We start from the raw sequence: 49,242 nt of genomic DNA, 5'->3' as shown, positions 1-49,242 counted from the left end.
AGGCCAGCACGCTTGCCGCCATAACCGTGTAGGTGATCGACATGGCCTCCACGTCCGCTCCAATCCGGCAGAGGTGGCTTATCCCCCGGAAAACGATGGCGCAGCTCCATATCAGTCCGATCAGGGCGATGCTTGTTATGACCGTCAGGCTCGGAACGAAGAGCGCAAACGCGGAAAGCCACATGGGAACGGGCGCAACGGCGGCCACCAGGTAGGCACTGTGGGCACTGATGTGGGCGCTGCGGGTATTGCCCACTTCATGGATCAGCCAGCCCATGACGGCGAACGTCAGCAGTTCCGCGAGGAAAAGGATGATGGTGATGTAGCCCCATTCGCGCCCGGCGAAGGCGTCGCCGAAGGCTTCCGGATAACCTGTGCCCGCCTGATAGAGCATGATCGGTGGAATCAGCGCCAGAGGCAGGACGGGGAACAGGATAAGCGCCAGAACAGAGGGCGGATGATCGCGCAGCCTGGCCCATGCGCCGCTGGATGGAAGGATCAGCCGGAACAGCATTAACGGCGACATGATGGGTCTCCTTTTCCTCTCATGTCTTGCATAGTTGGCCTGGAAACCAGGGGTGTCAAGGAGTCTCGCTGTCAGACAGCCGATACGCCCCTGGTCTGCGGAGTGCCGAATCAGTCCCGGTTGAGCGCGCGGAAGCCGATATCCCGCCGGCAGTAGGCGTCGTCCCACCGGATGCGATCAACGCCCGCATAGGCCGCCTTCTGGGCCTGCTCGACCGTTCCGCCCAGCGCGGTCACGCACAGGACCCGGCCGCCGGCGGTGGTCACACGACCATCAGCCTCCTGCTGGGTGCCGGCGTGGAAAACCTTGAGGCCGTCGCCGTCCAGGTCATCCAGGCCGGTGATGGCATCGCCCTTACGGTATTTGGCGGGGTAGCCGCCGGCGGCCATCACCACGCCCAGGGCGGGGCGCTCATCCCAGTCGCACTGCTGCCGGCCCAGTCCACCCTGGGTGGCGGCGAGGCAGAGTTGGACGAGGTCCGAGCGCAGCCGCATCAGCAGCGGCTGGGTTTCCGGGTCGCCCAGCCGGCAGTTGAACTCGATGACCTTGGGGGAGCCGTTGGGGGTGATCATGAGCCCGGCGTACAGGAAGCCTGTGTAGGGGTGGCCCTCGTCCGCCATGCCGGCAACCGTGGGCTCGATGACTTCCCGCATGATGCGTTCGTGGACCTCCTCCGTAACCACAGGGGCAGGGGAATAGGCGCCCATGCCACCGGTGTTGGCGCCGGTGTCGCCATCGCCCACCCGTTTGTGGTCCTGGCTGCTGGCCAGTGGCAGGATGTTGGAGCCATCCACCATGGCGATGAAGCTGGCTTCCTCGCCGGCCAGGCATTCCTCGATGACCACGCGGTGGCCGGCATCGCCGAAGGTGTTGCCGGCGAGCATGTCGCGCACGGCATCTTCCCCCTCGGCCAGTGTCTCCGCCACGATCACGCCCTTGCCGGCGGCCAGGCCGTCCGCCTTGACCACAATGGGCGCACCTTTCTCACGCAGGTACTCCAGTGCCGCCTCCATGTCCCCAAAGGTCCGGTAATCGGCAGTGGGGATGCTGTGGCGCGCCAGGAAGTCCTTGGCGAAGCTCTTGGACCCTTCCAGCTGGGCGGCGGCTTCACTGGGACCGAAAACGGCTATGCCGGCTGCACGCAGCCGGTCACTGATGCCCGCAACCAGTGGCGCCTCGGGACCGACGATGACCAGGTCAATGGTCCTGTTCGTGGCAAAATCAACGAGGCCATCAATGTCGTCGTCCGCCAGCGCCACGTTCTCAACACCCGGCTCACGGGCGGTCCCGGCATTGCCGGGCGCGGCGTACACCTGCTGGACCTGCGGTGACTGGGCCGCCTTCCAGGCCAGTGCGTGTTCGCGGCCACCGCCGCCGATGATCAGGATCTGCATAAGCACCTCAATGCCGGAAGTGACGCATGCCGGTGAAGACCATGGCGATGCCGTGCTCGTTGGCGGCGTCGATCACTTCCTGATCGCGCATGGAGCCGCCGGGCTGGATCACCGCCTGGATGCCCGCTTCGGCCGCTTGGTCGATGCCGTCCCGGAACGGGAAGAAGGCATCCGAGGCCATGACCGAGCCCTTGACTTCAAGCCCTTCGTCGGCGGCCTTGATGCCGGCAATGCGCGCACTGTAGACACGGCTCATCTGGCCGGCGCCGATGCCGATGGTGCGGCCATGGCGGGCGTAGACGATGGCGTTGGACTTGACGTACTTGGCCACTTCCCAGGCGAACAGCAGATCTTCCAGTTCGTCCTGTGAGGGCGAACGGTCGGTCACCATCTGCAGGGTGTTCTCATCGACCATGCCCAGATCCCGGTCCTGAACCAACAGGCCACCGGTGACCCGCTTGTAGTCCCAGGCCGCAATCCGTTCGTCATTGAAGGGGCCACAGGCCAGAACGCGCACGTTCTTTTTGGCTGCCAGCACCTCCGCTGCCTCCGGTGTGATTTCCGGTGCGATGATCACTTCCACGAACTGGCGTTCGATGATCGCAGCCGCCGCTTCCGGATCCAGGGGGCGGTTGAAGGCGATGATGCCGCCGAAGGATGAGGTCGGGTCGGTGGCGAAGGCCAGTTCGTAGGCCTGCTTCAGGTCCGAGCCGATGGCCACCCCACAGGGGTTGGCGTGCTTGACGATCACGCAGGCCGGATCCGCGAAGGGCTTGACGCATTCCAGGGCGGCGTCGGTGTCCGCCACGTTGTTGTAGGACAGGGCCTTGCCCTGGAGCTGGTGCGCGGTTGAGACGGACGCCTCGGTAGCGCCACGTTCACGGTAGAACGCGGCACTCTGGTGCGGGTTCTCGCCGTAACGCATGTCCTGCACCTTTTCGAACTGGTTGTTGAAGGTGCGCGGGAAGGGATCCGGCTCCGCCTGGCTGTCCAGCCGGCCGCCCAGGTAGTTGGCGATGGCGCCGTCGTAGGCGGCGGTGTGCTCAAAGGCCCGGGTGGCCAGGTCAAAGCGCGTGGCGCTGCGTAGACCGCCGTCGTTGGCATCCATTTCATTCAGGATGGGGTCGTAATCGTCGGCATTCACGACAACGGCAACATCCTGGTGGTTCTTGGCAGCAGCGCGGAGCATGCCTGGCCCGCCGATGTCGATGTTCTCGATGGCGGTGGGCAGGTCGCAGTCCGGGTCGGCAACGGTCTGTTCGAAGGGGTAGAGGTTCACGACCACCATGTCGATGGGGTCGATTCCCTGTTCCGCCATAACGCTGTCGTCCGTGCCACGGCGGCCAAGGATGCCGCCATGGATGAGCGGGTGCAGCGTCTTGACCCGGCCACCCATGATTTCCGGGAAGCCGGTGTGGTCGGAGACTTCCTTCGCCTCGATACCACTGCTGGTCAGAAGCCGGAAAGTGCCGCCGGTGGAGAGGATCTCCACGCCGCGCTCGCGCAGGGCCTGGGCGAATTCAACAATACCGGTCTTATCCGAGACGCTGATCAGCGCCCGGCGTATGGGGGTCGCATTGGGCTGTTCCGTCATGATGGCTCCGATTCCTTACAGCAGGCCGTACTGCTTGAGCTTCTTGCGCAGGGTGCCCCGGTTGAGACCGAGCATGGCGGAGGCGCGCGTCTGGTTGTCACCGGTGTATTCCATGACCTTCTCCAGCAGCGGCGCTTCCACCTCGGACAGCACCAGCTGGTAGACGTCGCTGACCGGCGCGCCGTCGAGCTGGGAGAAGTAGTTCTCCAGAGCCTGTTCCACGCTGTCGCGCAGTGTGACGGTCTGACCGTTGCCGGCCGCCGTTGTGAGGGGCTCGTCGGTTTGCCGGGCCCGGTTGTCCTCGGCCATGAATTCAGTGCTCATGCGACACGTACCTCTTCTGTCTGGATGCCTTGAAAGTAATGATCGAGCAGCTGAAGCTGCGCGCCGGCGTCCTCAATGCGGTTGAAGTGCCGGCGGAATGTCTTATCCGGATCACGGGCCTGCAGGTACCAGCCCACGTGCTTGCGTGCCACCCGCAGCCCGGTGTACTCGCCATAGAAGGCGTGCAGCGCCTCCACGTGCCCCATCAGGATGTTGCGGATTTCCTCCGCTCCGGGGTCCGGGAGCTCCTCGCCCGTGGCCAGATAGTGGTTGATCTGGCGGAAGAGCCAGGGCCTGCCCTGGGCGGCCCGACCGATGAACAGGCCATCGGTGCCGGTTTCCCGCAGAACCTGTGCGGCTTTGCGGGGGGTGTCCACATCGCCGTTGGCGAAGACGGGGATATCCACCGCCTGCTTGACCTGAGCGATGGTCCCGTATTCCGCCTCGCCCTTATAGGCGTCGGCCCGGGTTCGCCCGTGTACCGCCAGTGCGGCAATGCCGGCGTCTTCGGCCATGCGTGCGATGGTCACCGCGTTCTTGTTATCCCGGTCCCAGCCGGTGCGCATCTTGAGCGTGACCGGCACATCCACGGCCGCCGCGACGGATTCCAGAATCTCGCGCACCAGGGCTTCATCGCGCATCAGCGCGGATCCCGCGGCCTTGTTGCAGACCTTCTTGGCGGGGCAACCCATGTTGATGTCGATGATCCGGGCGCCATTGGCGACGTTGAAACGGGCGGCCTCGGCCAGCATCGGGGCATCGCCGCCCGCGATCTGGACCGCGATGGGCTCAGATTCCCCGTCGTGGTCCATCCGCTGGCGGGATTTGCGCGAACTCCACAGGCTGGCGTCCGCTGTAACCATTTCCGAGATGGCGAGACCAGCACCCATTCTGCGGCACAGGAGCCGGAAGGGTCTGTCCGTGACACCCGCCATGGGGGCCAGAACCAGGTTGTTGGGCAGCGTATGGGGGCCAATGGCGACCACAGCGTTCTCCCGGTGATTGGATCCGTGCGGGTTGGTCAAATCTCGACCAGCTCAGGGGGAGACAATGATACTCCGGGCTCTCATCCCATTAAAGGGGATGGCTGGCTGAAAAACCGAGTATTTTTGGGTCGGGACTATTGACGCGCGGGGAGGAAGTCGATCCGGTAATTGATGGCGTCCTTGCCCGGGTCCTGAAGTCCCAGACGGATACGCCGCCCCTCCCCGGAGGGAATGCGGCCACGTTCTGCTTCGTCGTCCGCCAGGTAGGCCTGTGGCTGGAAAACGCGCTGGGCCACCACATCGTTGTTGAGGTTGGAGAAGCTCAGGGCGATGGCGGGCCACGGCTGGTCAAAGCCGGCTTCGTTGACAATAGTGACCTCCAGCAGAAGGGCATTGGCCATGTCCGGATGGCTGCGGACCACCAGGCGGCGCGGTTCCAGCGCGTCGGTGGCGACCAGGGGGGGCAGCTCACACCCAGCCCATTCGCAGGCCTGCTCGTACCAGGGGCGGATCGGCTCGTAGAGCGCCAGCCGTTCGAAACGGTACCAGCCCAGCTGGTAGACGAGAAGGGCGGCCATACCGGCAATGCCCAGCAGCCATGCCAGTCTGCGCAGCCAGCGCCAGCGGTCGGGCCGACTGGTGACAATGGGGTCGGTGCTCAGTGATTGCCAGTCCGGCTCGCTAGGGGCTGTATTCCGGGGTTCCGGTCGGGGACCAGGTTCCAGCTCGGGCTCCGGGTCAGGCGTCTTTTCCCGGGGCGGTGGTTCCGGGGCAGGGGAGTCGGGCTTGTCGGGGGCTTCGGTCGGTTCACTCTCGACCTCCTGCAGGAGTGACTCCGCCCAGCTTTCATCATCCTCCAGCTGTTCCCGGGAATCCAGGTCGTCGAGCTCGCTGCGGAAGCCCGAACGGTCGCCGGCATCCAGCGCCAGGAAGTCCTCGCTGAAAGCTTCTTCCTCGAGCTCGTCGTGGCCGGCGTAGCGGCTATCCTGGGCGTCCTCCTCCGGGTTGTCGTCGAAGACCAGGTCGTCCGCGTCGGTTTCCGTTCCGGAAGACGGCTCCTGTGGGGCTGTGGACTGGGGTTTGGTGGTGGGGTCTTCTTCCGGCTCGGCGTGTTCAACGGCATTGAACACGTACAGGCAGTGGCCACAGCGTACCCGTCCCCTGGCCGCCTCTATCTGGCGCGGGGTTACCCGGAACCGCGTCTGGCAGTAGGGGCAGCGGGTGAGGGTTTCCGATTCTGTGGCCATGCAGTCGGCTCCACTTCAGTCCGTGTGGCGCGTGCCGGTCAGGCAGATCCAGCCTTCCTGTTCCGTCGGTGACTGCATGTGGAACCAGTGGGCATAGCGATCACTGATCGAGTCGGCCTGGCTGGACAGGATGCCGGAAAGCACAATCCGTCCGCCCGGCCGTACCTGACCGGCCAGTGTTGGTGCCAGAGACAGTAATGGCTGGGCCAGTATGTTGGCAAGCATCAGGTCACAGCGGGTATCCGGCTGGTCCTCCGGGGCATACAGCGCCAGGGCGTCATCGGGAATGCCGTTGCGCCGGGCGTTGTCACGACTGGCATCCAGAGCCTGAGGGTCGTTGTCGGTGCCGACAACGTGCCGGGCGCCCAGTTTGAGCGCCGCCAGCCCGAGGATGCCGGAGCCGCAGCCGTAATCCACGACTTCCAGATCCCTGACTGGGTTGGCGTCCAGCCATTCCAGGCAGAGCCGGGTGGTGGGGTGTGTGCCGGAGCCGAATGCCAGCCCAGGGTCCAGGGTGATGTTCACCGCATCCGGTTCCGGCGGATCCTGCCAGCTCGGGCAGATCCAGAGGCGGTTGCCGAAGCGTTCGGGCCGGAAGTCATCCATCCAGGCCCGTTCCCATTCCCGGTCCTCAAGCAGTTCCGTTTCCATGGATTCCAGGTGGGTCTGGGTGGCTGAGTGGTAGGCTTCCGCCACCTGGGCCTGGACGCCGGCGAGATCAGCGTCGCCCTGGAACAGCCCGGTAACCGTGGTGCTGTCCCACAACGGCGTACTGCCCCGCTCCGGTTCATAGAGCGGGGTATCCTCGCTGTCTTCCATGCTCACGGCCTCGGCACCGGCCTCGAGCAGCATCTGTTCCAGCAGCTCGGCATGCTCACTGTCCGACTGGATGTGGAGCTGGACCCAAGCCATGGCTCAGTCCCTTCGGATCAGCTGTTCCAGGTAGTGGATCGTGATGTCTCCGCTGCGGAAGCCTTCATCACGAACCAGCCGCTGGTGCAGTGATCCGTTGGTCTTGATGCCGATGACGACCAGCTCATCCAGCGCGTTGTGCATGCGGGTGAGGCAGATGTCGCGGCTCTCGCCGAATGTGATGAGCTTGCCCACCAGGGAGTCGTAGTACGGCGGGATGCTGTAGCCGGAATACAGGTGCGAGTCCACGCGCACGCCAAGCCCGCCCGGTGGGTGGAACCGTTCCACATGGCCCGGGCTGGGCGAGAAGGTTTTGGGATCCTCGGCGTTGATGCGGCATTCCAGCGCATGGCCGCGGATCTCGATGTCCTCCTGGCGGTAGCGCAGCTTCTCGCCGGCGGCCGCACGGATCTGTTCGGCTACGATATCGACACCGGTGACCATCTCCGAAACCGGGTGCTCCACCTGGACACGGGTGTTCATCTCGATGAAGAAGTACTCGCCGTCCTGGTACAGGAACTCGAAGGTGCCGGCGCCCACATAGCCGATCTCGCGGCAGGCGTCGAGGCAGGCCTGGAGCGTGCGCTCCCGGGCTTCAGGATCGATGTGCGGCGCGGGCGCTTCCTCGATGATCTTCTGGTGGCGGCGCTGCAGGGAGCAGTCGCGGTCGCCCAGGTGGATGACGTTGCCGTGCTGGTCCGCAAGCACCTGCACTTCCACATGCCGGGGGCGTTCCAGGTACTTCTCCAGATAGACCGTTTCGTCGCCGAAGGCGCCGCGGGCCTCACGCTGGGTCACATGCACGCCCTTGAGCAGGGCGTGTTCGGTGTGCACCACCTGCATGCCGCGTCCGCCACCGCCGGAGGCGGCCTTGATCAGGACCGGATAGCCGATTTCACGGGCGACCTGGCGGGTGCGCTCCTCGTCGTCGGTCAGCGGGCCATTGGAGCCCGGAACCGTGGGGACGCCGGCCTTGACCATGGAGCGGATGGCGGAAACCTTGTTGCCCATGAGCCGGATGGTCTCGGCGGAGGGCCCGATGAAGCGGAAGCCACTCTTCTCGACCTGTTCGGCAAAGTCGGCGTTTTCGGCCAGGAAGCCATAGCCGGGGTGGATGGCGTCGGCGTCCGTTACCTCAGCGGCACTGATGATGGCCGGGATGTTGAGATAGCTGTCGGCGGCGCTGTTGGGTCCGATGCACACGGACTCATCCGCCAGGCGGACGTGCATCAGGTCGCGGTCCACGCGTGAATGCACGGCTACGGTGCGGATGCCCAGTTCCTTGCAGGCCCGCAATATGCGCAGGGCGATCTCGCCCCGGTTCGCAATCAGTACTTTATTGATCATGATGCGGCGCTTCGCTGTCAGGTGATGACGAACATGGGCTGGTCGTATTCAACGGGCTCGCCGTCTTCGACCAGGATCTGGGAGACGGTTCCGCTGATGTCGGCCTCGATCTGATTCATCATCTTCATGGCCTCGACAATACAGAGGGCGTCACCGGAGTGTACCTTCTGGCCCACTTCCACGAAGGAGGCGGCTGTGGGCGAGGGCGCCCGGTAGAAGGTACCCACCATGGGTGAGCGTACCAGGTGACCCTGGGGTTCGTCCGGTTCGGTCTTCTCCTCCGCCTGTCCGCTGCCAGCGCTCTGCTGGGGCTGGGGCGCCGGTGCCGCCTGCTGGGGCGCGGGGGCCGGGGCGGGCGCGGCCATGGTCACGGTGTCGGCGCGGCGACGGCTGATCCGGACCGAATCCTCGCCTTCCTGGATCTCAAGTTCCTCGACGTCGGATTCTTCCAGAAGCTCGATCAGTTTCTTGACTTTGCGAATGTCCATATGGGGCTCTCATTCACCTCAGTTTGCGGCATGCGGCGGTCAGGGCCAGTTCATAGCCCTCTGCCCCGAATCCGCTGATCACGCCCTCGGCAATATCCGAGAAAAAGGAGTGATGGCGGAAGGGCTCGCGTGCATGCACGTTGGAAAGATGCACCTCAATGAACGGTATCGCGGCGGCCAGCAGGGCATCCCGCAGGGCCACACTGGTATGCGTGAAAGCGGCGGGATTGAAAAGGATGAAGTCGATGCCTTCATCGGCCGCGTCATGGATCCGTTCAATGAGCTCGTATTCGGCGTTGCTCTGGAGTGTGAGCAGGTGATGGCCGGCCTCGCTGGTCTGCTCGTGCAGACGCTGGTTGATATCCGCCAGTGTGGCCGCCCCATAGGTGCCCGGCTCGCGCGTGCCGAGCCGGTTCAGGTTGGGGCCGTGGAGGACGAGGATCGTGGCCATAATTGTTTCTTTTCGGCTTATTTTGCGTCGGTTTTTGTGTTTTCGCGCTAAGATCCGGGCACGTTCAGGAAAGTGTGAACGCATGTTAGCCGTAGATCAATAGCGGTGATACGAAATATCAATCTCCTGCAACGACCTGGTTGCGGCCCTCGCTTTTGGCGCCATAGAGCAGGGTGTCGGCACGCTCGCACAGCTCCTGGGGCGATTCGCCCCGCCACTGGGCCACCCCGCAGGAGAAGGTCACATGGAAATCGGTGCCCGCGGCCGGCTGGCGCAGCTGGCTGAACTTCTCGCGGATCTCGTTCATGACGCCCAGCGCATCCTCCTCGCGGGTGTCCGGCAGCACGATGGCGAACTCCTCGCCGCCATAGCGGCCGATGTGGTCGGTTTTGCGCAGGCGCTGCTTGAGGAACAGGGACAGGCTCTTGAGGATCCGGTCGCCGATGGGATGGCCGTAGGTGTCGTTGATCCGCTTGAAATGATCGAGATCCAGCATGACGAAGGTCAGAGGCTGGCCGCTCTGGTGGGCCCGGCTGATCTCGGATTCGAGCAGGCTCAGTGTGTGGGTGTGATTGTACAGGCCGGTAAGGCTGTCGCGGATCATCAGTGCCAGCAGCGAGCGTGCCCGCCGGCCGCGGTTGTGCAGGGTGGCCACCAGGTGCTTGGCATCAATGGGTTTGGTCAGGAAATCGTCGCCACCCATGCTCATGGCATGCAGCTGCTTGGAGACATCCTCTTCGGCGGAGAGGTAGATGATGGGCACGCTGTGAAGATGGTCCTGCTGGCGGATGACCTTGGCCAGTTCGGTGCCGGTACACCCCGGCATGTACATGTCCAGGATGATGATTTCCGGTGAGAATTCGTCCAGCGCGTTAATGACCTCCATGGGGTCGGTCAGCACGCGCGAGCGCATGCCGGCTTTCTGGAGCACGTTCTCGATGTACTTGGCCTGGGCTTTCGAATCGTCCACCACCAGAACCCGGTAGGGGTCGGGTGGATGGGCGTAGGAGTAGTGCTCGATCTTCTCGATCAGCTGGCCCGGATCCAGGGCCTGGTAGAAGAATTCCTCACCGCCGGAGCGTACCGCCCGCAGCCGGGTTTCAATGGAACCGTCCTCGCGGCTCATGTAGAGCACCGGGATGGGGGTTTCATGGCGTTGCTGGATACGCTCCATGGTGGCGATCCCGGCAGTGGCCTCTCCGCCACCGAAATCCACATCGATTACGATGGTTTCGGGTTTATTGCGCGCGCATTCCGCGTCCAGCTCGTCCGGGGTTGCGAAGGCCGCGGCCCGGAACCCGAAAAACTCCATCTGGCGGATGATGCGCTGTGCGTAGTCGCTGTCATTGAAAGCGAGATAGATGGGCGTGCGCAGCCAGGTCCTGGGCGTTTCGTCTTCCTGCTGGTCCGAGCGGCGCAGGGTGCAGCGCGAGAGCTGATCCATGCCCCGTTGCAGGTTTTCCCGGATCTCGGTGTTGATGGGGCGACCTTCGGGCCAGATTTCGAGCGCGGTCCGGATGCTGTCGCCAGCCGCCTCGTGATCCGTCATCTCGAATCGGCGGGCGTACTTGACCAGCTTTTCCGTGGTGACCATCAGGTCTTCACGCAGACCGGGTGGTGGTTCGCCGGCTTCCAGGAACTTCTGCCAGGTTTCGAGGACCACCCGTGCCTGGGTTGTCACGCGGCGGGCGAAGTGCTGGCGCAGCTTCTCCTGCTGGGAGCTGGTGTCTGTCATGACTGAGGACTTGTTATTGGTGTGCGTCGTCACATTCCGTGCATTCACTATAGTCGTTTATTCTGGATCTGTGTCAATCTGGCGCTTTTATGCCCTTGTCGAGGGAGCATGATGCGTCGAGCGGATGACACCGGGTACAGCCTGCGCGTGCTTCTTGTGATCTTCATCGGGGGACTGCTGACGCTGGTGCTGATGGCGGGGACGTGGTTCAGCGCCAGTCGCTTCGGTGCCTATCTGGAGAATGAACTTCACATCCAGACCCAGGACGCGGCGACGGCGCTGGGCGCGGCGGTGTCGGCCCTGGAGAGCGAGGGCCAGGTGCGGCGGCTGGTGGATGCGGTGTTCGACAGCGGCGCCTACACGCGGATCGAGCTGGTGCGGGCGGACGGCAGTCTGCGCCACAGCCGCGAAGTGGAGACAGGGCCACCGCCGGTTCCGGGGTGGTTCCAGTGGTGGGCCGACCTGCCGTCGCCCCGGGGGGAAGCGACTGTGATGGACGGCTGGGAGCCGGCGGGCAGTGTGCGTGTGCATGCCGACCCCGTGCCTGCGCTGGTGCGCCTTTGGCAGAGCTTTCTCGTGGGTCTTGCCTGGAGCGGTGCGCTCCTGGTGGTAAGTCTGTGGCTGGCCTGGCGCGGGGCCGGGCGGCTGCTGGCGCCATTGCGCCAGATGGAGATCCAGGCGCAGGCGCTTGAGGCGAATGACTTCGCGGCCCGCACCGATCCTCCCCGCGCCCGGGAGCTGAGCCGTGTTGCCCGGGCGTTGAACCGTATGGCCCAGAGCCTGGGGGAGACGTTCGAGCGCCAGATTGGTCTGATCAACGAACTGGAGCATCGTAACCGCCGGGACCCGGTAACCGGACTGCGTACCCGCGAGGCCTTCGATCAGGCGCTGGCAGCGGAGCTCCATTCCCGCGAATCCGCTGCCGGCGGCGTGGTGGCCGTTTTCCGTCCGCGCGGGTTCCAGTTGTTCAATGAGGGCCGTGGTCGGGCCCGGGGTAACGCGGTCCTTACGGAATGCGGTGCCGCGTTGCTGGACTTTGAGTCCCATCATGAGGGTGTGGTGACCGCCCGGGGTCAGGGCGCCGATCTTCTGGTCTGCATCACCGGCGTCGAGCCGGTGGAGGCGGATGCCTGGCTGCAGGAGCTGGTGGAACAGCTTTCAACGCGCTACAGCACCTTCAGTGTCCCCGAGCAGGGCATCTTCCAGGCCGGCGTTACCCGGGTCGAACCAGGGCTGGGTGTGGGCGCACTGCTGGCCCGTGCCGACCAGGGCCTGGCGACGGCGGCGGCCAGCAGTGACCCCCTGCTCTGCTGGGGGCATTCCCTGGCTGCCCCGATCAACGGAGCGGGCGGCTGGCTGGAGGCTATTGACGCAGCACTGGCCTCGGAGGAAGTAGCTCTGGCGTGGCAGGCGCTGCATGACATGGACGGCAGTGTCCTGATGACCCAGGTACTGGGTCGGCTGAAGCTGGCGGAGCGCTGGGAGGTGGCGGCGCATTTCCTGCCCCATCTGGAGCGCTCGGGCCGGACGCCGGCGTTTGATCGCCTGGTCATTGAGCGGGTGCTCTCCGGTGATGGGCCGGGGCTGGACGGCAGCGTGGCCGTATCGCTTGGGTTGGCGTCGCTGGTCGATGACACCTTCATGCACTGGCTGGCCATGCGGCTTGAAGCGGCCGGGGACCAGACCCGCAATCTCTGGCTGGTGGTGCCCGAGCGTGCCCTGCGTGTTCAACCGACCGCTGTGTCACTGCTGGCCGAGACAGCCTCCCGGGCCGGGGCGGGGCTTATGGTGGACCATTTCGGCTCCGGTGGCGTGAGTTTCGGGTATCTGGGGCGCTACGCCATACAGGCTGTACGTATCAGCCGGGAATACATCCGGGATCTGCATCAGCGCCGGGCGGCACGCTTCTTCCTGTCCAGCATCGCGCCGGTTCTGCGTGCTCAGGGGATACGTGTCTTCGTCAGTGGCGTGGAGGTTGAGGACGAGTGGGCCGTGGTGCGTGAGCTGCCGGTGGATGGCGTGATGGGCTTCTATTTTTCCCGGCCGGAGGAGCCGGAAGAGGGAGATTTACCGGGCGGAGAACCGCCCGGTAACGGCGTCAGCCGGCGGCCTTGACCGCTTCCTCAACCGCCTTGCGGGCGGCTTCGGCGTTGTCCCAGTTACGTACCTTGACCCACTTGCCGGCTTCAAGATCCTTGTAGTTCTCGAAGAAGTGCTTGATCTGTTCCTTCAGCAGCTCCGGCACGTCTTCAACGTCCTGGACATCCTTGTAGGCCGTGGTCAGCTTGTCGTGGGGAACGCAGACCAGCTTGGCGTCCTCGCCTTCCTCGTCTTCCATGTTCAGAACACCCACCGGGCGGCTGCGGATGATGGAGCCGGGCATGACCGGATAGGGCGTGATGACCAGAGCGTCCAGCGGGTCGTCATCATCGGCCAGTGTGTTGGGGATGAAGCCGTAGTTGGCCGGGTAGAACATGGGGGTGGCCATGAAGCGATCCACGAGGACAGCGTCCATGTCCTTGTCGATTTCATACTTGATCGGCTGGGCGTTGGCCGGGATCTCGATGGCAACGAAGATGTCTTCCGGCGGGTTCTTGCCGGGCGGGATCTTGTCAAAGTTCATGACGGTGTCCTTTCTCTGTGGATGAATGAAGGCTGCATGAAACAGGCAGGAATTATACGCGCGGATCGGCCTGGATAAAAATCAGCACATGACCAAGCGCTTGCTTGGTGTGAATGCTTGCGGCACACTCAGACTGTCCACTCTGGCCCTGACCGCTGAAGGAAGGCATTCATGAAAACCTCAACACACTGCTTCAATGAAACCCATGAACAGGCCCGCCAGACGGCGCAGCGCTTTGTGGAGCGTGAAGTGCTGCCGCATATTGATGAATGGGAAGAGGCGGGTGAATTCCCGCGTGAGCTTTATCGCAAGGCCGCTGATGCCGGCCTGCTGGGTGTTGGTTACCCAGAGGCGCTGGGTGGCACCGGGGAAGGGGATCTGTTTCTCAAGGTCGCGGTGAGTGAGGCGCTGATGCGCAGCACCTCCGGAGGCCTGGTTGCGGGCCTGGGTTCCCATGACATTGCCCTGCCACCCATTGTGAAGTGGGGGCCTAAGGCCATGCGCGAACGGGTGGTGCCCGAAGTGCTGCGGGGTGACGCGGTGGCAGCGTTGGCGATCACCGAGCCCGGTGGCGGGTCCGATGTGGCGAATCTCCGGACCCGCGCGGAAAAGGAAGGCGATCATTACCGGATCAACGGCAGCAAGACCTTTATTACCAGCGGGCACAGGGCCGATTACTACACCGTGGCCGTGCGTACGGGCGAAGCCGGCCATAACGGCATCAGCATGCTGCTGGTGGAGCGTGATACGCCCGGGTTCTCGCGCGGGCGCATGCTTAAGAAGACCGGCTGGTGGGCCAGCGATACCGCCGAGTTGTTCTTCGAGGACGTTAAGGTGCCCGCGGGAAACCTGATCGGTCAGGAGAACGGCGGGTTCATGGTGATCATGACCAATTTCCTCCAGGAGCGGCTGATGCTGTGCATCATGGGGGCGATGACCGCGCGCCTGGCGCTGGAGAAGGCCATGGACTACAGCCGGGAGCGTGAGGCGTTTGGGCGCACCATCAGCGGCTTCCAGGTGACCCGCCACAAGCTTGTTGATATGGCGACCCGGGTGGAGCTGGCTACCCAGTACACCTACCACTGCGCGGCGCTCATGGACGCCGGCAAGGCGCCGGTGAAGGAAGTGGCCATGGCCAAGAATTTCACCGCGGAGGTGGCAGAGGAAGTCACCCGGGAAGCGGTTCAGCTCCACGGCGGCATGGGCTACATGCGCGAAGCCGGCGTGGAGCGTCTGGCCCGGGATGCCCGTATCCTGGCCATCGGAGGCGGTACCACGGAGATCATGAAGGAGCTGATCGCCAGGCAGCTTGGGCTGTGATCAGCGCCCCTTCTCAGTGACACCGGAGCTGGTGGCCACGAACAACCGGTCCGCCGGGCGCTTCGCGAACAGGCCGTTGGTGACCACGCCGGTGATCTGGTTGATGGCTTCCTCGGCCTTGATGGGGCGGCTCAGGTCCAGGTGATGCACATCCAGGATGATGTTGCCGTTGTCAGTGGTGAAACCCGCGCGGTATTCCGGGTCGCCGCCCAGTCTGACCAGTTCGCGCCCCACGTAGCTGCGGGCCATGGGGATGACCTCCACCGGCAGGGGGAAGTCGCCCAGCATGTCCACCTGTTTGGTCTCGTCGATGATGCAGAGGAAGGTCTCGGAAGCGGCCGCCAGGATCTTTTCCCGGGTCAGCGCCCCGCCGCCGCCCTTGATGAGCTCCAGGCGATGGTTGGCTTCATCCGCCCCATCGATGTAGAAGCGGGGTGGTTCCACTGCATTCAGATCATAGACGGGAATCCCGTGCTGCCTGAGGCGCTCGGCCGTGGCTTCGGAGCTGGCGACGGCGCCGTCGAACTGGTCCTTTTCCGCGGCCAGGGCGTCGATGAAGAAGTTGACGGTACTGCCGGTGCCGATCCCCAGAATGCTGCGTGGGGTCAGTTCCGGAAGCACGTGCTTGAGCGCGGCTCGGGCCGCTTCCTGTTTGTGGCTGTCCTGGCTCATAGGGGGGCTGCCTCTCCGTTGTTCGGTTCTGGAGGCCCAGTATACGGGTTCAGGAGGCCATCAGGAACGGCCCGGGAGCGAGCCGGGCGACCGGCTCGCCAGGGGGCGTCAGAACTCGGTTGTAAGGTTGGCCCACAGGATGCGGCCAGGTTCGTTGATCGGTTCGCTGCTGGCCCCAAGGTCCGCAGTGCCCTTCTGGATGTGTTCCGCGTACTCCCGGTCAAAGACGTTGTCGATGCCGGCGCTCAGGCGGGTGCGTTCAAACAGCTGCATGCCGCCATGAAGAGAGACAGTGGCGAATCCGGGGGTTTCCCGGGTATCCAGGCTGTAGATGGTGCCACTGCCCTCGTCCACACGGTCCTGGCGGGCGACCCCGCGCCATTGAATGCCAGCGGTGTAGCCAGCCTGTTCGTAGTCGAGGCCGAGCGTGCCCTCAAGCGGCGGTGTCTGTGCCAGAGGCTCGTTGTCGGTGTCGTTGGTGCTGCGGGTCCAGGCCAGGCTGGAGCTCAGGCTCAGAGACGGTGTCAGGGTGACCGTGACGTCCGCCTCCAGGCCGCGGGTGACGGCGTCCACATTGCGTGCGCTGTCTCCCTGGTTGGTGATCAGGATGTAGTCGTCATACCAGCCGTAGAACAGGGCAACGGTGCCCTGGACACGCCGGTGGTCCATGGTGAGCCCGACATCCGCCTGGGTCAGGGTTTCGTTGCCAATGCCGAAGTCGCGCTCCCGTTCCCAGAAATCCGGCGCGCGCTCGGAGCGGCCCAGGCCGGTGTACAGGGTCACGGGCAGCTCCTGAAGGGCGACCTCGTAGCGGCCGAAGCCACTCCACTGGGTGCGGTGATCGGATTGTCCCCGGTTTGCGTCCCCGAAGTCGGCTTCCAGAGCTTCCGCCTCGTGGTAGTCACCGCGCAGGCCCAGGGTCAGCCAGGAGGTGTCGCTGATCGGCTGCTCCATGTCCGCAAAGACACCCAAGTCCGAGAACTCGGCCGTGTCCGGTGTCGGGGCATTCCGGAAGCGGGCGCCTGCCAGCGGGTTTCCCATTCCCATGAGCGGACCGCTGTCCGCGTGTTCATTGGTGGCGAAATCCATTCCGGCATGGACATCCATCCCAGAGAACAGTGCCATGTCGGCGGCAAGGCGCCCGCCCAGGGTAGTGCGCTCCACGATGCGCGCCATGGCCATCTGGCCAGGGTCCCTGAGACGGAAATTGTCCATCACATGGTCGACATTGTTGTAGTACGCGCTGGCCTCCACCCGCTTCAGCCAGGAGGTCAGGTTCTCCTGCGTGCCTGATAGCCGGTAGCTGGTGCGGTCGAAGTCAGTACCATCCATGCCCCGGTCATCGTAGGCGGCCTCGGCGTTGCTGCGGTCATAGCTGAACTCGACCTCGGTATCGTCGCCGGTCGTCCAGCCGGCGATGGCACTGGTGCTCCAGCGTTCGTGCGCTGAATGCACGGTGTCACCGCCGCCGTCCTCGTAGTCGTCCTGGGAGGAGAGGGTACCGATGAAGCGGGCATAGCCACTGTCGTCGCCGGTGGTGATGTCCGTGGCCATGTCGTTGCGGGCATGGCTGCCGGCGGTGAAGCTGGCAAAGCCGCGGGTGGTGGCAGCGGTGAAGTCCGGGGCGTCACGCTCAAAGCGCACGCTGCCGGCGGTGGCCGGGCCGTAACGGACGCTCTGGGGCCCTTTGGTGATCTCGATGCGGTCATAGGACTGGGGAAAGATGTAGGCGGTGGGCGGGTCCATGCGGCTGGGGCAGCCTCCGGGGATGGCACCGCCGCTGGCGGAGATGTTGAGCCGGGAGCCGCCAAGGCCTCTCAGGACCGGTTCACCACTGGTTCCGCCCTTACGGCTGACGTTGAAACCGGTCACCGATTCCAGGTAGGCACCGCCGTCCTGCGCCGGCAGGGAGGCGTGGGGTTTTCTCGGGTCCGAGGTCACCTCGTAGGGGGTGTCCATTGAGGAGGTGGTTACCACAAGGGGCTCCAGAGCCATGGTCTGGGCTAGTGCCGGTGTGGTTCCGGCCAGGAGGGTGGCGGTCAGGACGGGTGTGGTGCGCCGCCAGTAAGGCTTGTGTATCATCCGGTACTCCCTGATGGTCATGGATCCGGGCTCCCTTAGCAGGATGCGGGCCAGGTTCATGGTGTGCGGTGGTGTGGCTCCAGCCCGCGTCATTCGGGCGTTTTTGAGGGGGTGGGTGGAGAGCCGCTCAGTGCCCGGGGTGGTCGCTGTGTGAAATCCCCTGCTGGCTGTGTGATTTCACACAGTGATTGATATTCCTTAAGTCCACGATCGCGGGAGCTGTGTAGGATGGGGTGGACGGATTGGCTGACAGCATTCCTTCTGGGACTGGTCAGCAGTACGCACTGTATTGGCATGTGCGGCGGCATCGTGGGCGCGCTCACCTACAGCCTGGCGCCCGGCATCCGGGCCCGGCGGTGGCTGTTTCTTGTGTTCAGCCTGCATTACCACCTGGGGCGGATCAGCAGCTACATGCTGGCCGGCGCCCTGGTGGCGGGAGGTGCCGGTGTGTTCCAGAGCCTGGCCGGTGGTGGCAGCGCGCTGGTCATGCGCACCGTGGGGGCCGTGTTCCTGGTGGCGCTGGGGCTCCATATTGGTGGCTGGTTCTCGCGCTTCGCCTGGATCGAGTCCATGGGGCGACCGCTGTGGCGCTGGCTGGAGCCCCTGGGGCGCAGGCTTCTGCCGGTGCGCTCGCTGCCCCAGGCGTTCGGTTTCGGGGTGGTCTGGGGCTGGCTGCCCTGTGGGCTGGTCTATTCGGCGCTGGTCTACAGTCTGAGTACCGGTTCCGCCTGGCAGGGCGCAGGGGTCATGCTGTTCTTCGGCCTGGGAACGGTGCCCACGCTGCTGCTGGTGGGTATCATGGCCGACCGGACGCGGCGGGTCATGGCCAGTCCGCTGTTCCGTCAGGTGGCGGGTATTGCGATCATTGCGCTGGCCCTGGTGCCGCTTGCTCTGGCACCCGGGCAGTAACCGCGGTATGGGAGTGGATTTGGATGGGTGAACGCAGGAGCCGTGATCATGTTCAGCAGTGATGCTTTTACCCTGCTTGGTGGTGAGTCGCCGGCTCTGCAGGCCGTGCTGCGCTCGGCGGCGCTGGTTGCGGCCACGGATGCAACGGCGCTGGTGACCGGTGAGAGTGGCACTGGCAAGGAGCTGCTCGCGCGCGGTATGCACCAGGCCAGCAGGCGGCATGCGGGGCCCTGGATTCCTGTCAACTGTGCCGCTCTGCCTTCCGAGCTGGTTGAGGCGGAGCTTTTCGGTTACTGGAAGGGCGCTTTCACCGGTGCGGACCGCAATGCGCCGGGTTATGTCCATCAGGCCCAGAACGGCACGCTGTTTCTCGATGAGATCGCCGAACTCACGTTGGCGGGGCAGGCCAAGCTGCTGCGCTTCCTGGAGCAGGGCGAGTGCCAGCGCCTTGGCTCCGGCAGAGCTGAGACGCTCGATGTACGGATTATTGCGGCGACCCATCAGGACCTTTCCGCCCTGGCGGCCCAGGGACGGTTCCGTTCGGACCTTTTCTATCGGCTCAATGTGATTCCGCTGACGCTGCCCCCTCTCAGGGAACGCGACGGGGATGTCCGGATACTGCTTGAGCGTTTCCGCCTGGAGCTCGCGAAGACGCATGGCGTCAGCCCGCCGACGTTTGCTCAGAGTGCCCTCACCCGACTTGCCCGGCACGCCTGGCCGGGCAATGTACGGGAGCTGAGGAATCTGGTTGAGCGCTGTGTGGTTCTGATGCCGGGGCGTGTGCTGGGGGCTGAGGATCTTCCGGATGAGTGGCTGGCTGATAGCTGTGTGCCGGAGCAGCACCTGGGCGTGTATCTGCCGCCCGAGGGCGTTAGACTTGAGGACGTGGAAGCGGATCTCATCCGGCAGGCGCTCAGCCGCTCCGGTGGTAACCGGACCAGAGCTGCGGCGCTGGTTGGCGTAACCCGTGACACCTTTCTCTACCGGCTGAGGAAGCATGGTCTGATCCGCAGCCCGGATTGAGAGAGGTCAATGTGTTTGCCGGCTGAGCCCTGTACGGTGTAAAAGAGTGACAGCTGTATTTGCACGATGACAACGAAGGAGTTCCCATGAAGACAATGATCAAACCGCTCGCGGCCCTCGGTGCTGTTCTGGCTCTGGGGGCGGCCAGTACCGGCATGGCCCAGGAGCGTTCCGGCGAACAGATCTACAACAACTATTGCAGTACCTGCCACCAGATCGGTGCGGCGGGCGCGCCCAAGCTGGACGCCACCGACGAATGGCAGAGCCGTGTTGATGCCCGTGGCCGGGAAGGTCTCTATGAGAATTCCATCAACGGTTTCAAGGGTATGCCGCCCAAGGGGACCTGCGGTGACTGCTCCGAGGCCGAGATGAAGGTCGCGGTTGACTATATGCTCGACGAAGCCCTCAAATGAGGGCATTGCGGGTATCACGCGTGGACGTGGTGCCCGTATCCTTCTTACACTGTGAGGCTGTCTGACGAGAGAGAGCCTCACAATGCCCGACCGTTATATCCGCCAGATCCTGGACGCGCGCGTCTACGACGTTGCGATCGAATCGCCCGTAACCCATGCGCGCAACCTGACCCGCCGCTTTGTCAACAATATCTTCTTCAAGCGGGAGGATCTGCAGCCGGTCTTCTCCTTCAAGCTGCGTGGGGCCTACAACAAGATCAGCCAGCTCTCGGATGCCCAGAAGGCATGCGGTGTGATCGCTGCTTCCGCGGGCAACCATGCTCAGGGTGTGGCGCTGGCGGCCACCCAGCTGGGGATCCATGCAACCATCGTCATGCCGCGGACCACGCCGGAGATCAAGGTGAACTCCGTGCGCAATCATGGGGCTGAAGTGGTGCTGATCGGCGACGCCTTCGATGAGGCCGCTGCCTACGCCCAGGAACAGATCGAGAAGCATGGTTATACCTACATTCACCCCTATGACGACCCGGCTACCATCGCCGGCCAGGGCACGGTGGCCATGGAGCTGCTCTGGCAGTTCACCAAGCCGATCCACGCGGTCTTCATTCCGGTCGGTGGCGGGGGGCTGATCGCTGGCATGGCAGCCTACATCAAGTACCTGCGCCCGGAGACACGGGTGATCGGAGTGGAGCCCGAGGATTCCGCCTGCCTTTCCGAGGCCCTGAAGGCGGGTCGGCGCGTGACGCTGCCCCAGGTCGGGATCTTTGCCGATGGTGTGGCGGTGAAACAGATCGGCCGCCACACCTGGGATGTGTGCAAGGATCACGTGGACGAGGTGGTTACTGTCACGACCGACGAAATCTGTGCCGCGATCAAGGACGTGTTTGAGGACACCCGCTCCATACAGGAGCCGGCAGGGGCGCTCTCGGTGGCGGGACTCAAGAAATACGTCCAGCGCCAGGGGCTGGAGGATGAGAACCTGATCGGTGTTCTCAGTGGCGCCAATATGAACTTTGACCGGCTGCGCTATGTTTCGGAGCGTACTGAGGTGGGCGAGCAGCGGGAGGCCATCCTGGCGGTGACCATTCCGGAGGAGCCGGGCAGCTTCAGCAGGTTCATCCAGGCCCTGCGCAAGCGCAATATCACCGAGTTCAACTACCGCTACTCCTCGGCGGACGAAGCCCATATCTTCGTGGGGGTACAGATCCAGTCGGGCGGTCTGGGTCGCAACGAGGTGGTGACCGAGCTCGGGGATCTGGGCTATCCGGTGCTGGACCTGACGGACAACGACCTGGCGAAGCAGCACATCCGGCACATGGTCGGCGGGCACGCGCCCTCGGTCACCAATGAAAAAGTCTTCCAGTTCACTTTCCCCGAGCGTCCGGGGGCACTGATCACCTTCCTGATGTCACTGGGCAGCCGCTGGAACATCTCGATGTTCCATTACCGCAATCACGGGGCCGCCTACAGCCGGATCCTGATGGGGGCGCAGGTTGAGGATGAGGAACTGGGTGACTTCCGGGCCATGCTGGATGAAATCGGGTTTGAATATGAGGAGATCGGCGATGATCCAGCCTATCGTCTGTTTCTCGGGCAGTAGATTGCACAATCTTACAAAGTCATAATAATGTGGAAACCTTTATGAATTGTAAAAAAGGGTTTTACTGCTAGACTCTGTGCCACTGTCCGAAGAAACAGGCCTAGATTCCTGTTTCGCGGGTATTGTTGATAATCCAATAAGAAAAAAGAACAGCTGGCAGGAGACAACCGACGATGAACCGCCGACCCGACGTTATCCGCGTTCTGGTAGTGGTGTTTGCTACTGGGCTCTTGGTCAGTGGCCTGACCTCGCTCGCCGTATCCGATGAACCCAGACTGACCTCCGGCGCCATCCAGGAGGCAACGCTGACCGATCAGGGTTCCACAGGGCGCGCCATCAACTGAATTAAGCGCCCCGGTCGCCCACCGGGTAGTATCCCTGATCCGTCACAATGGCATCCATGGGGATATCCCAGCTGGCGGTCGGCATTGCATCGACCCGCTGGCCCTCGTGAGCCAGCCCGACCAGCTTCGGCCTGTGGCGGTTGGGCTGGCTCAGGAACGCAAAGGTCCGGTCATAGAAGCCGCCTCCCATCCCCAGCCTGTCCCCTTGCGCCGTAAAACCCACCAGTGGCATCAGAACCACATCCAGTGCCCATGCCGGTCTGGACGCAGCCCGGCTCAGACTGGGCTCGGGTATGCCGAAGCGATTGCGGCGCATGGGGGTATTACGGTCCAGGTGCAGGAACCAGAGGCGGTTGCCCAATATCGGGTGGAGAACCGGCAGGTAGCAGTGTTTGTTCATGCGTTCCACCGCTGCCTGCAGTGGGCGCGGGTCAATCTCGCCGTCATTGGGCCAGTAAAGGGCAATGCTGCGGGCATCCCGGAGTTCACGGCTGGCCAGCAGGTTGCGGCAGAGTTTGCGCGATGCGCGCTTCTGCTGCTGCGGGCTAAGCGCACGCCGTCGTGCGCGCAGTTCCCTGCGGAGCTGTTTTCGGGTTGCTTGATGGCGCGTCATGACATTCTTGGCAAGGCAGGTAATGAAACCCTCCGGGCTGCCGGACCGGATCGTGCCCTTGAACCCAGTAGTTCAAGGCGGGAGCCCCTTGATAGTGAATCAGGCTTTCCTCTGCTGTGGAGGACTTGCTCACATCACCAGGGAGCGGCTCCCTTTGGTCGTGCGCATCGGCTCGAGGACAACATCCAGTGAAGTCGTACAGCCCAGAGAGTTCGTGTGATTATAGGCTGACAGGCGGGGGGGAATGCAATGGCATTGTGCCGGTATTCAGGCGCCGGTGTCCGCCTGGGGCTGCTCCAGTGCCTCGCGCACCCGTTCGTCGAGTTCACGCAGTGTGCGCTCGGCGGATTCGGGCATGCTGCCACTGTTCTGCAGCAGTTCGTGGGTGATGTTGAGTGCGGCCATGACCGCGATCCGCTCGGTGCCGAAGACACGGCCACTGGCGCGGATCTCGCGCATCTTCTCATCCAGGTAGCGGGCGGAGCGTTCCAGCTCGCCACGGGCATCGCCGGGGCTGGCAACAAGGTATTCCTTGTCGAGGATGTTGACCGCGACTGTTTCCTTATCCGTGTGTTCCGCCATCAGTGATGCTCCAGTGAGCGCAGCCGTGAGATCATCGCCTCGATCCGGTGGCGTGCCATGTCATTCTTCTGCATGAGCTGGACGCGTTCCTGCTGCCAGTCCTCCTGGGCCTGGCGCAGCCGCGCGTTTTCGGCTTCCAGCTGGCGATTGCGCTCGATCAGCCGCTCGATGCGGGCGGCCAGTGCCTCGAGTTCCGCTTGGTCCATGGTACGCCTCTCCGGGGAATCGCCTCTGGAAAATCACTATAGTGGGCTCCCCGGGAGCGGTCAATTTGCGGTACGACAGGCAGCCGGGAAATGCTAGTGTAGGGCCCTGCAGACACCGAACCGGGAACCAGGAGCATCAGGCCCCCTATGAGCGGGATTGACGAGAACGATACACAGCGACTCCAGCAGATTGTCTACGATTTTGACCTGTGGTCCGACCTCCACGGACGCCATGGCGCCATCAATCATCCCAGTGAACTGCACGGCCTGCTGGCCGGTGAGCTGGCTGCCGGTGAGCGCCTTTCCAGCGAGCGCTGGGAGAACCTGGTGCTGGAGCATCTGGGGTGCGACCGGCTGAAGGAAGAGGAGGAGGATGAGCAGGTATCCCCGCGCGCCCTCCTGCACGCGTTCTACGCGGCGACCCTGGCTTCCCTGCAGTCCGAGGACATGGACTTCCGGTTGCTGCTGCCGCCTGAGCAGGCCCCGCTCAATCAGCGTCTGGAGGCGCTTTCCAACTGGGTCCGGGGGTTCCTCGAAGGCATGGCCCGGGCTGCTGGCGACGGGCTCAGCCGGGCGCCGGACGATATCCGTGAGCTGATCCGGGATTTCGTGGCCATCAGTCAGGTGGAAAACGAAGCGGACGACTCGGAAGACGACGGTGACCGCGACATTGAGGAGGTCTCCGAGTACATCCGGGTGGGTGTTCTCAATGTCTTCGCCGAGTTCAACCATCCCCAGCCGGACCAACAGACACTGCACTGACCGGGAGTGCCAATGACCGCCGCAAGCAAGCAGACCCAGACCGCAATTGACCGTGACGAGCATGCCAGCCGCCGGCGCCGCCTGATGGAGCAGATGGCGCCGGAAAGTATCGCCATTGTCTCCGCGGCCCCGGAACGGACCCGCAGCCGGGATACCGAATACCCTTATCGTCAGGACAGCGACTTCCTCTACCTCACCGGCTTCCAGGAACCGCACGCGGTGCTGGTGCTGGTTCCCGGCCGGGAACACGGTGAGACGGTCCTGTTCTGCCGGGAGCGCGACCCCGACCGGGAGCTCTGGGATGGATTCATGGTGGGTCCGGATGGCGCGGTGGCTGATTATGGCGTGGATGACGCCTTTCCCGTCAGCGACATCGACGACATCCTGCCGGGGCTGATCGAGGGGCGCTCACGGGTCTATTACTCCATCGGCCGGGATTCGGCCTTCGACAGCCGGGTCATGGAGTGGGTCAACAGCATCCGTGCGCGGGTACGCAGCGGGGCCAAGCCACCGGGTGAGTTCGTGGCCCTGGAGCACACCCTGCACGACATGCGCCTCTATAAGAGTGCGGCGGAACTTCGGGTCATGGAGCAGGCCGGGCGGATCAGCGCCGATGCGCACTGCCAGGCCATGCGCCGCGCCCGTCCTGGACTGCGCGAATACCAGCTGGAGGCGGAGCTGCTCTACCGCTTCCTGGATCAGGGTGCCAGTGCGCCCGCCTATCCGACCATTGTCGCGAGCGGCTCCCATGGCTGCGTTCTCCACTATACCGAGAACCAGGGCATGCTGGCGGACGGCGATCTGGTGCTGATCGACGCCGGCTGCGAGTACAACGGCTACGCCGCGGACATCACCCGTACCTTCCCGGCCAATGGTCGTTTCACGGCGGAGCAGAAAGCGGTTTACGAGATCGTGCTGGCGGCGCAGAAGGCGGCGATTGAGAAGGTTACGCCCGAGAATCACTGGAACCAGCCCCATGAGGCAGCTGTCGAGGTCCTGAGCCAGGGGCTTCTGGATCTGGGCATACTCACCGGCAGTCTTGAGGAGGTTGTGGAGCAGGGCCATTACCGCGACTTCTTCATGCACCGGACCGGTCACTGGTTGGGTATGGATGTGCACGACGTTGGGGATTACCGCATTGGTGGCGCCTGGCGGGTGCTGGAGCCGGGAATGGTGATGACGATTGAGCCCGGGCTTTACATCCCGCCGGGTAAGACGGGCGTGGAGGCGCGCTGGCAGGGCATTGCCGTGCGCATCGAGGACGACGTGGTCGTAACCCGCTCCGGTTACCGCAATCTGACACCGGATGTGCCCAAGGAGATAGCGGACATTGAGGCGCTGATGGCCGATGAGTGATCCGGGTTCCTCGATTCGCCACTGTGATGTGCTCATTGTTGGCGGCGGCATGGCGGGTGCCTCCCTGGCGCTTGGCCTGGCCCGGCAGGCGCCGTCGCTGGACGTTGCCGTGGTGGAATCCTCGCCGCTGGATCCATCAGTGGACCCGCAGACGCAGTTCCAGCCCAGCTATGATGCCCGCGCCACGGCGCTGGCCTACGGCTCCCGTCTGATCTACGAGGATCTCGGTGTCTGGCCCGAGCTTGCCCGCGCCGCCACGCCTATTGAGCACATCCATGTCTCCAGTCGGGGCCGCCCCGGAACCACCCGCATGCATGCGTCGGAGCACGGCACGGAGGCGCTGGGGTATGTGGTGGATAACGCCTGGCTTGGTCTCAATCTGGTCTCTGCCCTTCAGGAAACCGCCACCCACTGGCTCTGCCCGGCGCGGGTGGTCACGGCGGAGACCGGCAGTGAGGGTGCGCAGGTTCTGGTGGAACAGAACGGTGAGCAGCTGTGGTGGCAGACGCGTCTCCTGGTGGTGGCTGATGGGGGTCGTTCCGGTCTGCGTGAACAGCTTGGGTTCAGTGCCCGCCGGCAGGACTATGGCCAGCACGCCCTGGTCGCCACCGTCACCATGGGTGAGCCGCACCGGAACCAGGCCTATGAGCGCTTTGTCGACGGCGCAGCCGTGGCGTTGCTGCCCCACAGGGGCAGCCATGACTACGCGCTGGTCTGGACCATGGACAGTACCGAGATTGAGCGCCGCATGGCCCTGGGCACCGATGCCTTCCTGGCAGAGCTCCAGCAGCGTTTCGGCTGGCGGCAGGGCCGGTTTGAGCACGTGGGGCAGCGCCACAGTTACCCGCTGGCGCTGGAGCAGGTCGCCAGCCCGGTACGCCCCGGGGTGGTACTGGTGGGCAATGCGGCCCATTCCCTGCATCCGGTGGCTGGACAGGGTTTCAACCTGGCCCTGCGCGGGCTGATGCGGCTCAGCAGCCGCCTCGCTGGTGCTGCCGATGAACCGGCCTCCCTGGGCCAGCCGGAAACGCTGGCCTCCTATGTAGCGACCCATCAGCAGGATGTGGACGCCATTGTCGGTTTCTCCGACAGCCTGGTGTGGGTGTTCTCGGAAAAGGGCGGTTTCCCCGGCCGGCTCCGGGACCTGGGGCTGGCGGCTCTGGACGCAGCGCCTGGTCCGCGGCACTGGCTGGCGCAGCGCAACATGGGACTGAACACAAGACGGAGCTCCCTCGGCCATGACTGATACCCCGCTTACGGAACGCACCACCGTTGCCATTGTGGGTGGCGGCCTTGTTGGCGGCGCACTGGCGCTGCTGCTGGCCCGCCAGGGGCTGGAGGTCACCGTAGTGGAGCCCCAGTCCCGGGAGACCCAGCTGCATGAGCTGGAGCCGGCTACCACTGTCCACGGGTTCGAGCCAAGGGTCAGTGCCCTGACCGAGGGCACGCGGCAGCTGCTCGAGGACCTTGGTATCTGGTCGGAGATTGAAGCCCGGCGCTGTTGCCCGTATCGCGAAATGCGTGTCTGGGATGCAGAGGGTACCGGCAGCATCCACTTCGACGCTGCTGAACTCCAGCTTTCCCGGCTGGGGAGCATTGTGGAGAACCGGGTCGTGCTGGGGGCGCTGGCCCGGGCCATGGTGGCGGAACCCAACCTGACCTGGCTGGACGGGGAATACGTCCGTCACTGGCGCCCGACAGGCGCGGGCTCGGCGGTGATGCTCAGCGATGGCCGCTGGCTCGAGGCGCGGCTGGTGGTCGGTGCGGATGGTGCTAATTCCCGCATACGCCATTGGGCCGGTCTGGCTACCCGCGAGTGGGATTACGACCAGCAGGCGATCGTGTGTACCGCGCGTACGGAATACGGCCACCAGCGCACCGCCTGGCAGCGGTTCATGACCACGGGCCCGGTGGCCTACCTGCCTCTGGCCAACGAGGAGAGCAGTGACCGGTTCGTTTCCATCGTCTGGTCCCAGGATGTGGGAGAATCGGCGCGGTTGATGAACCTGGACGAAGGCGCCTTCGCCGGTGAGCTGGGCGCGGCACTGGAGTGGACCCTCGGGGCGGTGGAGGCGGTGTCCACACGCCATGCCCTGCCGTTGCGCCAGCGTCATGCCCGGGAGTACACGCGTCCGGGGGTGGTTCTGGTCGGGGATGCCGCACACACCATCCATCCGCTGGCTGGGCAGGGAGTTAACCTCGGATTTGCGGACGCGGCTGTCCTGGCGGATGAGATCCGGCTGGCCATGGAGCGTGGTCTGGAGCCTTCGCACTCCAGCGCCCTGCAGCGTTACCAGCGCCGGCGCAAGGTGGAGAATCTGTCGCTCATGGCTGCCATGGAGGGCTTCAAGCAGCTCTTCGCCCGGGATGAGCTGCCCCTGCGCTGGCTGCGAAACACCGGCATGCGCTGGCTGGACGGCCAGACCGGCATCAAGAACCGGATTGCGGCCGAGGCCATGGGCAGCCGTCATCCACTGCCGCGGTTCTCGCCGCCCCTGCCGGCTGAAGCGGAGTGATCAGGGGGTGGTGCTGAAGCTCCGGAACTGCTCCATCACACTGTCCGCCAGGTGATCCTTGTCGAGTACACCCACCACTTCCTCGGCCAGGCCGGTTTCCGCCGCGCCGGCGTAGACCAGTGCATAGTCCACTCCCTGCTGGGTCAGCTGCTGCACCACCTGGCTGAGCAGATCCCTGGCCCCCACCTGAACGAACCGCCGGTGGCCCAGCCTCGCCAGCGGCCAGTCTTCATGGTGTTCATGTTCGGCTGCGAGCAGGCCTTCAAATGAGAGAATTCCGCTGACCTCATCATACTCGTCGGTCAGCAACAGGTACTGGACTTCGGCCTCACGCCCCAGAAGTTCGAAGGCATTGCTGACGGTGGTGGCCTCGGGAAGAGTGGCAATCCCCTCTTCGGTGAACTCCTCCGCGCGACGCATGAGGAAAAGGTTGCGGTGGCGTTCACTTGAAAAATGTTTGCCGCGGCGTGTCAGCTTGATGCTGTAGATCGTTTCATCAATCAGCGCACGGCGGATGCCGATCGCGACGGCAACAGCAATGATGAGCGGGATGATGATCGTGTAGGCGCGTGTCATCTCGAACACCATCACAATGGCTGTCAGTGCCGCCCCCGTAACACCACCGACAACACTGGCCATGCCAACCACGGCATAGTTCATGGGATTGATGTTCGCGGTTGGCCAGATCAGGGAGAGTGCGATGCCAAACGCAGCCCCCAGTGTCGCACCCAGGAAAAGTGCTGGTGAAAAGATACCACCGGATGATCCCGAGCCCAGGCTGAGGGTCGTCGCCAGCAGTTTGGCCCCGAACAGCAGCACAAGCAGCTGAAACGCCAGCAGGTTCCCGTGGAGTATTTCGCTGATGGTGGCGTAATTGGCACCGGCGATATGGTAATGGCCATAGGTGTACTGGAAGCCGAAAAGCATGAGGCCGACAAAAAGCATGCCAGTGGCGTGTCGAAGGTACTGGTTGCTGGTCAATCGTTCAAAGGTGACTTCCGTGAACGACAGGAGGCGAATGAAGAGCCAGGCCGTAACACCGCAGGCGACACCCAGAACACTCATGGCTGCAATGTTGTAGAAGTCCAGAGCGCCCGCGCTGACGGCTTCTGGTGCGGGGATTACGAATGCCGGCGTCATCCCCAGTGTGGTGCGCCCGATGTAGCTGGCGGTGGCGGTCGACAGCACCACGGGCATGAAGGTCCGGACGCTGAGCTCGGGCAGCATCAGCTCAACCGCGAACATGACACCGCCCAGTGGCGTATTGAAGGTGGCCGCAATCCCCCCTCCCGCGCCGGCAGCAATCAGGGTGATGCGTTGCCAGGTGCTGAGATGGACCAGGCGGGCAATGCTTGAGGCGAGTGACGCCCCGATCTGGATAATGGGCCCTTCCTTGCCCACTGACGCACCGCTTCCGATGGACAATGCGGAGGCCAGCGACTTGGCGGCGGCAACAACCGGGCGGATCAGCCCCTCCCGGAAGTAAACCGCATCAATGACTTCGGGAACGCCGCTGCCACGCGCTTCGGGTGCGAACGTACGGGTCAGCCAGACCACGCCCAGGCCGCCAATCACGGGAACCAGGATTACAAAAGGGCCCCAGATGCTGGGTTCCAGAAGGCTCTCCCCACCCAGAGTCAGGCTCAGGCGCCCATAGAAGAACAGATTGTGGAAAAAGCTGATGAGGTAATAGAAGAGAACCGCGCCCAGGCCCGTGACAATGCCCACGATAACGGCGATCAGGGAAAAAACGAGCGCGGGTGCCTCGCGCTCGTCATTTGGTTCCCGGTTCAGGGGCGTATCAGTACTCATGGGCAGGTCGTGACCCCTGGATGTTAATGCATGAGGTAGGCGTCTTCCTTGGACGCCAGGGAGATCTCGCGCGGGGTAATAACGCCCAGGACATCCGTGGCCCGTTGACTGTTTTCATCATGCATGACGAGAACCACCTCGCAGTTGCTGGCATGCATGGAGCGCATCAGCTTTGACCAGCTGGTTTCGGACGTGACCCTGAGGAAGTTGCGATCAATGGTCCAGTCAGTGTTTTCCGGAGCGCTCAGAAGATGCAGGTTCTCATGGACCACACCATCAATGGTGTCGTCATCCACCGCTATGGCGTAACGGGGGGCCCTTTCCGGGGTGTGGGTCGCCTCCCACTGTCTCAGAAGCTGGACATCAATCAGGTCGAATTCGGTATTCATCAGTGTCCCCGCGCTGTGGAGATGGGACGTTGCCGCCTGAAGGCCGTGGGGAACACTGTAGCCCCGCCGTACCAGCTTGAGGGTATAGATGCTCTCCTCAGTGATCGCCGACCGAACCGCATAGGCAAAAGACACCGTTGCGATAATCGGCAGCATGGCGGCGTAGTCACCGGTCAGCTCGAAGACCATGATGACGGCGGTCAGCACCGCACCGGTGGTTCCCGCGATCATGCCGCCCATGCCCGCAATCGCGAGTACCACTGGATCGACGCCGCTGGCCGGAAAGACCATCAGGACCAGGTTGCCAAACAGGGCTCCGAAGATGGCGCCGAGAAACAGCGAAGGAGCAAAAACGCCGCCGGAGGCGCCGGAGCCCAGCGTCAGCGCTGTTGCCAGCCATTTACCCAGGAAAAGCAGAGCCAGGAACAGTGGATCGGAGAGGATACTGCGCAGAACATCCAGAATAGTGGGGTAGCCAACCCCCCCAATGTGGTATTGGCCGGTATAGACGATGAATCCGTACAGCATGACGCCGACGACAGCCATCCCACTGACATGGCGCACATAGGAATTGGTGAAGCGGCGTTCGAACCAGTCTTCGAACGAATAGATGGAGCGGATGAAACCGGATGAAATGACGCCGATCAGCGCCCCCAGCGGAATACAGGCCAACAGTGAGTAGAAGCCCACCAGATGGTTCTCAAAGACCACCAGCTCGGGGACATCGAACGAGGGGTGGAGGCCGCTGTAGAAACGCCCGATATAGGTCGCCGTTACCGTGGCAATTGCCACCACGGTGACTGTGCGGGCACTGATCGAGACCAGCATCAGCTCCATGGCAAAGGCGAGCCCGCCAATCGGGGCATTGAAGGTTGCGGCCACCGCGGCTGCGGCACCTGCGCCCACGAGCACCACCCTCTGGCGTGCCGGCATGGTGATGAGCTGTCCCAGACTGGAACCGAAGGCTGAGCCGATCTGGACAATGGGGCCTTCACGCCCGACAGACCCGCCACTGCCAATGGAAACTGCGGAAGTCAGCGCCTTGGCGATCACCACGGAGGGCCGGATCCGGCCCTGGCTGAAGTAGATGGCGTTCATCACTTCCGGGACCCCGTGGCCGCGGGTTTCCGGAGCAAACCGTTCGGTTATCCAGTTAACGATGATGGCACCGACAACAGGCACCAGGATGACCCCTGCACCCCAGGTGCTGGGGGCGATATGGATATCCGGCTGGAAGGCCAGACTCAGCTCGCCATAGAAAAAGAGGTTGCGGAAAAAACCAATGATGGCTTTGAAGGCAATCGCACTGAAACCACCAAAGATACCCACCCCCACTGCCAGGATCAGCATGATGCTGGCGTTGAGAGGCTGGTTCGGGCTTGCTCCCTCGACCGGAGCTGTGGCTGACCCTTCAGTCTGGTTGTTGGTGGTTTGGCTCATAGAGACCATGCGGAGGTAAAGCGATCACTATTCTTATACAAAGCGTGAAGCCGCTGCAAGGAATCCTGCTTTTCTGTTCTGAGCAGCTTACCCATTGGGGATATCGAATAAACGCCCGAGAGCTGCAGGAACAAAGGTTTCCGTGCGCAGTATCCGTGGTCCCAGATGCACCGGTTCAAAACCCTGATCGCGGATCAGTTCCACTTCATAGGGAATGAAGCCGCCCTCCGGGCCGATGCAAAGGCTTACAGGTTCGTCCAGGCCCTGCGGGCAGGCACCGGCGCTGCCGGGATGGGCGATCAGACGGTGGCTCCCGGTTGTGATGGCAGCGAGCTCATCTTCTACAAAGGGCTTGAAGCGGTTGCGCTGCAGGATTGTCGGCCACCCGGTATCCCGCCCCTGTTCCAGCCCCAGGGTGATCTGTTCAGCAAGGGATTCCGGTTGCAGCCAGGGGGTCTGCCAGTAGCTTTTCTCCACCCGGTAGCTGTTGACCAGCACGAGGTGCTTGACGCCCATGGAAACGACGGACTGGATGATCCGGCGCAGCATCTTGGGGCGTGGCAGCGCGAGTACCAGGGTCAGTGGCAGGGGCGCAGGGGGCGCCTCATCCAGTTCTATGGCCAGCGTGGCCTCGTGCGCATCCAGGTGTTCGATCCGCCCCATCCCCATGGTGCTGTCACGCAGTCCCACTCTCAGTGAGTCGCCCGTATTGGCCCCATGTATTTGATGGAGGTGCTGCAGCTGGCGACCGGTTACACGGGCCCGCTCCGGCGTCACCAACTGTTCCGGGTGAAGCAGGAGCAGGTTCATGCCGCGTCCGCATCATCCGGTGGGCGGCGGCGCTCGACCATGCGACCGAAGATGAGTCCGATCTCGAACAGCAGCCACATGGGTCCGGCCAGAAGCGTCTGGGAGATCATGTCCGGTGGCGTCATCAGCATACCCACCACAAAGCAGCCCACCACCACGTAGGGGCGCTTCTCGCGCAGGGACTGGGTATCCGTGGCACCACTGAGAATCATCAGCATGATGGCGATCGGGATCTCGAAGGCGATGCCGAAGGCGAACAGCAGCTTGAGCACAAAGCTCAGGTAGCTGCTCATGTCCGTCATGACCGTAACCTCAGCCGGCCCCACGGAGGTGAAGAAAGCGAATACCAGTGGAAAGACCACGTAGTACGCGAACACTGCCCCCAGGTAGAACAGCAGGATGGAGGAGGCCAGCAGCGGAAAGGCGATGCGTTTTTCGTGGCGGTACAGCCCCGGGGCCATGAAGCGCCAGATCTGATAGAGCACCACCGGCATGGCCAGGAAGGTGCCCAGCACCAGGGTCAGTTTCAGGGGCGCGAAGAAGGGGGCTGCCACGTCCGTGGCGATCATGCTGCTGCCCTCGGGCAGATAGGCCCGAAGTGGGCCGGAGAGCCAGGCATAGAGCTGGTTGGCGAAGGGGTAGAGCGCCAGGAAGATCACCAGGATGGCGAGAATGGCCTTAAGCAGCCGGTTGCGCAGCTCCACCAGGTGGGCCACCAGCGGCATGGTGTTCTCGTCGAGGGAGTCGTCCTGCTGGCTCATGAGGGGTTCCGGGGGCCTCCCTGGTGGTCCTTGTCGGTGCCGTCACTGCTGTTGCTGCTGCGGGAGTCGGATTTCAGGTAGTCCTCATCCAGCTTCGCCTCGTCCAGAGCTTCACGCATGTTCTTCTGGATGTCCTCGTAGCCGATGTCACTCTTCTCTCGGCGCAGCTGTTCCCGGATCTCCTCGGCCTTGACCTGGCGGTCGAGTTCCTCGGAGAACTGGCGGGTCATGCGGCGGGCCTTGCCGATCCAGTGCCCGGCCGTGCGTGCCGCTGTGGGCAGCCGTTCCGGCCCCAGTACCAGGAGGGCAATGACGCCGCAGAGGAAGAGCTCCAGGAACCCGAGATCAAACATTCAGGGCGCCTCAGGAATGCTCGTGATCGCGGCGCTTCTCCGCTTCGGGCGTCTCCTCGCTGTTCTTCTGCTCCAGAGTGCGACCGCCCGGGGTGTCGTCCTCCTGCTCCTCATCCTTTGACTTCCCGCTGTCGCCATCGTTCATGGCCTGCTTGAAGTTGCGGATGGCGCTGCCGACATCGCCGCCCATGTTGCGCAGTTTCTTGGTCCCGAACACCAGAATGACGATGCCGAAGACGATCAGAAGCTGCCAGATACTGATTCCGCCCATGTTGAATTCCTCCCGTTCAGGATTCCGGCGTGCGCCGGGCTTTTTCTTCAAGGCCGGAGAGGCCGAAACGCCGTGCCAGTTCATTGAGCACTGCGTCCGGGCCTTCGCCCCGATTGGAGAGCATGACCAGACTGTGGAACCACAGATCCGCCGTTTCGGCGATCAACTCCCGGTTGTCTCCGGAGTGTTCCGCGTCCTTGGCCGCGATCAGGGTTTCCGTGCATTCCTCCCCGACCTTCTCAAGAATCTTGTTGAGCCCCTTGTGATGGAGGTTCGCAACGTAGGAGTCGTCCGGGGCCGCATTCCGGCGCCGTTCTTCCAGTACCTCGGCCAGTTGGCTCAGTACCGTGTCCATCAGCTCTGCTCCGCTCCGTAAATGGCTTCAGGGTCCTTAAGGACCGCTCCGGATTCCTGCCAGGCACCGTTCTCCAGTCGGCGGTAGAAGCAGTGTCGCCGCCCGGTGTGGCAGGCAATGCCGCCGATCTGTTCCACCCGCAGCAGGATGACATCCGCATCACAGTCCAGCCGCATCTCGTGGACCTTCTGCACATGGCCGGAACTTTCGCCCTTGTGCCAGAGCCGCTCCCGTGACCGGGAATAATAGACGGCTTCGCCGGTTTCCGCTGTCTTTTCCAGCGCTTCGGCGTTCATCCAGGCCATCATCAGCACGTCGCCGCTGGCGGTATCCTGGGCGATGGCGGGAACGAGGCCGTCTTCGTTGAAGGCTACCTCGCCGATCCATCCGGGCTGGGAGTCTGCTGTCATCTCAGTGTCCACTGCTGTTACTGCCATACCAGAATAACACGCCGCCGGTGCCCAGCAGAATCCAGCTGGCGGCCGGCAGGTTCTTCAGCCATTCCTGGAGGCCGGGTTCCGCCACTGCCAGTGCCCCCATTGCACAGGCGGCCGCCCCGAGCAGGGGCCAGAGGCGGAAGCGGTGTGTATCGGCGGGCGCGGGCTGCGGCTGCACGGGCGGTGGGTCGCCGGCGAGGCGCTCCAGCGCGTCGTGGAACAGCTGGGGCATTTCTGGTGCCTGTTCCGCCCAGTCTGGCAGGTGTTCGCGCAGTGAGCGCATCACACCGGGCGGGCCCATCTGCTGCTGCATCCAGTTCTCCAGGAAGGGTTGGGCGGTGGCCCAGAGGTCCAGGTCCGGGTAGAGCTGGCGGCCCAGACCTTCCACGTTGAGCAGGGTTTTCTGCAACAGGACCAGCTGGGGCTGGACCTCCATGTGAAAGCGGCGGGCCACCTCGAAAAGGCGCAACAGGAAGTGACCGAAGGAAATGTCGCGCAGCGGCCTGGCGAAAATGGGTTCGCAGACGGTGCGGATGGCGGCCTCGAATTCATCCACGCGGGTGTCGGCGGGGATCCAGCCGGACTGGATATGGAGCGCCGCGACCTGGTGGTAGTCCCGCCGGAAGAAGGCGAGCAGATTGCGCGCCAGGTAGCTCTTGTCCGAGGGTCCGAGGGTACCGACAATGCCGAAATCCAGCGCGATGTACTGGGGGTCCGCCGGGTTGGAGGCATCCACGAAGATGTTGCCGGGGTGCATGTCGGCGTGGAAGAAACTGTCCCGGAAAACCTGGGTGAAGAAGATCTCCACGCCCTTCTCCGCCAGCACCTTCATGTCCACGCCGGCGGCGTGGAGAGCCGCCGTGTCGCCGATGGGGATGCCGCTGACCCGCTCCATGGTGACCACCCGGCGCCCGGTGTGGGACCAGTAGACCTCGGGCACGTAGATCAGCGGCGAGTCCGGGAAGTTGCGCCGCAGCTGGCTGGCGTTGGCCGCCTCGCGCTGCATATCCAGTTCGTCGAAGATGGTCTTCTCATAGTCCGTCACGACCTCCACCGGGCGCAGGCGCGGCCCTTCCGCCCAGAAGCGCTGCAGCAGCCGCGCCATCAGGTGGAGCAGGCGGATGTCCTGGCGGATGACCCGCTCGATGCCGGGGCGGATGACCTTGACCACCACGGGGGTGCCGTCCAGCAGCTTCGCCCCATGCACCTGCGCCACGGAGGCCGAGGCCAGCGGATCCTGTTCGAATTCGCTGAAGCAGTCCGCGATGTCCGCTCCCAGTTCCGCTTCCACAATAACGCGGGCGTCATCGCTGTCGAAGGGAGCGACCCGGTCCTGGAGGTGGGCCAGTGATTCGGCCATATCCTCGGGCAGCAGGTCGCGCCTTGTGGAGAGGATCTGGCCGAACTTGATGAACACCGGGCCCAGGTCCTCCATGGCCTGGCGCAGGCGTTCGCCGCGATTGGCTTCCGGCTGCGGGAAGAGACGCCAGGGGGCGATGGCCAGCAGGAAGCGGATGCCTGCCGGCAGGGTCAGGAGGCGCAGGAAGGTGTCGAGCCGGTAGCGGCTGAAAACCCACAGGATCCGGAGCAGGCGGCCGAGGTTGATCAATGGTCCTCCTCGGGCGCCAGGTTGTTGAGGCGGTTTTCAAGCGCCTTCACGCGGGATTCCAGCGCATCGATGTCACTGAATCGGGCCTCGGCCTCGTGGCGACCGGGCACCAGGCCGGATTCCTCGTGCAGGTAATCCTCAATGTTCGCGTGTACCGAGGCGCGCGCCTGCTGGCTCCAGCGCAGGGCATCCCGCAGACGCCGGGCGATGACGTGAGCGGGCACATCCCCGAGGGTACGGGCCAGGAAAGCCTCCCAGTCCGGCGCCAGCGCATGCAGTCGGTGTGCGAGGTGGCGGACGCGCTCACTGTCTCCTTCGACCGTGATCAGGCCCTGGTCCAGGCCGCTGGTGTCGCCGCCGGCCAGTGCCAGAAGCGCCAGTGGCGTGGCGGTGATGTGCGTGTCCGTTCCCGGGCCGGACGGGCCCTGTTTCAGGGCAAGGCGGTCGCCCGAACGCGCCAGTGTCAGGGTGGCCCCGAAGGGCACCAGTGTGATCGCCACCGGCGCAGCCAGCTCTTCAAGCAGGATGTCCCTGGCCGCCGGGTCCGCTTCGAGAGCACGGTTCAGGGCGGAGGCGGCCATGGTGGTGGCCTGGTCGAGCAGTGTGCCGCCCAGTCCCATCAGGGCTTGATCCCCGCATGCAGCGCCACGATGCCGCCGGTCATGTTGTGGTACTTGCACCGCACCAGCCCGGCGTCTTCCATCATGCCCTTGAGGGTTTCCTGGTCCGGGTGCATGCGGATGGATTCGGCGAGATACTGGTAACTCTCGCTGTCACCAGCCACCAGCCGGCCCATCAGAGGCAGGGCGGTGAAGGAATAGGTGTCGTAGGCCTTGTTGAGCAGCGGGTTGACCGGCTTGGAGAACTCCAGGATCAGCAGCTTGCCGCCGGGCTTGAGGACGCGGGTCATCTCGCGCAGCGCCAGGTTCTGGTCGGTGACGTTACGCAGGCCGAAGGCAATGGAGACGGCATTGAAGTAATTGTCCGGAAAGGGCAGGCACTCGGCGTTGGCCTGCACGTAGTCCACGCGCCCGGCGTAGCCGCGGTCGATCAGGCGATCCCGGCCCACCTCCAGCATTTCCTGGTTGATATCGGCCAGCACAACTTCGCCTTCGGTGCCCACACGGTCCGCGAACTGCATGGTCAGATCGCCCGTGCCGCCAGCGATGTCCAGGATTCGGTGGCCGGGGCGCACACTGCTCAGCTCGATGGTGAAGCGCTTCCACAGCCGGTGGATGCCCATGGACATCAGGTCGTTCATCAGGTCATACCGGCTGGCAACCGAGGAGAAAACCTGGCCGACGTGCTTCGCTTTTTCCTGCTTCGGCACCTCGCGGTAACCGAAATGGGTGGTGTCCTGATCCGCCATGGGGACCTCCGCTAATGCTTTGGCGTATTCTAACCCCGGAGTGCCCGCTTGTCTGCGCCGGGTGAGCTCCACTCGCCTCATGGGTCGTAGTTGCGTAAAATTGCGCGCAACGCCCGTAATCATTGTTCGCCGAGGAGTCCCGATGTCCCGTATCCAGATCCACCGCGCGCACGCCATGGACCATGAACACGCGCTGCGGGTGGCCGATGAGCTGGCCCGGGAGATGACGGCGCATTACGACTTCGAATGGCACTGGGACGGCGAGCGCCTGAAGCTGCGCCGGACCGGCCTCAAGGGGGAAGTGGCGGTCAACCCGCAGGACATCGGTGTGGACCTGGAGCTGGGCATGATGCTGCGGCCCTTCAAGGGGCGGATCGAGCAGGAGGTGGTGCGCCAGCTTGAGGCTATCCTCAAACGCCACAGCTGATCGCCGGGCGCGAGCGTCACTCGCGGGGGAGCGGCTCCCCTGCCAGTACCTTTTCCATGATGCGGGTTTCGCGTTGGCGGATGGTTTCCAGCAGTTCCGACACGCCGCCCATGGCGCGGAATGCGTGGACGCCTTCTGTAATGAAGCGATAGAGCTCGCCCAGACCGGCCATGCGCGCGGGCTGATGCATCATCTTCAGCCCCATGCGCAGGGAGCGGTGATTCACGTAGCGCTCCAGATCCCGCCCCACGGCATCCACCAGTTCGATCTGTCGCCGCCGGTCCGTCACCTGCCCGCAGGCCCGGTAGGCTTCGGCATAGGTGGTGTCGGACATGCCCTCGATACCATTGGCATCCAGCGCCCGCTCCCGGGTTAGCCACTCGGTCATGGCCAGGTCCAGGCGCTGGCTGATCAGGTTGAGCTCCACCAGTTGTGACAGGGTGAAGAGCGCACTGTCGGGGCTCAGGCGGATCAGGTAGGGGAAGATGCGGTCAAAGTCGTCATCGCGGCGGCTGAAATCCTGGGGCGCGTAGAGGTCCTCCAGCAGGAAATCCAGGGCTTCGCGGTAACGCGGGGATTCGTAAAGGTCCCGGTGCGTTTCGCGCAGACGCGCCGCCTGCCAGCGGCCCAGCGCCTCAATGGCCGGTTCCAGTGGATGCCCAACCCGTTCCTGCCGGAAGTCGTGGTAGCTGAGCATCAGCTCCTGGAGCCGGCGCGCGTTAGGGGTCCGTGTCTGGGTCTGGGTCAGCTTGTACCGGTACACACCCGTCCTCCGTTCATGCGGACGGGCATTCTAGTGGGGGCGGGAATGTCCGACAATGGCGCTCAGGCCACCCTGGGGATGTCATCCATGGAAGGCACCCACCTTTCACTGTCCAGTGTGATGAAGTGACTGGTGCCCCGGGTCTCCACAATCCGCACCGAGGTTGACGAATGACGGGCGGCATTCATCATCGCCTCACGGTCCAGGATGCGGTCGGTTTCCGGGACCAGGATGGTGCCCTGGCGGATGTTGGCAAGGATGCTGGTGTCCCACTGCTCCATCCAGGCCATGATGTTCTCGATATTGCGCACGATGGTCAGATGGTCCTGGGTGGCCGAGAACATCCGGTTGAGCAGCGTCTTCTTGCGCGGGTTCATGCGCCCGAAGAAAGTCTGGGCATAGGCGGACGAGGGCGTGCTGTTGATGGCGCGCACGATCCAGGGCCACATGCCGTGGCTGACCGGCTCCAGAATGGCCCGGACCAGAGCGTGGAGTTCGCCCTGGGGCAGCACCGGTGCCTCGAGGACCACGTCGATGTCCTCAAACAGTTCCGGGCGCTGGCGGGCGGCTTCCAGAATCACACCGCCGCCACGGGAATGGCCGTGTACCCGGATCTGGTTCGAGGAGGGCAGGTTCTCGAGGGTCTGGATGAGGATGCGGGCATCGTACTCAATGGTGGCCTCGGTGTGCGGGTTGCGCAGCACCCAGTTCGGCCGCTCCAGGTTCGGGCCACTCACCGGAATGTGATAGTTGGAGCAGGTCAGCAGGATCAGCTCGGTGGTGGGCTCCTGATAGAGCTGGGTGAAATAGCACTGGTTCTCGAGAAAACCATGCACCCCGATCACGGTATGGTGGGCCTCGCCGCTGTGATTGCGCACGGCCACAGCGCCGGAGCCGACTTCATAGACCCGCCCGGAGAACATCTCGCTGTATGCGGGTTCGATGCGTTTCTTCAGCTTGCGGATGTCACTGGCTTTCATGACGCTGATCTCCTGAGCGCGGCCGCATACACCTTTTCGATGACCGGCTTATGACGGAATCTTTACCTTACAGTATAGAAATGAATTTGGGCTGGGGAGTGGAATTTTGTAAACAGTCCGCCGGTTGAGACAACAGTCACGCTGGGGCTGATCCGCCTCTTCGACCAATGCATAAGGGCCTATGACTGGAAAACCGGGCCATCGGAAGGCACTATAGCCGCTGTTCCGAACAGCCTGGTCAAACCTGAGGGAGGTCCGCATGAGTGACAAGCGCATAGAGAAAGACAGCCTCGGCGAGGTGGAAGTCCCGGCCAACGCCCTCTGGGCGGCCCAGACCCAGCGCGCCATCGATAACTTCCCGGTGAGCGGCCGGCCCATGCCCGGCGCCTTCATCCACGCCGTGGTACGGATCAAGCGCAGCGCCGCGCGCGCCAATGCCGTGCTGGGGCTGCTGGATGCGGATCGGGCCCAGGCCATCGAAACGGCCTGTGATGAGGTGCTGGGCGGCGCCCATGCCGACCAGTTCCCGGTGGACGTATTCCAGACCGGGTCCGGTACCAGCACCAACATGAACGTGAACGAGGTGATCGCACACCTGGCCTCCAACCACAGCAGTGAGCCGGTCAATCCGAACGATCATGTGAACATGAGCCAGAGCAGCAACGACGTGATCCCGACCGCGATCCATCTGAGCGCGGTGACCGAGGTGCATGAGTCGCTGCTGCCGGCGCTGGATCACCTGATGCAGACCATCGCGGGCCGTGAGAAAGAGACCGAGTCCGTGGTCAAGACCGGCCGCACCCACCTGATGGATGCCATGCCCGTGACCGTCGCCCAGGAACTGCGCACGTGGCGGGATCAGATCAGTAACGCCCGCGACCGCCTGGAGCAGGCAGCCAAGGACCTGCTGCGCATTCCCCAGGGGGGTACCGCCGTGGGTACGGGCGTGAACGCCCATGCTGATTTCGCGCGCCTGTTTGCTGAAGAGCTCAGTGCGCTGACCGATCATCACTTCACCGCGATGGAGCATCCGTTCGTCGGCCAGAGCGCCATTGATGCGCCGGTGGCCCTGTCCTCCGCCTACCGTGGGCTGGGCACGGTGGTCATGAAGATCGCCAATGACCTGCGCTGGATGAACAGCGGCCCCATTCATGGCCTGGGCGAGATCACACTGCCGGCGCTGCAGCCGGGCTCCAGCATCATGCCCGGCAAAGTGAACCCGGTGATTCCGGAATCCGCCGCCATGGTGGCCGCCCAGGTGACCGGCCTGGACGCCACCGTGAACACCGCCGGCCAGTCCGGCAACTTCCAGCTCAACGTCATGCTGCCGCTGGTGGGCTGGAACCTGCTGGAAATGAACGGCCTGCTTTCGAACACGGCACGGGTGATGGCGGACAAGGCCATTGCCGGCTTTACTGTAAACAGTGACGTGATGGCCGAAGCAGTCGGTAAGAACCCGGTGCTGGTGACAACCCTCAACCCTGTCATCGGTTACGCCAAGGCGGCCGAGGTTGCCAAGAAGGCGTATGCGACCGGCCGCTCCATACTGGACGTGGCGAAGGAAGAGACGGATGTGCCGGAAGACGAGCTGCGCGACCTGCTCGACCCGATCAAGCAGACCAAGGGCGGCCTTCCGGACGCCTGACCGGCGTCCGCTGCGGGGCAGCGTGTCATGCTGCTGATCCCGGAGCTGGTGGCGCTGCTGATCGTGGCCAACGGGGCGCCCCTGGTTCTGAGCCGGATCCTGGGGACCCGTGGCTACCCGGTAGACTGCCGGTTGCAGTTGCCGGATGGCCGCCGGCTCTTCGGGGCCAGCAAGACCTGGCGTGGCCTGGCGGTGGCGATCGTTGCCGCTGCCGTCGTCGCCTGGCTGTTCCGGCTCGGCTTCATCTTCGGGGCGGTGTTCGGCGCGGTGGCGATGCTCGGGGATCTGCTTTCAAGCTTCGTTAAGCGCCGTTTCGGTCTTGGCGCCGGTGATCGGGCCCGTGGTCTGGATCAATTGCCGGAAGGGCTGCTGCCCAATTTCGTCGCCTGGTGGTGGCTGGGTGTTTCGGGCTGGGTGGCGCTGCTGGCGGCCCTGATCTTCTGCGTGCTCAATATCTGGGGCTCGCCCCTCCTTTACCGCCTCGGCATTCGCCGGCGGCCTCACTGACCCACGGAATCCGGGCCGGCACTCAGCCGGTGCAGGGTCACTTCCGGCGGGCAGTTCAGCCTGACGTTGAGAATGGATGTGCCAGCGCCCGTGGTGGTGTAGCCCTGCATGGCATCCTCCATCCAGTTGCCGCGCCCGAGCCGGCGTGGAATCCGTGCATCCAGCGTGAGCGGAATCCCGCCTGGCAGGCACAGCTGGCCGCCATGGGTATGGCCACAGAGGTAGAGATCGAATCCCGCGCGGGCCGCTTCCGTGTGGATCTCCGGTGTATGGCTGAGAAGCAGTGACAGGGCGCCTGGAGGGATATCCCGTGTGGCGGCGGCAAGGTCATGGGTCTGGTAGAGGTGCGGGTCATCCACCCCGGCGATCCAGAGCGCGGCGTCCTCCCGTTCCAGGCACAGGCTTTCGTTCATCAGCATGCGGTAGCCCATGCTCTCCATCTCCGGAACCATCAGCACGCTGTCATGGTTCCCCAGAATCGCAAGGGGCGTTCCCTTAAGGTGGGTTCTGAGCCGCCGCATGCCTTCCATGGCCGGCGCGATGTCGCCCCAGGTGTCGCGCCGGTAGTCGCCGGTGATCACGCAGAGGTCATAGTCCAGGTCCCGGACCGTCTCGATCACCGCGTGCAGGTTGGCCTCATCCATGTCCACATGCAGGTCGCTGAGCTGCAGCAGGGTGTAGCCCTCGAGAGCCGGCGGAAGCCCAGGTACCACAAACCGGTTTCGGGTCACCCTGAGAGCACGGCTGTTACTGACGGCGCGTTGATAGAGGCCGCCGAGGCTGAGGGCAAGCCGCACCAGGCCGGGCATGGAATAGAGGTTCTCGGGGTGCACGTGCTTACCGGTGCGGCTGAGGAACAGCGCTTCGCGTTCATGCTCGGTGGCCAGCCGCCGACGCGCATGGTCCGCCCCGAGCCGCAGCTCCAGCTGGTAGGTGCGCTCAGTGTCGCTGTGGTCCCCGATCAGGGGGCTGGTAAATCCATCCATGAGACGACCGCTCCGGAAGCCCGCGATTTGCCTTCATCATAGCAGGGAATGGACTCTGCGGGCCCGCCTTGACAGTTGCTGCGCCTGCGTGGATTCTCTGCCATTCCTGAAGGAAATCCAGCTGATTCAAGGAGGAACACCATGCCTGCCAGCGTATTACGCATTCCTGTAGCGCCCCTTCTGGCCATGTTCATGGTGGCCACCGTGCATGCCGAAATCTTTACCTGGACCGATGAGGAGGGCGTCACCCACTACACAGACCAGCCGGGGAAAGAGGGCGCTGAAGAAGCGACGTCGCCTGAACTCGCGAATTCCCCCATGGAGCTGCCGGAGCCCGGGACCTGGAAGCCGGAGAGGGAAAATCGGGAAGACGATGACAATGACCATAAAACGGCCAGGGAGACAGTACCGGCCCGGGAGCGCCGCTGCCAGCGGTACGAGGAACGACTGAGCCGGGTTAACGAAGAGCTTGGGCGTGGCTACCGGGAACCACGGGGCAACCGGCTTAGAGCGGAGCGGCGGGAGCTCCGCTCTAAGATCTTCAGTGAGTGCTGAGGTTGCGCAAGGCGCTGGCCGCGCTTGCGCTCTCCCACGCCTGGTGGTTACCCATTGGAGACCAGAGGGTAGCCCTCCCCGGTGAGGCGTTCCGCCAGTGCCTTGATGTGGGCTGGGCCCACCTCACAGCAGCCACCAACGATGGTCGCGCCTTTTTCAACCCAGTTCAGGACCTGTTCCGCGTAGGCATCGGGGCCAAGGTCCTTGCGGGCCTCCAGAACGTCCACGGTTCCACCGGGTTCCAGTGCCGCTACCGAGGTGAAGGCATTGGCGTAGCCGCCAAAAGGCACACCCAGCTCCCTGAGCACGTCCATGGCCGTAGTCAGCGCCTCGGGTACGGCGCAGTTGACGAGTACCGCACTGGCACCGGCATCCACAACGGCCCTGGCCGACTCGGCGAGAGGTTCGCCGGAGCGCAGTTTCGTGCCGTCGGCATCGTCCACCGTGAACGCCGTCCAGACCGGAAGGCCACTTTCCACTGCTGCAACGGTCGCTGCATGCGCCTCATGGGCAATGGACATGGTTTCGCAGAGGAAAAGATCCACTCCGCCCGCTTTCTGTGCCTCCACCATCTGCCGGTACTCTTTCAGGCAGGTCGCCTCGTCGTGGGCAACCTCGGGGCGATAGCTCGCCACCAGGGGCGGCAGGCAGCCCGCGACCCGCACATCCTGACCACTCTCGCTGCAGGCTTTGCGCGCGGCGTCCAGCGCTGCTTTGTGCAGCGGTTCGAACCAATCGGGTTGGCCGTCGCGAGCCAGGCGTGTTGGTGTGGCGCTGTAGGTGTTGAGCGTGATGACGCGGGCACCGGCATCAATAAAGTCACGGTGGGCGTCGACCACCAGGTTTGGCTCATCGAGCATGACCTGGGCGGACCACAGCGGCGATGCGGGCTGCTCGCTGCGTTTCTGGAGTTCCTGGCCCATGCCGCCATCCAGCATGGTGATCGGGGCTTTGTTGGTGGTCATGATGCGGTATCCTTATTATTGGTGCGCAGGCGTCAGCGCTGCTGACGAATCTTCTGGACCCTAGCCGTTTCTGCGGTCTGGCTCAAGATATAAGGCGGGCTCATGACAGCACTCACCCTGGATCTGGACGAGACCCTGTGGCAACTGGATGGCGTGATTGAGCGGGCCGAGCGGGCGACGCACGAGTTCCTTCTGGCCGAACATCCAGCTCTCGCCAGCGCCTATCCCCCGGAGCGCATGCGCGCTCTGCGTATAGAAGTCGCTGAAGCCGACCCGAGCCTGCAACACGACGTCACCGCATTGCGTCTTCGCACCCTGGAGCGGGCCGCGCGCCACGTGGAGGCACCGTTGCGCATCGCGGAGGCCGCCTTCGAGGTCTTCATGGAGGCGCGACACCGGGTCACCCTCTATCCCGATGCCCTGCCGATGCTTGACCGGCTTCTCGGGCGGCTGCCCCTGGTCGCCCTGACCAATGGCAACGCCGATGTGCACCGGATCGGGATGGGGCATTACTTCGTGGCGGCGCACTCGGCCGTGGAAGTGGGGGCCGCGAAACCGGAGCGCCCGATGTTCGAAGCGGCTGCTTCCAGCACGGGCGTGCCGCTGGAGACCCTGATCCATGTCGGTGACGACCCGGTGACCGATGTCGCCGGCGCCGCCCGGCATGGCCTGCGTCCTGTCTGGCTCAATCGCTCCGGCTTGCCCTGGCCAGAGGATGTGCCCCGGGTGGCTTATGATGAGATCCGGGGCCTGGATGAACTGCCGGGCCTGCTCAGGCGGCTGAGGCCGGATCTGCAGTTATCATGACCGACCTAAGCGATTCCGCCGGTGTTCAACGTTGACACTCGGTGGACACATGCGGGAAATCAGTGAGAGAGGCAATAAAAAAAGCCCTGACGAATCAGGGCTTTAGATCTTGATGGATGGTGGAGACGGCGTCACTTGAAAAGGTCGCGTAAGAGAATGATATAAAACGATTATTTTTCTGCGCTATCCTCTAGTTACCCACATTATTACCCACACTTTGAAGGCGTGAAGACCGCTGTAACCGCCTGTCTGTTCGACTATTCAAAGTACTCTGACTGCCGAACACTGATGGGTAAAGTATTGTTAAATCTATATAGGTAGCGTGCACATAGATGCAGTGTGCATGTATAAGAACCGAGCGTCCTTCAGACACATATCACTTCTGTGAGGACGGACCAGGAGTCCGCCCATCATCGATCGCACAGAGGAGATGATCATGCCACTTGAATGTCCGCGTTGTCAGTCCACCCGGATTGGCAGCAATAACTATGGGAAGAAGGGCGCCGGAGTGGTCGGCGCGGGTGCCGGTACTGTTGGGGGCATCAGTGCCGCCTCAACGGGCGCCGCTTATGGCGGCTCCTTGGGCTTTTTCGCTGGGCCCGTTGGCGCCACGGTCGGCAGCCTTTCCGGGGCCATCATCGGAGGACTCGTGGGCGGTACCACCGGGGCGTCGGCTGGCGTGGCCCTGGGTAGCGTGCTCGATGAGCAGGTGCTGGATAACTACCGGTGCCTGGACTGCGATTACTGCTTCCGTAATGCCCCATCCGATGAAAGCGAGGCTTCCGGAGACCCCGGGTAACTGCCCGCCCAACCAAGTTCGCACAAGCAAAACGACATAGAGGCCGTGCTGGGTTCCAGCACGGCCTTTTCTATTTCTGGGAGGACGATCCAATGACTCACTTAGTTGAAGCAATGGCCTACGTGGGCCGCACACCCTGGCATGGGCTGGGCAATCAACTGGACAGCGGCCAACCGCTGGATGTCTGGGCACGCCAGGCAGGTTTGAACTGGTCCATTGAGGAAAGCCCCGTGCAGTTCCCTGTGGTCGACGGGAAAGGGAACGAGGAACTGGCGAGTGTGCCGGGCAGCAAGGTGCTCTACCGCTCGGATAACCAGGCGCCGCTGTCGGTCGTCGGGGACCGCTTCAATGTGGTCCAGCCCGAGGAGGTCCTGGAGTTCTATCGGGATCTGACTGAGATTTCGGGCTTTGAGCTGGAAACCGCCGGCTCGCTCAAGGGCGGGCGCAAGCTCTGGGCTCTGGCCCGTACCGGTCAGTCCACAACGCTGAAAGGCGGTGACCAGACCGATGCCTACGTCCTGCTGGCCACGGCCTGTGACGGCAGCATGGCCACAACGGCTCAGTTCACCAGCGTGCGGGTGGTGTGCAACAACACCCTGGCGGTGGCAGTGAATGGGGTCGGTGGTGCCGTGAAGGTCAAGCACAGCACGCAGTTCGACGCGGAAGCGGTGAAGAAGCAGCTGGGCATCTCGGTCACGGCCTGGGATGAGTTCATGTACCGGCTCAAGACCCTGAGCGATCGCAAGGTGAAGGACCGCGAGGCCCAGGACTTCTACCGGGAGCTGTTCACCGACATCCCGGGTCAGCCCGCCGGCAAGACCAACGAACGCGCCATGAAACAGGCCCTGTCGATGTTCGAGGGCAACGGCACGGGCTCGCAGCTGGCCTCCTCGAATGGCACAGCCTACGGCCTGGTCAACGCGGTGACGGAGTTCATCGACCACGAGCGCCGTGCCAAGAGCGTGGACCACCGGCTGGATTCGGCCTGGTTTGGCAATGGAGCGGCCATCAAGGAACGTGCTTTCGAGAAGGCTCTCGCACTGGTCGCCTGACCCCACTCAACCACTACTAACGACATAGAAGCCCGTCGGAGCCAAGCGCTCCGGCGGGCTTTTTTTCGTCTGGAGGAAACCACCATGGAAATGCAGCAACCCCAACAATCCCACAAGGCCGCCCTGCGGCTGGTCTCCACCAAGTCCATGAGCCGGGACGAGTGGCTCGCCATCCGGAGAAATGGCATAGGCGGCAGTGATGCAGCCGCCGCCGTGGGGCTCAGCCCCTACCAGTCTCCGCTGGAGCTGTGGATGGTCAAAACGGGAAGGGATGCGACTCTTCCAAAGCCCGACCCGGATGACCAGGGCTCCCCGGTGTACTGGGGCAACGTCCTGGAGCCGATCGTGGCTGAGCACTACAGCAAGCGCACCGGGCGCAAGGTCCGGCGGGTCAATGCCGTGCTTCAGCACCCGGATCCCGATAAAGCCTGGATGCTGGCCAACCTGGACTATTCCGTGGTCGGTGACGAGGAGGTCCAGGTCCTGGAGTGCAAGACGGCCGGGGAGTTCGGGGCTCGCAAGTGGCGCAATGGCGTACCGGACTACGTCCAGTGCCAGGTCCAGCACCAGCTGGCGGTCACCGGCAAGAAGGCGGCCGATGTGTGTGTGCTGCTGTGCGGTCAGGAGCTCAAGATCTACCGCATCCAGCGCGACGATGAGCTCATTGCCGAGCTGATCCGCCTGGAGCGCCAGTTCTGGAGCTACGTGGAGACGGACACGCCACTGCCGGCGGATTATTCCGACTCAGCCGACCGGGCCCTGCGCCACCTCTATCCCAACGATAACGGGCAGGAGTTGGATCTGCGGGACGACCGGGAGGCCTGCAAGACCTTCGACCAGCTCCAGTCCGCTCGCCGCCAGATGGAGGCGCTGAAGCAGGCGGAAGCCCAGCTCAAACACACCCTCCAACAGCGCATGGGTGAGGCCACCAAGGCGATCTTCCCCGAGGGCACCGTGTCCTGGCGAAAGAGCAACGACAGCGTGGCCCTCGACACCAAACGGCTGCTGAAGGACCAGCCCCAACTGCTGGATCAATACCCGGTAACCAAACCAGGAAGTCGTCGGTTCCTGATCAACGACTGACGCCATTCATTCATACCACCGGGGCGGCTCAGGCCGCCTCATCCTAATCACCACCAGGAGGTAACCGCCATGATTAAAGGGCTTGCCATAACACCACCGGTACTGGGCCGGATCAGCATTGGCCGGGTCGTTGAGAAAAACGGCCAGCGCCTGCCCCAGAAAGACAACCAATTCACGATCACGACCCAAATCCAGGAACAGGGCGAGTGGATACTGCATCCCAAGGACGAGGAGCTGAGGGAGTCCGCCCCCAACAACAAGCTCCGGACCATCCCGGTGCGGATGCTGTTCAATGATGCCGACCTGAACCTGCGGGCGGAATACACCATGTTCGACCGCACCAATGGTCGGCCGGTCTGTGTGGGCGATGGCGAGAGCTGTCGCCGTCTCACTGAGTCCGGGGTTCAGTCACTGCCATGCCCAGGGCCGACACTCTGTGAGTTCGGCAAAGGCGGGCTGTGCAAGCCCTACGGGCGGCTGAACGTGCGTATCGGGGATGATGACGAACTGGGGACTTTCATCTTCCGCACCACCGGCTACAACAGCATCCGGACCCTGGCGGCCCGGCTGCGTTACTACCAGGCCGTCTCCGGCAACCGGCTGGCGTTCATGCCGCTGGAGCTGCGCCTGCGTGGCAAAAGCACCACTCAGAGTCATCGGACACCGATCTACTATGTGGATCTGACGGTGCGGGAGAACCAGTCCGTGCAGGGAGCGATCCAGGAAGCTCAGGACAACGACCAAGCGTCACAGCAAGCCGGGTACGACCAGGCGGCACTGGATGAAGCCGGCAGGCGAGGGTTTGAGAATGCTGAGTTTGAGCACTCGGAGGATGAAACACCTGCAGTGATGGAGGAATTTTACCCTGAAGCCGCCGTAGACGGTGATCTGCAGCGATCACAGCAAGGTTCAAATTTCCAAGCCCACGGAATAAAAGAGCGCTTGGCGGCCCCATCAAAGGTGTAATAGTTTTCGAGCCTATGCAAGATAGCTTGACGTCTAAGCCCCTTCCATCAGAAGGGGCTATATTTTTTGCCAAACG

General features: G+C 63.5%; 52 protein-coding genes and 1 other RNA gene. 20 read left to right on the top strand and 33 right to left on the bottom strand.

What is annotated here, in order from left to right:
- From QZ501_RS05020 to QZ501_RS04970, 11 genes are all read right to left on the bottom strand, one after another.
- On the bottom strand, nucleotides 1-526 hold a 526-nt coding region (locus tag QZ501_RS05020; RefSeq protein ID WP_295717686.1), incomplete at its 3' end, for a Yip1 family protein.
- Nucleotides 527-636: 110 nt separating this feature from the next.
- Nucleotides 637-1,920 carry a phosphoribosylamine--glycine ligase gene (gene purD, locus QZ501_RS05015; RefSeq protein ID WP_151439933.1) on the bottom strand — a complete coding sequence of 428 codons (1,284 nt, stop codon included), beginning with the start codon at nucleotides 1,918-1,920 and terminating at the stop codon, nucleotides 637-639.
- 7 nt (nucleotides 1,921-1,927) lie between these two features.
- Nucleotides 1,928-3,514, bottom strand: a complete 1,587-nt coding sequence (gene purH / locus QZ501_RS05010) for a bifunctional phosphoribosylaminoimidazolecarboxamide formyltransferase/IMP cyclohydrolase (protein WP_095615738.1) — start codon at nucleotides 3,512-3,514, stop codon at nucleotides 1,928-1,930.
- Nucleotides 3,515-3,529: 15 nt separating this feature from the next.
- Nucleotides 3,530-3,823, bottom strand: coding sequence for a DNA-binding transcriptional regulator Fis (fis, locus tag QZ501_RS05005; protein ID WP_233128840.1), 294 nt, complete (start codon nucleotides 3,821-3,823; stop codon nucleotides 3,530-3,532).
- Between the two features lie 11 nt (nucleotides 3,824-3,834).
- Nucleotides 3,835-4,824, bottom strand: coding sequence for a tRNA dihydrouridine synthase DusB (dusB, locus tag QZ501_RS05000; RefSeq protein ID WP_295717682.1), 990 nt, complete (start codon nucleotides 4,822-4,824; stop codon nucleotides 3,835-3,837).
- 134 nt (nucleotides 4,825-4,958) lie between these two features.
- Nucleotides 4,959-6,071: a DUF3426 domain-containing protein gene (locus QZ501_RS04995; protein WP_295717679.1), complete on the bottom strand. Its 1,113-nt coding sequence runs from the start codon at nucleotides 6,069-6,071 to the stop codon at nucleotides 4,959-4,961.
- Between the two features lie 15 nt (nucleotides 6,072-6,086).
- The gene (prmA, locus tag QZ501_RS04990; RefSeq protein WP_151439936.1) at nucleotides 6,087-6,983 is read right to left on the bottom strand and encodes a 50S ribosomal protein L11 methyltransferase; all 897 of its coding nucleotides are present in this window, start codon (nucleotides 6,981-6,983) and stop codon (nucleotides 6,087-6,089) included.
- Nucleotides 6,984-6,986: 3 nt separating this feature from the next.
- Nucleotides 6,987-8,330, bottom strand: coding sequence for an acetyl-CoA carboxylase biotin carboxylase subunit (accC, locus tag QZ501_RS04985; protein ID WP_151439937.1), 1,344 nt, complete (start codon nucleotides 8,328-8,330; stop codon nucleotides 6,987-6,989).
- A gap of 17 nt (nucleotides 8,331-8,347) precedes the next feature.
- Complete coding sequence (gene accB, locus QZ501_RS04980) at nucleotides 8,348-8,818, bottom strand: acetyl-CoA carboxylase biotin carboxyl carrier protein (protein ID WP_151439938.1); 471 nt, start codon at nucleotides 8,816-8,818, stop codon at nucleotides 8,348-8,350.
- 13 nt (nucleotides 8,819-8,831) lie between these two features.
- Nucleotides 8,832-9,269, bottom strand: a complete 438-nt coding sequence (gene aroQ / locus QZ501_RS04975; RefSeq protein ID WP_151439939.1) for a type II 3-dehydroquinate dehydratase — start codon at nucleotides 9,267-9,269, stop codon at nucleotides 8,832-8,834.
- Between the two features lie 118 nt (nucleotides 9,270-9,387).
- Nucleotides 9,388-11,004, bottom strand: a complete 1,617-nt coding sequence (locus QZ501_RS04970) for a diguanylate cyclase (protein WP_160899051.1) — start codon at nucleotides 11,002-11,004, stop codon at nucleotides 9,388-9,390.
- Nucleotides 11,005-11,112: 108 nt separating this feature from the next.
- On the opposite strand from QZ501_RS04970, the gene QZ501_RS04965 reads away from it, so the two are divergent.
- Nucleotides 11,113-13,119 carry an EAL domain-containing protein gene (locus QZ501_RS04965; protein ID WP_295717672.1) on the top strand — a complete coding sequence of 669 codons (2,007 nt, stop codon included), beginning with the start codon at nucleotides 11,113-11,115 and terminating at the stop codon, nucleotides 13,117-13,119.
- Here QZ501_RS04965 and ppa read toward each other — a convergent pair.
- Nucleotides 13,103-13,627: an inorganic diphosphatase gene (ppa, locus tag QZ501_RS04960; RefSeq protein WP_095615730.1), complete on the bottom strand. Its 525-nt coding sequence runs from the start codon at nucleotides 13,625-13,627 to the stop codon at nucleotides 13,103-13,105. The genes QZ501_RS04965 and ppa overlap by 17 nt on opposite strands.
- A 171-nt stretch (nucleotides 13,628-13,798) precedes the next feature.
- Here ppa and QZ501_RS04955 point away from each other — a divergent pair, with 171 nt between their 5' ends.
- A complete protein-coding gene (locus QZ501_RS04955) occupies nucleotides 13,799-14,947 on the top strand; it encodes an acyl-CoA dehydrogenase family protein (RefSeq protein WP_160899053.1) in 1,149 nt (382 codons plus the stop codon).
- On the opposite strand, the gene rpiA is transcribed toward QZ501_RS04955, so the two are convergent.
- Entirely contained in the window at nucleotides 14,948-15,619 is a 672-nt protein-coding gene (rpiA, locus tag QZ501_RS04950; protein WP_151439943.1) for a ribose-5-phosphate isomerase RpiA, read from the bottom strand.
- A gap of 108 nt (nucleotides 15,620-15,727) precedes the next feature.
- Nucleotides 15,728-17,722 (bottom strand): TonB-dependent copper receptor, encoded by a 1,995-nt coding sequence (locus QZ501_RS04945; RefSeq protein WP_295717666.1) that lies wholly within the window; start codon nucleotides 17,720-17,722, stop codon nucleotides 15,728-15,730.
- A 207-nt stretch (nucleotides 17,723-17,929) separates the two neighbouring features.
- Between QZ501_RS04945 and QZ501_RS04940 the strand changes: the two genes are divergently transcribed.
- The 5 genes from QZ501_RS04940 (at nucleotide 17,930) to QZ501_RS04920 (ending at nucleotide 21,990) form a co-directional block, all read left to right on the top strand.
- Nucleotides 17,930-18,610 carry a sulfite exporter TauE/SafE family protein gene (locus tag QZ501_RS04940; protein WP_160899054.1) on the top strand — a complete coding sequence of 227 codons (681 nt, stop codon included), beginning with the start codon at nucleotides 17,930-17,932 and terminating at the stop codon, nucleotides 18,608-18,610.
- 48 nt (nucleotides 18,611-18,658) lie between these two features.
- Nucleotides 18,659-19,633: a sigma-54 dependent transcriptional regulator gene (locus tag QZ501_RS04935; RefSeq protein ID WP_160899055.1), complete on the top strand. Its 975-nt coding sequence runs from the start codon at nucleotides 18,659-18,661 to the stop codon at nucleotides 19,631-19,633.
- 86 nt (nucleotides 19,634-19,719) lie between these two features.
- On the top strand, nucleotides 19,720-20,046 hold the full coding sequence (locus QZ501_RS04930; protein WP_160899056.1) for a c-type cytochrome: 327 nt from the start codon (nucleotides 19,720-19,722) through the stop codon (nucleotides 20,044-20,046).
- A gap of 82 nt (nucleotides 20,047-20,128) precedes the next feature.
- Nucleotides 20,129-21,646 (top strand): threonine ammonia-lyase, biosynthetic, encoded by a 1,518-nt coding sequence (ilvA, locus tag QZ501_RS04925; RefSeq protein ID WP_295717659.1) that lies wholly within the window; start codon nucleotides 20,129-20,131, stop codon nucleotides 21,644-21,646.
- A gap of 173 nt (nucleotides 21,647-21,819) precedes the next feature.
- Nucleotides 21,820-21,990, top strand: coding sequence for a hypothetical protein (locus QZ501_RS04920; RefSeq protein WP_192497284.1), 171 nt, complete (start codon nucleotides 21,820-21,822; stop codon nucleotides 21,988-21,990).
- A gap of 1 nt (nucleotide 21,991) precedes the next feature.
- On the opposite strand, the gene QZ501_RS04915 is transcribed toward QZ501_RS04920, so the two are convergent.
- The 4 genes from QZ501_RS04915 to QZ501_RS04900 form a co-directional block, all read right to left on the bottom strand.
- Complete coding sequence (locus QZ501_RS04915) at nucleotides 21,992-22,603, bottom strand: 5-formyltetrahydrofolate cyclo-ligase (protein WP_160899057.1); 612 nt, start codon at nucleotides 22,601-22,603, stop codon at nucleotides 21,992-21,994.
- A gap of 25 nt (nucleotides 22,604-22,628) precedes the next feature.
- Nucleotides 22,629-22,816: non-coding RNA, 6S RNA (gene ssrS / locus QZ501_RS04910), on the bottom strand.
- A 54-nt stretch (nucleotides 22,817-22,870) separates the two neighbouring features.
- The gene (locus QZ501_RS04905; RefSeq protein ID WP_095615715.1) at nucleotides 22,871-23,185 is read right to left on the bottom strand and encodes a cell division protein ZapA; all 315 of its coding nucleotides are present in this window, start codon (nucleotides 23,183-23,185) and stop codon (nucleotides 22,871-22,873) included.
- Entirely contained in the window at nucleotides 23,185-23,391 is a 207-nt protein-coding gene (locus QZ501_RS04900) for a TIGR02449 family protein (RefSeq protein WP_077529508.1), read from the bottom strand. The genes QZ501_RS04905 and QZ501_RS04900 overlap by 1 nt, the downstream gene beginning before the upstream one ends.
- Before the next feature lie 147 nt (nucleotides 23,392-23,538).
- Here QZ501_RS04900 and QZ501_RS04895 point away from each other — a divergent pair, with 147 nt between their 5' ends.
- From QZ501_RS04895 to QZ501_RS04880, 4 genes are read left to right on the top strand one after another with little or no spacing between them, the layout of a single operon-like run.
- Nucleotides 23,539-24,153 (top strand): UPF0149 family protein, encoded by a 615-nt coding sequence (locus QZ501_RS04895; RefSeq protein WP_295717654.1) that lies wholly within the window; start codon nucleotides 23,539-23,541, stop codon nucleotides 24,151-24,153.
- A gap of 12 nt (nucleotides 24,154-24,165) precedes the next feature.
- On the top strand, nucleotides 24,166-25,509 hold the full coding sequence (gene pepP / locus QZ501_RS04890; RefSeq protein WP_151439957.1) for a Xaa-Pro aminopeptidase: 1,344 nt from the start codon (nucleotides 24,166-24,168) through the stop codon (nucleotides 25,507-25,509).
- Nucleotides 25,502-26,755, top strand: a complete 1,254-nt coding sequence (ubiH, locus tag QZ501_RS04885) for a 2-octaprenyl-6-methoxyphenyl hydroxylase (protein ID WP_295717650.1) — start codon at nucleotides 25,502-25,504, stop codon at nucleotides 26,753-26,755. Before pepP ends, ubiH begins: the two co-directional genes overlap by 8 nt.
- Nucleotides 26,748-28,025 carry an FAD-dependent monooxygenase gene (locus QZ501_RS04880; protein ID WP_151439959.1) on the top strand — a complete coding sequence of 426 codons (1,278 nt, stop codon included), beginning with the start codon at nucleotides 26,748-26,750 and terminating at the stop codon, nucleotides 28,023-28,025. Before ubiH ends, QZ501_RS04880 begins: the two co-directional genes overlap by 8 nt.
- Here QZ501_RS04880 and QZ501_RS04875 read toward each other — a convergent pair whose 3' ends face one another.
- From QZ501_RS04875 to ubiE, 11 genes are all read right to left on the bottom strand, one after another.
- Entirely contained in the window at nucleotides 28,026-29,837 is a 1,812-nt protein-coding gene (locus QZ501_RS04875; protein WP_295717646.1) for a chloride channel protein, read from the bottom strand. It lies immediately after the preceding gene.
- 23 nt (nucleotides 29,838-29,860) lie between these two features.
- Entirely contained in the window at nucleotides 29,861-31,666 is a 1,806-nt protein-coding gene (locus tag QZ501_RS04870) for a chloride channel protein (RefSeq protein ID WP_295717645.1), read from the bottom strand.
- A gap of 87 nt (nucleotides 31,667-31,753) precedes the next feature.
- A complete protein-coding gene (locus QZ501_RS04865; protein ID WP_295717643.1) occupies nucleotides 31,754-32,476 on the bottom strand; it encodes a 16S rRNA (uracil(1498)-N(3))-methyltransferase in 723 nt (240 codons plus the stop codon).
- The gene (tatC, locus tag QZ501_RS04860; RefSeq protein WP_151439963.1) at nucleotides 32,473-33,237 is read right to left on the bottom strand and encodes a twin-arginine translocase subunit TatC; all 765 of its coding nucleotides are present in this window, start codon (nucleotides 33,235-33,237) and stop codon (nucleotides 32,473-32,475) included. The genes QZ501_RS04865 and tatC overlap by 4 nt, the downstream gene beginning before the upstream one ends.
- Nucleotides 33,234-33,590, bottom strand: coding sequence for a Sec-independent protein translocase protein TatB (gene tatB / locus QZ501_RS04855; protein WP_151439964.1), 357 nt, complete (start codon nucleotides 33,588-33,590; stop codon nucleotides 33,234-33,236). The genes tatC and tatB overlap by 4 nt, the downstream gene beginning before the upstream one ends.
- Before the next feature lie 10 nt (nucleotides 33,591-33,600).
- Nucleotides 33,601-33,861: a Sec-independent protein translocase subunit TatA gene (gene tatA / locus QZ501_RS04850; protein ID WP_160899063.1), complete on the bottom strand. Its 261-nt coding sequence runs from the start codon at nucleotides 33,859-33,861 to the stop codon at nucleotides 33,601-33,603.
- Nucleotides 33,862-33,877: 16 nt separating this feature from the next.
- Nucleotides 33,878-34,216 (bottom strand): phosphoribosyl-ATP diphosphatase, encoded by a 339-nt coding sequence (locus QZ501_RS04845; RefSeq protein ID WP_295717640.1) that lies wholly within the window; start codon nucleotides 34,214-34,216, stop codon nucleotides 33,878-33,880.
- The gene (hisI, locus tag QZ501_RS04840; protein ID WP_295717637.1) at nucleotides 34,216-34,626 is read right to left on the bottom strand and encodes a phosphoribosyl-AMP cyclohydrolase; all 411 of its coding nucleotides are present in this window, start codon (nucleotides 34,624-34,626) and stop codon (nucleotides 34,216-34,218) included. Before hisI ends, QZ501_RS04845 begins: the two co-directional genes overlap by 1 nt.
- Nucleotide 34,627: 1 nt before the next feature.
- Nucleotides 34,628-36,262 (bottom strand): ubiquinone biosynthesis regulatory protein kinase UbiB, encoded by a 1,635-nt coding sequence (gene ubiB, locus QZ501_RS04835; protein WP_160899065.1) that lies wholly within the window; start codon nucleotides 36,260-36,262, stop codon nucleotides 34,628-34,630.
- Nucleotides 36,259-36,882 carry an SCP2 sterol-binding domain-containing protein gene (locus tag QZ501_RS04830; RefSeq protein ID WP_295717633.1) on the bottom strand — a complete coding sequence of 208 codons (624 nt, stop codon included), beginning with the start codon at nucleotides 36,880-36,882 and terminating at the stop codon, nucleotides 36,259-36,261. The genes ubiB and QZ501_RS04830 overlap by 4 nt, the downstream gene beginning before the upstream one ends.
- Nucleotides 36,882-37,631 (bottom strand): bifunctional demethylmenaquinone methyltransferase/2-methoxy-6-polyprenyl-1,4-benzoquinol methylase UbiE, encoded by a 750-nt coding sequence (gene ubiE / locus QZ501_RS04825; protein ID WP_151439970.1) that lies wholly within the window; start codon nucleotides 37,629-37,631, stop codon nucleotides 36,882-36,884. Before ubiE ends, QZ501_RS04830 begins: the two co-directional genes overlap by 1 nt.
- 142 nt (nucleotides 37,632-37,773) lie before the next feature.
- On the opposite strand from ubiE, the gene QZ501_RS04820 reads away from it, so the two are divergent.
- On the top strand, nucleotides 37,774-38,058 hold the full coding sequence (locus QZ501_RS04820; protein ID WP_160899068.1) for a polyhydroxyalkanoic acid system family protein: 285 nt from the start codon (nucleotides 37,774-37,776) through the stop codon (nucleotides 38,056-38,058).
- Between the two features lie 16 nt (nucleotides 38,059-38,074).
- On the opposite strand, the gene QZ501_RS04815 is transcribed toward QZ501_RS04820, so the two are convergent.
- Together QZ501_RS04815 and QZ501_RS04810 are read right to left on the bottom strand one after the other, a co-directional pair.
- On the bottom strand, nucleotides 38,075-38,821 hold the full coding sequence (locus QZ501_RS04815; protein WP_295717629.1) for a hypothetical protein: 747 nt from the start codon (nucleotides 38,819-38,821) through the stop codon (nucleotides 38,075-38,077).
- Nucleotides 38,822-38,883: 62 nt separating this feature from the next.
- On the bottom strand, nucleotides 38,884-39,801 hold the full coding sequence (locus QZ501_RS04810) for an alpha/beta hydrolase (protein WP_151439973.1): 918 nt from the start codon (nucleotides 39,799-39,801) through the stop codon (nucleotides 38,884-38,886).
- A gap of 259 nt (nucleotides 39,802-40,060) precedes the next feature.
- Between QZ501_RS04810 and QZ501_RS04805 the strand changes: the two genes are divergently transcribed.
- Both QZ501_RS04805 and QZ501_RS04800 read left to right on the top strand, forming a co-directional pair.
- A complete protein-coding gene (locus QZ501_RS04805; RefSeq protein WP_151439974.1) occupies nucleotides 40,061-41,446 on the top strand; it encodes a class II fumarate hydratase in 1,386 nt (461 codons plus the stop codon).
- Between the two features lie 27 nt (nucleotides 41,447-41,473).
- Nucleotides 41,474-41,953, top strand: coding sequence for a CDP-archaeol synthase (locus QZ501_RS04800; protein ID WP_151439975.1), 480 nt, complete (start codon nucleotides 41,474-41,476; stop codon nucleotides 41,951-41,953).
- Here the strand turns inward: QZ501_RS04800 and QZ501_RS04795 are convergent.
- Nucleotides 41,947-42,939 carry a metallophosphoesterase gene (locus QZ501_RS04795; protein ID WP_151439976.1) on the bottom strand — a complete coding sequence of 331 codons (993 nt, stop codon included), beginning with the start codon at nucleotides 42,937-42,939 and terminating at the stop codon, nucleotides 41,947-41,949. The genes QZ501_RS04800 and QZ501_RS04795 overlap by 7 nt on opposite strands.
- 141 nt (nucleotides 42,940-43,080) lie before the next feature.
- Here QZ501_RS04795 and QZ501_RS04790 point away from each other — a divergent pair, with 141 nt between their 5' ends.
- Entirely contained in the window at nucleotides 43,081-43,494 is a 414-nt protein-coding gene (locus tag QZ501_RS04790) for a DUF4124 domain-containing protein (protein ID WP_295717626.1), read from the top strand.
- A 47-nt stretch (nucleotides 43,495-43,541) separates the two neighbouring features.
- On the opposite strand, the gene QZ501_RS04785 is transcribed toward QZ501_RS04790, so the two are convergent.
- Nucleotides 43,542-44,459, bottom strand: a complete 918-nt coding sequence (locus QZ501_RS04785; protein WP_160899070.1) for a homocysteine S-methyltransferase family protein — start codon at nucleotides 44,457-44,459, stop codon at nucleotides 43,542-43,544.
- Nucleotides 44,460-44,561: 102 nt separating this feature from the next.
- Here QZ501_RS04785 and QZ501_RS04780 point away from each other — a divergent pair, with 102 nt between their 5' ends.
- From QZ501_RS04780 to QZ501_RS04760, 5 genes are all read left to right on the top strand, one after another.
- Entirely contained in the window at nucleotides 44,562-45,266 is a 705-nt protein-coding gene (locus QZ501_RS04780) for an HAD-IA family hydrolase (protein ID WP_151439979.1), read from the top strand.
- A gap of 436 nt (nucleotides 45,267-45,702) precedes the next feature.
- Nucleotides 45,703-46,065: a hypothetical protein gene (locus QZ501_RS04775; RefSeq protein WP_295717621.1), complete on the top strand. Its 363-nt coding sequence runs from the start codon at nucleotides 45,703-45,705 to the stop codon at nucleotides 46,063-46,065.
- Between the two features lie 92 nt (nucleotides 46,066-46,157).
- Nucleotides 46,158-47,117 carry a DUF932 domain-containing protein gene (locus QZ501_RS04770; protein WP_295717618.1) on the top strand — a complete coding sequence of 320 codons (960 nt, stop codon included), beginning with the start codon at nucleotides 46,158-46,160 and terminating at the stop codon, nucleotides 47,115-47,117.
- A gap of 84 nt (nucleotides 47,118-47,201) precedes the next feature.
- Nucleotides 47,202-48,200 (top strand): lambda-exonuclease family protein, encoded by a 999-nt coding sequence (locus tag QZ501_RS04765; protein WP_363174565.1) that lies wholly within the window; start codon nucleotides 47,202-47,204, stop codon nucleotides 48,198-48,200.
- 69 nt (nucleotides 48,201-48,269) lie between these two features.
- Entirely contained in the window at nucleotides 48,270-49,166 is an 897-nt protein-coding gene (locus QZ501_RS04760) for a hydrolase or metal-binding protein (protein WP_295717617.1), read from the top strand.
- Nucleotides 49,167-49,242 lie beyond the last annotated feature (76 nt).

The sequence above is a fragment of the uncultured Halovibrio sp. genome (assembly GCF_913056445.1).
Classification (GTDB): Bacteria; Pseudomonadota; Gammaproteobacteria; order Pseudomonadales; family Oleiphilaceae; genus Halospina; species Halospina utahensis_B.
Note: the sequence above shows the minus strand (reverse complement) of the source record. Positions and strands in the feature narration are given on the sequence as shown.

Bases quoted from the DNA above. Each gene is read 5' to 3' on its own strand.
- aroQ (WP_151439939.1), bottom strand. From the start codon at position 9,269: ATGGCCACGATCCTCGTCCTCCACGGCCCCAACCTGAACCGGCTCGGC.
- ubiH (WP_295717650.1), top strand. From the start codon at position 25,502: ATGAGTGATCCGGGTTCCTCGATTCGCCACTGTGATGTGCTCATTGTT.
- QZ501_RS04955 (WP_160899053.1), top strand. From the start codon at position 13,799: ATGAAAACCTCAACACACTGCTTCAATGAAACCCATGAACAGGCCCGC.
- ubiE (WP_151439970.1), bottom strand. From the start codon at position 37,631: ATGGCGGATCAGGACACCACCCATTTCGGTTACCGCGAGGTGCCGAAG.
- accB (WP_151439938.1), bottom strand. From the start codon at position 8,818: ATGGACATTCGCAAAGTCAAGAAACTGATCGAGCTTCTGGAAGAATCC.
- QZ501_RS04845 (WP_295717640.1), bottom strand. From the start codon at position 34,216: ATGGACACGGTACTGAGCCAACTGGCCGAGGTACTGGAAGAACGGCGC.
- tatA (WP_160899063.1), bottom strand. From the start codon at position 33,861: ATGGGCGGAATCAGTATCTGGCAGCTTCTGATCGTCTTCGGCATCGTC.
- QZ501_RS04830 (WP_295717633.1), bottom strand. From the start codon at position 36,882: ATGGGACTGGGCGGCACACTGCTCGACCAGGCCACCACCATGGCCGCC.
- accC (WP_151439937.1), bottom strand. From the start codon at position 8,330: ATGATCAATAAAGTACTGATTGCGAACCGGGGCGAGATCGCCCTGCGC.
- QZ501_RS04770 (WP_295717618.1), top strand. From the start codon at position 46,158: ATGACTCACTTAGTTGAAGCAATGGCCTACGTGGGCCGCACACCCTGG.
- QZ501_RS04970 (WP_160899051.1), bottom strand. From the start codon at position 11,004: ATGACAGACACCAGCTCCCAGCAGGAGAAGCTGCGCCAGCACTTCGCC.
- QZ501_RS04780 (WP_151439979.1), top strand. From the start codon at position 44,562: ATGACAGCACTCACCCTGGATCTGGACGAGACCCTGTGGCAACTGGAT.
- QZ501_RS04765 (WP_363174565.1), top strand. From the start codon at position 47,202: ATGGAAATGCAGCAACCCCAACAATCCCACAAGGCCGCCCTGCGGCTG.
- purH (WP_095615738.1), bottom strand. From the start codon at position 3,514: ATGACGGAACAGCCCAATGCGACCCCCATACGCCGGGCGCTGATCAGC.
- QZ501_RS04810 (WP_151439973.1), bottom strand. From the start codon at position 39,801: ATGAAAGCCAGTGACATCCGCAAGCTGAAGAAACGCATCGAACCCGCA.
- QZ501_RS04930 (WP_160899056.1), top strand. From the start codon at position 19,720: ATGAAGACAATGATCAAACCGCTCGCGGCCCTCGGTGCTGTTCTGGCT.
- QZ501_RS04795 (WP_151439976.1), bottom strand. From the start codon at position 42,939: ATGGATGGATTTACCAGCCCCCTGATCGGGGACCACAGCGACACTGAG.
- QZ501_RS04790 (WP_295717626.1), top strand. From the start codon at position 43,081: ATGCCTGCCAGCGTATTACGCATTCCTGTAGCGCCCCTTCTGGCCATG.
- QZ501_RS04965 (WP_295717672.1), top strand. From the start codon at position 11,113: ATGATGCGTCGAGCGGATGACACCGGGTACAGCCTGCGCGTGCTTCTT.
- QZ501_RS04785 (WP_160899070.1), bottom strand. From the start codon at position 44,459: ATGACCACCAACAAAGCCCCGATCACCATGCTGGATGGCGGCATGGGC.
- QZ501_RS04940 (WP_160899054.1), top strand. From the start codon at position 17,930: ATGGGGTGGACGGATTGGCTGACAGCATTCCTTCTGGGACTGGTCAGC.
- ppa (WP_095615730.1), bottom strand. From the start codon at position 13,627: ATGAACTTTGACAAGATCCCGCCCGGCAAGAACCCGCCGGAAGACATC.
- QZ501_RS04935 (WP_160899055.1), top strand. From the start codon at position 18,659: ATGTTCAGCAGTGATGCTTTTACCCTGCTTGGTGGTGAGTCGCCGGCT.
- QZ501_RS04995 (WP_295717679.1), bottom strand. From the start codon at position 6,071: ATGGCCACAGAATCGGAAACCCTCACCCGCTGCCCCTACTGCCAGACG.
- QZ501_RS04895 (WP_295717654.1), top strand. From the start codon at position 23,539: ATGAGCGGGATTGACGAGAACGATACACAGCGACTCCAGCAGATTGTC.
- QZ501_RS04875 (WP_295717646.1), bottom strand. From the start codon at position 29,837: ATGAGTACTGATACGCCCCTGAACCGGGAACCAAATGACGAGCGCGAG.
- QZ501_RS04915 (WP_160899057.1), bottom strand. From the start codon at position 22,603: ATGACGCGCCATCAAGCAACCCGAAAACAGCTCCGCAGGGAACTGCGC.
- tatC (WP_151439963.1), bottom strand. From the start codon at position 33,237: ATGAGCCAGCAGGACGACTCCCTCGACGAGAACACCATGCCGCTGGTG.
- purD (WP_151439933.1), bottom strand. From the start codon at position 1,920: ATGCAGATCCTGATCATCGGCGGCGGTGGCCGCGAACACGCACTGGCC.
- QZ501_RS04900 (WP_077529508.1), bottom strand. From the start codon at position 23,391: ATGGACCAAGCGGAACTCGAGGCACTGGCCGCCCGCATCGAGCGGCTG.
- QZ501_RS04920 (WP_192497284.1), top strand. From the start codon at position 21,820: ATGAACCGCCGACCCGACGTTATCCGCGTTCTGGTAGTGGTGTTTGCT.
- rpiA (WP_151439943.1), bottom strand. From the start codon at position 15,619: ATGAGCCAGGACAGCCACAAACAGGAAGCGGCCCGAGCCGCGCTCAAG.
- QZ501_RS04865 (WP_295717643.1), bottom strand. From the start codon at position 32,476: ATGAACCTGCTCCTGCTTCACCCGGAACAGTTGGTGACGCCGGAGCGG.
- QZ501_RS04870 (WP_295717645.1), bottom strand. From the start codon at position 31,666: ATGAGCCAAACCACCAACAACCAGACTGAAGGGTCAGCCACAGCTCCG.
- QZ501_RS04805 (WP_151439974.1), top strand. From the start codon at position 40,061: ATGAGTGACAAGCGCATAGAGAAAGACAGCCTCGGCGAGGTGGAAGTC.
- QZ501_RS04945 (WP_295717666.1), bottom strand. From the start codon at position 17,722: ATGACCATCAGGGAGTACCGGATGATACACAAGCCTTACTGGCGGCGC.
- QZ501_RS04880 (WP_151439959.1), top strand. From the start codon at position 26,748: ATGACTGATACCCCGCTTACGGAACGCACCACCGTTGCCATTGTGGGT.
- pepP (WP_151439957.1), top strand. From the start codon at position 24,166: ATGACCGCCGCAAGCAAGCAGACCCAGACCGCAATTGACCGTGACGAG.
- QZ501_RS04760 (WP_295717617.1), top strand. From the start codon at position 48,270: ATGATTAAAGGGCTTGCCATAACACCACCGGTACTGGGCCGGATCAGC.
- QZ501_RS04775 (WP_295717621.1), top strand. From the start codon at position 45,703: ATGCCACTTGAATGTCCGCGTTGTCAGTCCACCCGGATTGGCAGCAAT.
- tatB (WP_151439964.1), bottom strand. From the start codon at position 33,590: ATGTTTGATCTCGGGTTCCTGGAGCTCTTCCTCTGCGGCGTCATTGCC.
- QZ501_RS04820 (WP_160899068.1), top strand. From the start codon at position 37,774: ATGTCCCGTATCCAGATCCACCGCGCGCACGCCATGGACCATGAACAC.
- QZ501_RS04800 (WP_151439975.1), top strand. From the start codon at position 41,474: ATGCTGCTGATCCCGGAGCTGGTGGCGCTGCTGATCGTGGCCAACGGG.
- prmA (WP_151439936.1), bottom strand. From the start codon at position 6,983: ATGGCTTGGGTCCAGCTCCACATCCAGTCGGACAGTGAGCATGCCGAG.
- QZ501_RS04905 (WP_095615715.1), bottom strand. From the start codon at position 23,185: ATGGCGGAACACACGGATAAGGAAACAGTCGCGGTCAACATCCTCGAC.
- ilvA (WP_295717659.1), top strand. From the start codon at position 20,129: ATGCCCGACCGTTATATCCGCCAGATCCTGGACGCGCGCGTCTACGAC.
- hisI (WP_295717637.1), bottom strand. From the start codon at position 34,626: ATGACAGCAGACTCCCAGCCCGGATGGATCGGCGAGGTAGCCTTCAAC.
- fis (WP_233128840.1), bottom strand. From the start codon at position 3,823: ATGGCCGAGGACAACCGGGCCCGGCAAACCGACGAGCCCCTCACAACG.